Origin of the sequence: Collinsella aerofaciens (assembly GCF_964283865.1) — a bacterium.
Taxonomy (GTDB): domain Bacteria; phylum Actinomycetota; class Coriobacteriia; order Coriobacteriales; family Coriobacteriaceae; genus Collinsella.
Genome location: NZ_CAXYLS010000012.1, coordinates 1 through 56,482 on the forward strand (window position 1 = coordinate 1; position 56,482 = coordinate 56,482).

At 58.2% G+C, this 56,482-nt stretch carries 57 protein-coding genes; 40 read left to right on the top strand and 17 right to left on the bottom strand.

Annotated features, from left to right (window positions below):
- Nucleotides 1-713: 713 nt before the first annotated feature.
- From nrdD to folB, 5 genes are all read left to right on the top strand, one after another.
- Entirely contained in the window at nt 714-2,936 is a 2,223-nt protein-coding gene (nrdD, locus tag ACRX4W_RS07005) for an anaerobic ribonucleoside-triphosphate reductase (protein WP_117799019.1), read from the top strand.
- A 427-nt stretch (nt 2,937-3,363) separates the two neighbouring features.
- A complete protein-coding gene (gene nrdG / locus ACRX4W_RS07010) occupies nt 3,364-3,945 on the top strand; it encodes an anaerobic ribonucleoside-triphosphate reductase activating protein (protein WP_117842844.1) in 582 nt (193 codons plus the stop codon).
- Between the two features lie 66 nt (nt 3,946-4,011).
- Nucleotides 4,012-4,569 (top strand): GTP cyclohydrolase I FolE, encoded by a 558-nt coding sequence (gene folE, locus ACRX4W_RS07015; protein WP_022094399.1) that lies wholly within the window; start codon nt 4,012-4,014, stop codon nt 4,567-4,569.
- 2 nt (nt 4,570-4,571) lie between these two features.
- Nucleotides 4,572-5,153, top strand: coding sequence for an HD domain-containing protein (locus ACRX4W_RS07020; protein ID WP_172622418.1), 582 nt, complete (start codon nt 4,572-4,574; stop codon nt 5,151-5,153).
- 43 nt (nt 5,154-5,196) lie between these two features.
- A complete protein-coding gene (folB, locus tag ACRX4W_RS07025) occupies nt 5,197-5,682 on the top strand; it encodes a dihydroneopterin aldolase (RefSeq protein ID WP_055251396.1) in 486 nt (161 codons plus the stop codon).
- Between the two features lie 6 nt (nt 5,683-5,688).
- On the opposite strand, the gene ACRX4W_RS07030 is transcribed toward folB, so the two are convergent.
- Together ACRX4W_RS07030 and ACRX4W_RS07035 are read right to left on the bottom strand one after the other, a co-directional pair.
- Nucleotides 5,689-6,465 (bottom strand): M48 family metallopeptidase, encoded by a 777-nt coding sequence (locus ACRX4W_RS07030; RefSeq protein ID WP_432299792.1) that lies wholly within the window; start codon nt 6,463-6,465, stop codon nt 5,689-5,691.
- 74 nt (nt 6,466-6,539) lie between these two features.
- On the bottom strand, nt 6,540-7,553 hold the full coding sequence (locus ACRX4W_RS07035; RefSeq protein ID WP_089572972.1) for a dipeptidase: 1,014 nt from the start codon (nt 7,551-7,553) through the stop codon (nt 6,540-6,542).
- 120 nt (nt 7,554-7,673) lie between these two features.
- Between ACRX4W_RS07035 and ACRX4W_RS07040 the strand changes: the two genes are divergently transcribed.
- From ACRX4W_RS07040 to ACRX4W_RS07050, 3 genes are all read left to right on the top strand, one after another.
- Nucleotides 7,674-8,102 carry an FKBP-type peptidyl-prolyl cis-trans isomerase gene (locus ACRX4W_RS07040; RefSeq protein ID WP_035138874.1) on the top strand — a complete coding sequence of 143 codons (429 nt, stop codon included), beginning with the start codon at nt 7,674-7,676 and terminating at the stop codon, nt 8,100-8,102.
- 3 nt (nt 8,103-8,105) lie between these two features.
- Nucleotides 8,106-8,684 (top strand): urease accessory protein UreE, encoded by a 579-nt coding sequence (locus ACRX4W_RS07045; protein ID WP_052044235.1) that lies wholly within the window; start codon nt 8,106-8,108, stop codon nt 8,682-8,684.
- Between the two features lie 83 nt (nt 8,685-8,767).
- Complete coding sequence (locus ACRX4W_RS07050) at nt 8,768-9,565, top strand: HAD-IIB family hydrolase (protein WP_161115752.1); 798 nt, start codon at nt 8,768-8,770, stop codon at nt 9,563-9,565.
- Between the two features lie 77 nt (nt 9,566-9,642).
- Here ACRX4W_RS07050 and ACRX4W_RS07055 read toward each other — a convergent pair whose 3' ends face one another.
- The 5 genes from ACRX4W_RS07055 to ACRX4W_RS07075 all read right to left on the bottom strand — a co-directional run bounded on the left by ACRX4W_RS07055 (nt 9,643) and on the right by ACRX4W_RS07075 (nt 13,167).
- A complete protein-coding gene (locus tag ACRX4W_RS07055) occupies nt 9,643-10,023 on the bottom strand; it encodes a Fur family transcriptional regulator (RefSeq protein ID WP_192919574.1) in 381 nt (126 codons plus the stop codon).
- Nucleotides 10,024-10,084: 61 nt separating this feature from the next.
- Nucleotides 10,085-10,495 (bottom strand): acylphosphatase, encoded by a 411-nt coding sequence (locus ACRX4W_RS07060; RefSeq protein WP_432299796.1) that lies wholly within the window; start codon nt 10,493-10,495, stop codon nt 10,085-10,087.
- A gap of 2 nt (nt 10,496-10,497) precedes the next feature.
- The gene (locus tag ACRX4W_RS07065; RefSeq protein ID WP_196032630.1) at nt 10,498-11,604 is read right to left on the bottom strand and encodes a Gfo/Idh/MocA family protein; all 1,107 of its coding nucleotides are present in this window, start codon (nt 11,602-11,604) and stop codon (nt 10,498-10,500) included.
- A gap of 75 nt (nt 11,605-11,679) precedes the next feature.
- Entirely contained in the window at nt 11,680-12,216 is a 537-nt protein-coding gene (rnhA, locus tag ACRX4W_RS07070) for a ribonuclease HI (RefSeq protein WP_161115755.1), read from the bottom strand.
- A gap of 12 nt (nt 12,217-12,228) precedes the next feature.
- Nucleotides 12,229-13,167 (bottom strand): LysR family transcriptional regulator, encoded by a 939-nt coding sequence (locus ACRX4W_RS07075; protein ID WP_161115756.1) that lies wholly within the window; start codon nt 13,165-13,167, stop codon nt 12,229-12,231.
- Between the two features lie 273 nt (nt 13,168-13,440).
- On the opposite strand from ACRX4W_RS07075, the gene ACRX4W_RS07080 reads away from it, so the two are divergent.
- The 3 genes from ACRX4W_RS07080 to ACRX4W_RS07090 all read left to right on the top strand — a co-directional run bounded on the left by ACRX4W_RS07080 (nt 13,441) and on the right by ACRX4W_RS07090 (nt 16,240).
- Nucleotides 13,441-14,751 (top strand): O-acetylhomoserine aminocarboxypropyltransferase/cysteine synthase family protein, encoded by a 1,311-nt coding sequence (locus ACRX4W_RS07080; protein WP_161115757.1) that lies wholly within the window; start codon nt 13,441-13,443, stop codon nt 14,749-14,751.
- Between the two features lie 312 nt (nt 14,752-15,063).
- Nucleotides 15,064-15,840, top strand: coding sequence for a hypothetical protein (locus ACRX4W_RS07085; protein WP_432299800.1), 777 nt, complete (start codon nt 15,064-15,066; stop codon nt 15,838-15,840).
- A 193-nt stretch (nt 15,841-16,033) separates the two neighbouring features.
- Nucleotides 16,034-16,240, top strand: a complete 207-nt coding sequence (locus tag ACRX4W_RS07090; RefSeq protein ID WP_432299802.1) for a hypothetical protein — start codon at nt 16,034-16,036, stop codon at nt 16,238-16,240.
- Between the two features lie 108 nt (nt 16,241-16,348).
- Here ACRX4W_RS07090 and ACRX4W_RS07095 read toward each other — a convergent pair whose 3' ends face one another.
- Complete coding sequence (locus ACRX4W_RS07095; RefSeq protein ID WP_432299803.1) at nt 16,349-17,263, bottom strand: ketopantoate reductase family protein; 915 nt, start codon at nt 17,261-17,263, stop codon at nt 16,349-16,351.
- A 119-nt stretch (nt 17,264-17,382) separates the two neighbouring features.
- Nucleotides 17,383-17,679 carry a cyclase family protein gene (locus tag ACRX4W_RS07100; protein ID WP_432299805.1) on the bottom strand — a complete coding sequence of 99 codons (297 nt, stop codon included), beginning with the start codon at nt 17,677-17,679 and terminating at the stop codon, nt 17,383-17,385.
- A gap of 65 nt (nt 17,680-17,744) precedes the next feature.
- Here ACRX4W_RS07100 and ACRX4W_RS07105 point away from each other — a divergent pair, with 65 nt between their 5' ends.
- From ACRX4W_RS07105 to ACRX4W_RS07130, 6 genes are all read left to right on the top strand, one after another.
- Nucleotides 17,745-18,935, top strand: coding sequence for an aldo/keto reductase (locus ACRX4W_RS07105; protein ID WP_432299807.1), 1,191 nt, complete (start codon nt 17,745-17,747; stop codon nt 18,933-18,935).
- A gap of 90 nt (nt 18,936-19,025) precedes the next feature.
- Nucleotides 19,026-20,045: a Gfo/Idh/MocA family protein gene (locus ACRX4W_RS07110; RefSeq protein WP_432299809.1), complete on the top strand. Its 1,020-nt coding sequence runs from the start codon at nt 19,026-19,028 to the stop codon at nt 20,043-20,045.
- A gap of 147 nt (nt 20,046-20,192) precedes the next feature.
- Nucleotides 20,193-21,059 (top strand): deoxyribonuclease IV, encoded by an 867-nt coding sequence (locus ACRX4W_RS07115; protein WP_117758558.1) that lies wholly within the window; start codon nt 20,193-20,195, stop codon nt 21,057-21,059.
- A 147-nt stretch (nt 21,060-21,206) separates the two neighbouring features.
- Nucleotides 21,207-22,067, top strand: coding sequence for an ABC transporter substrate-binding protein (locus ACRX4W_RS07120; protein WP_432299811.1), 861 nt, complete (start codon nt 21,207-21,209; stop codon nt 22,065-22,067).
- 118 nt (nt 22,068-22,185) lie between these two features.
- Complete coding sequence (locus ACRX4W_RS07125) at nt 22,186-23,547, top strand: amino acid ABC transporter permease (RefSeq protein ID WP_432299813.1); 1,362 nt, start codon at nt 22,186-22,188, stop codon at nt 23,545-23,547.
- A gap of 12 nt (nt 23,548-23,559) precedes the next feature.
- Nucleotides 23,560-24,312: an amino acid ABC transporter ATP-binding protein gene (locus ACRX4W_RS07130; RefSeq protein ID WP_006234381.1), complete on the top strand. Its 753-nt coding sequence runs from the start codon at nt 23,560-23,562 to the stop codon at nt 24,310-24,312.
- A 116-nt stretch (nt 24,313-24,428) separates the two neighbouring features.
- Here the strand turns inward: ACRX4W_RS07130 and ACRX4W_RS07135 are convergent, their stop codons facing one another.
- Together ACRX4W_RS07135 and ACRX4W_RS07140 are read right to left on the bottom strand one after the other, a co-directional pair.
- Nucleotides 24,429-24,848 (bottom strand): flavodoxin, encoded by a 420-nt coding sequence (locus ACRX4W_RS07135; RefSeq protein WP_118226545.1) that lies wholly within the window; start codon nt 24,846-24,848, stop codon nt 24,429-24,431.
- Nucleotides 24,849-24,894: 46 nt separating this feature from the next.
- On the bottom strand, nt 24,895-25,599 hold the full coding sequence (locus ACRX4W_RS07140; protein WP_118226543.1) for a DUF3793 family protein: 705 nt from the start codon (nt 25,597-25,599) through the stop codon (nt 24,895-24,897).
- 175 nt (nt 25,600-25,774) lie between these two features.
- Here ACRX4W_RS07140 and ACRX4W_RS07145 point away from each other — a divergent pair, with 175 nt between their 5' ends.
- Nucleotides 25,775-26,158, top strand: a complete 384-nt coding sequence (locus tag ACRX4W_RS07145; RefSeq protein ID WP_118226541.1) for a heavy-metal-associated domain-containing protein — start codon at nt 25,775-25,777, stop codon at nt 26,156-26,158.
- A 26-nt stretch (nt 26,159-26,184) separates the two neighbouring features.
- On the opposite strand, the gene ACRX4W_RS07150 is transcribed toward ACRX4W_RS07145, so the two are convergent.
- Both ACRX4W_RS07150 and ACRX4W_RS07155 read right to left on the bottom strand, forming a co-directional pair.
- Complete coding sequence (locus ACRX4W_RS07150) at nt 26,185-26,607, bottom strand: hypothetical protein (RefSeq protein WP_432299816.1); 423 nt, start codon at nt 26,605-26,607, stop codon at nt 26,185-26,187.
- On the bottom strand, nt 26,600-28,105 hold the full coding sequence (locus ACRX4W_RS07155) for a Y-family DNA polymerase (protein ID WP_432299818.1): 1,506 nt from the start codon (nt 28,103-28,105) through the stop codon (nt 26,600-26,602). The genes ACRX4W_RS07150 and ACRX4W_RS07155 overlap by 8 nt, the downstream gene beginning before the upstream one ends.
- A gap of 258 nt (nt 28,106-28,363) precedes the next feature.
- Between ACRX4W_RS07155 and ACRX4W_RS07160 the strand changes: the two genes are divergently transcribed.
- From ACRX4W_RS07160 to ACRX4W_RS07230, 15 genes are all read left to right on the top strand, one after another.
- Nucleotides 28,364-28,867, top strand: a complete 504-nt coding sequence (locus ACRX4W_RS07160) for an iron-containing alcohol dehydrogenase (RefSeq protein ID WP_197032790.1) — start codon at nt 28,364-28,366, stop codon at nt 28,865-28,867.
- Nucleotides 28,868-29,066: 199 nt separating this feature from the next.
- The gene (gene pgi / locus ACRX4W_RS07165) at nt 29,067-30,761 is read left to right on the top strand and encodes a glucose-6-phosphate isomerase (protein ID WP_349076431.1); all 1,695 of its coding nucleotides are present in this window, start codon (nt 29,067-29,069) and stop codon (nt 30,759-30,761) included.
- Nucleotides 30,762-30,997: 236 nt separating this feature from the next.
- Nucleotides 30,998-31,840, top strand: a complete 843-nt coding sequence (locus ACRX4W_RS07170; RefSeq protein ID WP_117803851.1) for a Cof-type HAD-IIB family hydrolase — start codon at nt 30,998-31,000, stop codon at nt 31,838-31,840.
- A gap of 64 nt (nt 31,841-31,904) precedes the next feature.
- Nucleotides 31,905-32,564, top strand: coding sequence for an HAD family hydrolase (locus ACRX4W_RS07175; protein ID WP_311774750.1), 660 nt, complete (start codon nt 31,905-31,907; stop codon nt 32,562-32,564).
- Nucleotides 32,565-32,714: 150 nt separating this feature from the next.
- Nucleotides 32,715-33,458, top strand: a complete 744-nt coding sequence (locus ACRX4W_RS07180) for a GntR family transcriptional regulator (RefSeq protein ID WP_161194586.1) — start codon at nt 32,715-32,717, stop codon at nt 33,456-33,458.
- A gap of 218 nt (nt 33,459-33,676) precedes the next feature.
- Nucleotides 33,677-35,140 (top strand): YfcC family protein, encoded by a 1,464-nt coding sequence (locus ACRX4W_RS07185; RefSeq protein ID WP_432299822.1) that lies wholly within the window; start codon nt 33,677-33,679, stop codon nt 35,138-35,140.
- Nucleotides 35,141-35,149: 9 nt separating this feature from the next.
- Nucleotides 35,150-36,733 (top strand): amidohydrolase, encoded by a 1,584-nt coding sequence (locus tag ACRX4W_RS07190; RefSeq protein WP_432299824.1) that lies wholly within the window; start codon nt 35,150-35,152, stop codon nt 36,731-36,733.
- Between the two features lies 1 nt (nt 36,734).
- The gene (locus tag ACRX4W_RS07195) at nt 36,735-37,586 is read left to right on the top strand and encodes a sugar phosphate isomerase/epimerase family protein (protein ID WP_117629752.1); all 852 of its coding nucleotides are present in this window, start codon (nt 36,735-36,737) and stop codon (nt 37,584-37,586) included.
- A 62-nt stretch (nt 37,587-37,648) separates the two neighbouring features.
- Nucleotides 37,649-38,617, top strand: a complete 969-nt coding sequence (locus ACRX4W_RS07200) for an SIS domain-containing protein (protein WP_022094440.1) — start codon at nt 37,649-37,651, stop codon at nt 38,615-38,617.
- Between the two features lie 13 nt (nt 38,618-38,630).
- Nucleotides 38,631-39,494 (top strand): PfkB family carbohydrate kinase, encoded by an 864-nt coding sequence (locus ACRX4W_RS07205; RefSeq protein ID WP_432299826.1) that lies wholly within the window; start codon nt 38,631-38,633, stop codon nt 39,492-39,494.
- Between the two features lie 121 nt (nt 39,495-39,615).
- Nucleotides 39,616-40,416, top strand: a complete 801-nt coding sequence (gene frlD, locus ACRX4W_RS07210; RefSeq protein ID WP_118267283.1) for a fructoselysine 6-kinase — start codon at nt 39,616-39,618, stop codon at nt 40,414-40,416.
- Between the two features lie 27 nt (nt 40,417-40,443).
- Nucleotides 40,444-41,304 (top strand): amidohydrolase family protein, encoded by an 861-nt coding sequence (locus ACRX4W_RS07215; protein ID WP_432299828.1) that lies wholly within the window; start codon nt 40,444-40,446, stop codon nt 41,302-41,304.
- 2 nt (nt 41,305-41,306) lie between these two features.
- Nucleotides 41,307-41,735 (top strand): secondary thiamine-phosphate synthase enzyme YjbQ, encoded by a 429-nt coding sequence (locus ACRX4W_RS07220; protein WP_117735290.1) that lies wholly within the window; start codon nt 41,307-41,309, stop codon nt 41,733-41,735.
- 33 nt (nt 41,736-41,768) lie between these two features.
- Entirely contained in the window at nt 41,769-42,578 is an 810-nt protein-coding gene (locus ACRX4W_RS07225) for a BtpA/SgcQ family protein (protein WP_117786628.1), read from the top strand.
- 6 nt (nt 42,579-42,584) lie between these two features.
- Nucleotides 42,585-44,102, top strand: a complete 1,518-nt coding sequence (locus tag ACRX4W_RS07230; protein ID WP_432299831.1) for an FGGY-family carbohydrate kinase — start codon at nt 42,585-42,587, stop codon at nt 44,100-44,102.
- Between the two features lie 81 nt (nt 44,103-44,183).
- On the opposite strand, the gene ACRX4W_RS07235 is transcribed toward ACRX4W_RS07230, so the two are convergent.
- Together ACRX4W_RS07235 and ACRX4W_RS07240 are read right to left on the bottom strand one after the other, a co-directional pair.
- Nucleotides 44,184-44,966, bottom strand: a complete 783-nt coding sequence (locus ACRX4W_RS07235; RefSeq protein WP_432299833.1) for a TatD family hydrolase — start codon at nt 44,964-44,966, stop codon at nt 44,184-44,186.
- Between the two features lie 14 nt (nt 44,967-44,980).
- Nucleotides 44,981-45,778, bottom strand: a complete 798-nt coding sequence (locus tag ACRX4W_RS07240) for a tRNA threonylcarbamoyladenosine dehydratase (RefSeq protein ID WP_161194575.1) — start codon at nt 45,776-45,778, stop codon at nt 44,981-44,983.
- A 179-nt stretch (nt 45,779-45,957) separates the two neighbouring features.
- Between ACRX4W_RS07240 and ACRX4W_RS07245 the strand changes: the two genes are divergently transcribed.
- The 3 genes from ACRX4W_RS07245 to ettA all read left to right on the top strand — a co-directional run bounded on the left by ACRX4W_RS07245 (nt 45,958) and on the right by ettA (nt 48,798).
- Nucleotides 45,958-46,236, top strand: a complete 279-nt coding sequence (locus ACRX4W_RS07245; protein WP_117635429.1) for an autorepressor SdpR family transcription factor — start codon at nt 45,958-45,960, stop codon at nt 46,234-46,236.
- The gene (locus ACRX4W_RS07250) at nt 46,229-46,933 is read left to right on the top strand and encodes an SdpI family protein (RefSeq protein WP_161194574.1); all 705 of its coding nucleotides are present in this window, start codon (nt 46,229-46,231) and stop codon (nt 46,931-46,933) included. Before ACRX4W_RS07245 ends, ACRX4W_RS07250 begins: the two co-directional genes overlap by 8 nt.
- 185 nt (nt 46,934-47,118) lie before the next feature.
- Nucleotides 47,119-48,798 (top strand): energy-dependent translational throttle protein EttA, encoded by a 1,680-nt coding sequence (ettA, locus tag ACRX4W_RS07255; protein ID WP_055251458.1) that lies wholly within the window; start codon nt 47,119-47,121, stop codon nt 48,796-48,798.
- Nucleotides 48,799-48,901: 103 nt separating this feature from the next.
- Here the strand turns inward: ettA and ACRX4W_RS07260 are convergent, their stop codons facing one another.
- Both ACRX4W_RS07260 and ACRX4W_RS07265 read right to left on the bottom strand, forming a co-directional pair.
- A complete protein-coding gene (locus ACRX4W_RS07260) occupies nt 48,902-50,185 on the bottom strand; it encodes a hypothetical protein (protein ID WP_432299836.1) in 1,284 nt (427 codons plus the stop codon).
- A 140-nt stretch (nt 50,186-50,325) separates the two neighbouring features.
- On the bottom strand, nt 50,326-51,288 hold the full coding sequence (locus ACRX4W_RS07265; RefSeq protein ID WP_432299838.1) for a hypothetical protein: 963 nt from the start codon (nt 51,286-51,288) through the stop codon (nt 50,326-50,328).
- A 248-nt stretch (nt 51,289-51,536) separates the two neighbouring features.
- On the opposite strand from ACRX4W_RS07265, the gene ACRX4W_RS07270 reads away from it, so the two are divergent.
- The 4 genes from ACRX4W_RS07270 to ACRX4W_RS07285 all read left to right on the top strand — a co-directional run bounded on the left by ACRX4W_RS07270 (nt 51,537) and on the right by ACRX4W_RS07285 (nt 56,362).
- Complete coding sequence (locus tag ACRX4W_RS07270; RefSeq protein WP_117655301.1) at nt 51,537-52,373, top strand: PRD domain-containing protein; 837 nt, start codon at nt 51,537-51,539, stop codon at nt 52,371-52,373.
- A gap of 267 nt (nt 52,374-52,640) precedes the next feature.
- Nucleotides 52,641-54,065 carry a PTS transporter subunit EIIC gene (locus tag ACRX4W_RS07275; RefSeq protein ID WP_117735277.1) on the top strand — a complete coding sequence of 475 codons (1,425 nt, stop codon included), beginning with the start codon at nt 52,641-52,643 and terminating at the stop codon, nt 54,063-54,065.
- A gap of 118 nt (nt 54,066-54,183) precedes the next feature.
- Nucleotides 54,184-55,395, top strand: coding sequence for a hypothetical protein (locus tag ACRX4W_RS07280; protein ID WP_432299840.1), 1,212 nt, complete (start codon nt 54,184-54,186; stop codon nt 55,393-55,395).
- Nucleotides 55,396-55,453: 58 nt separating this feature from the next.
- Nucleotides 55,454-56,362, top strand: a complete 909-nt coding sequence (locus tag ACRX4W_RS07285) for an AEC family transporter (protein WP_432299842.1) — start codon at nt 55,454-55,456, stop codon at nt 56,360-56,362.
- The last annotated feature ends 120 nt before the right edge of the window (nt 56,363-56,482 follow it).

Consider the following 56,482-nt stretch of genomic DNA (forward strand, 5'->3'; position numbering starts at 1 on the left):
CGCCTTTAGACGCGTGCCGGAAATCCAAGGGTTATACCCTAAGAGCAAACCACCCCTTTTAGGGGTGGTTTTGATTTTGCTCGCCAAATGGGTCGCCAAATACGTCACCAAATTTCGAGTTTTTGATCTTCTGGGATGCTTCTCAGTAGCCATCCGAGAAAACTCTCATCTTCTCTGTTTGCATACACATATCTTTCAAGGATTCGTGCCGCGGTTACATGGGGCTCGGCAAGGCACGACCGCAACATGTTGGTCAAGCATAATCTTTTGGATTCTTTTGGCGTGAGCGGCTTGGTTTTGGTAGGATTTGTCAGCGGCTTGACTAAGGGGGTTTTATAACTGCCATGCAGGTAGCCGTGTTGGTAACGTTTTACCGACTTGCCAAGAACCCCTCATAATTAATGCGTCTGCAAAATGACCAATTGCTTTGACCTGCTGAAACACTATATGTTGTGTTTGAACTAAAAAAAGAATACAGGATATAGGTGCCTCTTTGTCGTATGATAGATGGCGGACAGAGAACGAGGACCTTATTTGCCCCATTTGGATAGATCTTTGAGCCGCTTGATCGGCCGCGAGGATTGTCCGCATGAGGACCTATGGTTTATCGAGAACACAGATTGCGCGACGGCGCCGCAAGACAGGGGCAAGCCCTGCCGGGCATCGTTTGGCTCTGAAGCGCAATGAGACTACGACGCGAAAGAGGCAAGAGGATGAAGATCATCAAGCGCAGCGGCACCGAGGTTGTCTTTGACATCGATAAGATTGTCAATGCGATTCGCGCCGCAAACTTGGAGGTCGAGGAGAGCTCTCGTCTAACCGACCGCCAGGTGGTTTATGCGGCGCAAAACGTCGCCGAGGCATGCGAGAACGCGGGCCACACCGTTTCGGTCGAGGAGATCCAGGATTTGGTCGAGGACGAGATCATGCGTCTCGACTGCTACGAGGTCGCCCGCCACTACATCATCTATCGCTATGTCCAGAGCCTGAAGCGCCAGAAGAACACGACCGACGACAAGATTCTGTCGCTGATCGAGTGCAATAACGAAGAGGTCAAGCAGGAGAACTCTAACAAGAACCCGACCGTCAACTCCGTTCAGCGCGACTACATGGCCGGCGAGATTTCCAAGGACCTGACTCAGCGCGTGCTGCTGCCCCAGGAGATCGTGGATGCCCACAACGAGGGCCTGATCCACTTCCACGATTCCGACTACTTTGCCCAGCACATGCATAACTGCGACCTGGTGAACCTGGAGGATATGCTTCAGAACGGCACCGTTATCTCGGGCACGCTGATCGAGAAGCCGCACAGCTTCTCGACTGCCTGCAACATCGCGACGCAGATTATCGCCCAGGTTGCTTCCTCCCAGTACGGCGGCCAGTCTATTTCGCTGACCCATCTTGCCCCGTTTGTTGAGGTGAGCCGTCAAAAGATTCGCGGCGAGGTCGCTCGCGAGCTTGAGGAGCTCGGTGTTTCGGCATCTGCCGAAAAGGTCCGTGAGGTCGTTGAGGACCGTCTGCGCGATGAGATCCGTCGCGGCGTCCAGACGATTCAGTATCAGGTCGTGACCCTTATGACCACCAATGGCCAGGCGCCGTTCGTGACGGTCTTTATGTATCTCAATGAGGCCCGTACGCCCCAGGAGAAGCACGACCTTGCCATGATCGTGGAGGAGACGCTTCGTCAACGCTATGAGGGCGTTAAGAACGAAGCCGGTGTGTGGATTACCCCGGCATTCCCCAAGCTTATCTATGTACTCGAGGACGATAACGTTCACGAGAATTCCCCGTACTTCTACCTGACCCAGCTGGCTGCCAAGTGTACCGCCAAGCGCATGGTGCCCGATTACATCTCCGAGAAGAAGATGCGCGAGCTCAAGCTGTCGAAGGGCGAGACCGCTGGCAACGGCGATTGCTACACCTGCATGGGTTGCCGCAGTTTCCTGACGCCTGACCGCTCGGGCAACGGCTTTAACAATGTCGCCAACGCGCTGAATTATGACCCGACCAAACCTAAGTACTATGGCCGCTTTAACCAGGGTGTTGTGACCATCAACCTGCCCGATGTCGCGCTGAGCTCGCATCAGGACATGGACAAGTTCTGGAAGATCTTCGACGAGCGCCTTGAGCTGTGCCACCGTGCCCTGCTGTGCCGTCATGAGCGCCTGATGGGCACGCTTTCTGACGCTGCACCGATTTTGTGGCAGTACGGCGCCCTCGCTCGTCTGAAGAAGGGCGAGACGATCGACAAGCTGCTCGTGGGCGGCTATTCCACCATCAGCCTGGGGTATGCCGGCCTGTATGAGTGCGTCAAGTACATGACGGGCCACAGCCACACCGAGAAGGAGGGCACGCCCTTTGCCATGGCCGTCATGCAGCGCATGAACGACAAGTGCGCCGAGTGGAAGGCCGAAAGCGATATCGATTTCTCGCTGTACGGTACCCCGCTTGAGTCGACGACCTACAAGTTCGCCAAGTGCCTGCAGCGTCGTTTTGGCATCATCCCGGGCGTGACGGACAAGGGCTACATCACCAACAGCTACCACGTCCACGTGTCCGAGGAGATCGACGCATTCGACAAGCTCAAGTTCGAGGGCATGTTCCAGCAGCTTTCGCCGGGCGGTGCCATCTCCTACGTCGAGGTTCCCAACATGCAGGACAACCTCAAGGCTGTCATCCGCGTGATGCAGTACATCTACGACAACATCATGTACGCCGAGCTCAACACCAAGAGCGATTATTGCCAGGTGTGCGGCTACGATGGCGAGATCAAGATTGTCGAGGATGACGGTAAGCTGGTGTGGGAGTGCCCCAGCTGCGGCAATCGTGACCAGGAGAAGATGAATGTCGCCCGTCGCACGTGCGGCTACATCGGTACCCAGTTCTGGAACCAGGGTCGAACCGAGGAGATCCGCGACCGCGTGCTGCATCTCTAATACCGCTCCGGGGCTGAACCGAGAGGGCCGCTTGGGCATTTGCTCGCTATTTCGGACAGTCCTGCGCAAGACGAAGGCCACATTAAGTGGCCTTCTTTGCGTGCGGAACTCATATCGAGCAAAAGCCCAAGCGGCCCTCTCGGCTCAGCCAAGTTGACGTAGCTGAGATGCAGCGCGCGGTCTGCTCACTCCTCGAAGTTCTTAGCGGAAATAATTCGAGCTGCAGCTGCGATTTACTTGCGATGGCGGTTGAGCCGCAACCCAGTTTTTATTAGACCTCGAACCCTATACTCGATGTTCGCTTCGTTCATTGAGTTACCCTTTGCATGAGGCCGGGACATATCGTCCCGCCCGCAGTTTCGCAGGCCGAAGGCCGAGAATGTTTGAGGACGGGATGATATGTCCCGGCCTCCCGGGAGAGTTACCTATGAACTACGCGAACATTAAGTATTTCGACATTGCTGATGGGGAAGGTGTTCGTACTTCTCTGTTTGTGAGCGGGTGCCGTCGTGGGTGCAAGAATTGCTTTAACTCTGTCGCGTGGGACTTTGCTGCGGGTGAGCCGTTCGATCGTGCCGTCGAGGACAAGATTATCGAGAGCCTCGATCATCCCTTTATCGATGGTCTGACGATTCTGGGCGGCGAGCCTATGGAGCCCGAGAATCAGGCGGGGCTCGTTGATTTCATTGAGCGCGTGCGCGCGGCTTACCCGGTGGAGTCGGGGAAGACTATTTGGTGTTTTACCGGCGATGTGCTCGAGGAGCTTATGCCGGGAGGCCGCCACCATACCGAGGTCACGGACCGCATCCTTGCCTGTCTCGACATGTTGGTGGACGGCCCGTTTGTTCAAGATTTGTACGATATCTCGTTGCGCTTTAGGGGCTCGAGCAACCAGCGCGTGATCGATATGAACGCTACGCGCGCCCGTGCTGAGCGCGAGGGCGTTGCGCTTTGTGATGCGGTTGAACTATGGCGTGATGATCCGGTCTATTCGACCCATACTATGTAGCTTGTGGTCGATGCCGGAGGGCGTGGTACCATAGAGCGAACGTGAAATCGGAAAAGTGAGGCCCAGATGGTCGATCAGGAAAAAGTCGAGGCCGCCATTAAGCTGTTGCTTGAGGGCATAGGCGAGGACCCAACTCGTGAGGGCCTGCTGGAGACCCCGGCGCGCGTTGCCCGTATGTATGGTGAGATCGCCGGCGGTATGGACCAGAGTGCCGAGGAACACCTGTCCAAAACCTTTGCCGTCGCTTCGAACGATTTGGTTATCGAGCGCGACATCACGTTCTACTCGCTGTGCGAACATCATCTGCTGCCGTTTTATGGCAAGGCCGCCATTGGTTATATCCCTAACGGTCGGGTGGCTGGGCTTTCCAAGCTCGCCCGCACGGTTGAGGTTTATGCCCGCCGTCTGCAGCTGCAGGAGCAACTGTGCGCACAGGTTGCCGATGCCCTCATGGATTATCTCGCTCCCCAGGGAGCGATTGTGTTGATGGAGGCCGAGCATATGTGCATGACGATGCGTGGCGTGCAAAAGCCCGGCACCAAGACCGTGACGCTTGCTCGCCGCGGCGTCTTTGAGACCGATCCCGCGCTCGAGGAGCGTTTCTTTAGGATGCTGGGCCGCTAACCATGAGAGTCGTCAACGACTTTACATCGAAGACCGATGAGGGGACGTCGCGTCGCGGCTTTATGGCTTCGGGCCTGGCCCCCTTTGGTGCCATGCCTCGCATTGATTACATTTGTGCCAACGGGCTGTTCCGGCGGCACCTGGGCAACATCGTACAGTTGGAATCGGGGCGCATCTTCTGCCGCCACGGTATTGACCATCTGCTCGATGTCGCGCGCATTATGTGGATCAAGAATCTCGAGGAGCAGCTCGAATTTGACCGCGAGGTCATCTACGCCACAGCACTTCTTCACGATATCGGCAAAGATGAACAGTATGAATCGGGTATATCCCATGATGTTGCAAGCGAACGCGTCGCTGATGCGATTCTCGGCGGCATGCCCGATGACGTGGCGTTTGAGCCGGCCGATGCCGCAGCCATTAAGACGGCCATTCTGGGCCATCGAAAGCTGCGCGTGAACAGCCAACCGCTTGAGCGTCTGCTCTATGCAGCCGACAAAGCGTCGCGTGCCTGCTTTGCATGCCCCGCGCGCAACGCTTGCAACTGGAGCGATGATAAAAAGAACCTGTCGATTCGCGTGTAGTTAGTTTGCGCGGTCGGGGTTCTAAACGAAGGAGACGATCGCGTTGAGTAACAAGAAACTGCCCGAGAATGCAACCAAGACCGAAGGCGCCGAGCTCGCCCGCCGTGGAAGGGGCGAAATATCCACCGCAACGGCGGTGCCTCACGTGAGCTATGACGATTTGCGCCATGCCGATCGTATTGTCATTGACGGCCTGGAGGTTTTTGCCAACCATGGCGTGTATCCCGAGGAGAACGCGCTGGGTCAGAAGTTCATCGTTTCTCTGGTGCTCTATGCCGACCTGCGCGCGGCGGGGGAGCACGATAACCTGGACGCCTCGATTGACTACGGCTCGGTGTGCCACGATGTCGATGGCTATCTGCGCGAGCATACGTTTAAGCTCATCGAGGCGGCAGCCGAGGGGACAGCCCAGATGCTGCTGCGCCGTTATCCCTCGCTGCTTGGTGTGCGCATAAAGCTCGATAAGCCGTGGGCTCCTGTTGGCCTGCCCCTGGCAAGCTGCGGCGTCGAGATCGAGCGCGTGCGCTAGTCGACGCTAGAGCTTGTTGAGGGGTGGCTGCTTGAGCCGCTGAGACAGTGCTCTATTGTTGGGACAGTACGTGTCGAGCAGGGCGTGAAAGCGCTGATTGTGGCTCGGCTCGAGCAGATGGACGAGCTCGTGGGCGACAACCATGTCGAGGCATTCGACAGGGTGGGCGGCGAGCTCGCGCGCGATGCGAATGGCGCCGGTTTTGGGCGTGCAGGAGCCCCAACGCGTTTTCATGCTGCGCACGGAGACGCGGGCCACGGTGACGCCCATTGCGATTTCGTACGCGTGCACGATGTCGCGTAGCGCTGCGGTGACCTCGGACGCGTAGAGCTGGTCGATGTGGGCTTGGAGCTCGTCGGACGTTAGGCCGTCGAGGATTGCGCGCCGCTTGGCCTGTGGGCTTTCGTCCGATTCGTCGGTACTCATAAAACTTGCGAAGGTGGCCTGCTTGGGTCGCGGTGCGGGCGATGCAAAGTTGTGATCGAGTGCGTCCTGTACCGTGATGGGCTTGCCCCAAAGTGCAATGATGGACGAGGGGCTGAGCGGCTCTCGCGCTGTCGCCTGACGTTGCTCACGTTGGGCAAGTCGGCTGATAATCCAGGCGCTGTTGCGCTTCACAAACGCTTCGATGCGCTCGCGGCTGGCGCCGAGCGGTGCGCTGGCGTGGACCTCGCCGCTCGATGTGACGCGTAGGTTAAAGTTCTTGACGCGCTTTTTGGTAACGACGACGGGGATGAGCGTTCCATCCGGTCGGGGTACGGAAATCGTAAATTGCTGCGTCAAATGTGATCCTTCAGATTGGGGACGGGCCGGCATGTCGACCGCTCGGCATGCCGGCCCGCTCAAGGGATGCGAAATTAATAACGCTCGAAGAAGGCAAGCGCGTTGTCGCTGCAGAGCTTTTGCATCACGGTCTTGCCAAAATGCTTGGAAAGCATGTTCTGGAACTCGGGCATCTTGCTGGCATCGGAGAGGAAAGCGGGCACCGTGGCGCCGTCCCAGTCGCCGCCGAGCGCGATGACGTCCTCGCCGCCCAGGTCGAGCCAGTGCTCGATATGCGCCGCCAGCTGGTCGAAGGTGACGTCTGCGGCGGTCTTGTCGGTTGCGTCGTTGGAAAGGAACTCGCTGCAGTAGTTGAGGCCGACGATGCCACCCATGTCGCGAATGGTGCGGAACTGGTCGTCGGTAAGGTTGCGTTTGGCGCCGCAAACCGCACGGGAGTTGGAGTGGCTGGCGACGAAGGGACGCGTGGCGCGGGCGGCGACCTCGTCAAAGCACTCATCGTTGAGGTGGGAGACGTCGAGCACCATGCCGGCGTGCTCCATCTGCGTAAGCGCCTCGATGCCGGCGGCGGTGAGGCCGGCGTGGGTGTCGTGGCCGCTCGCGAGCGGTCCCTGCGCGTTCCAGCTGAGTGACGACATAAGCACGCCCAGGCTCTTGAGCACCTCGATCAGCGCGGGGTCCTCGGCAAAGAACGTGGCGTTTTCGATGGTGTGGATGCAAGCGACCTTGCCGTCCTTGAGCGCGGGGCGAATGTCTGCGGCGCTGCGCACGTTGACCATACGGTCGTGGTTGAGCATTGCCTGGCCGCTCATATGCGCCATGATCTGCGCCTGGAAGCGCGCGGCGTGGGCGGTGGGAATCTCGTCGGGGACAAACGTGGCGAAGCACTGTGCCCACGGCGTGTTGCCGATCTTTGCGAGCGAGATGGCACAGGCGTTACCCTCGATGAGGTCGAAATCTTGCGGATGCGTTTCGTCGCCGGGGAAATAACCGTCGGTGCCGGCGGTAAAGCGCAGGTCGAGATCGAGCGTGGCCCAGCCGATTCGGTCGGCAGTGTCGCAGTGTAGGTCAAATACGGGATATGCCATGGTTCCTCCGGTTGCAGCGTTTCTTTGCAAACTGTCATTGAATTGTATGACTAGGGTATAGTTAGCGCCATATGTTCATGGCGGCCCGTGTTGTGCGCCGCCCTTATCACGGAGGTTTCCATGTCCAACCAGGGCAAGAAGGTCAAGACTCATTATCGCGGCACGCTCGACGACGGCACGCAGTTCGATAGCTCCTACGATCGCGGTGAGCCGCTGGAGTTCACCTGCGGCGCCGGCCAGATGATCAAGGGCTTCGACGCCGCTGTTGTCGACATGCAGGTGGGTGAGAAGAAGACCGTGCACATTCCTGCTGCCGATGCCTACGGCGAGCACAATCCCGAGATGGTTCTGACCTTCCCGGCCGAACAGGTTCCCAACATCGAGCAGATTGAGAAGGGCATGAAGCTCTTCTTGTCCACGCCGAGCGGTATGCCCGTCCCCGCCGTGGTCATCGATGTAACGCCCGAGGCCGTGACGCTCGACGCCAACCACGAGCTGGCCGGTAAGGACCTCAACTTTGATATCGAGCTCGTCGAGGTCGAGGGTTAGAGTATGCCTGAACGCTTGGTTTCGACGACATGCTTGGGAAATCTCAACGATCCGTCCTATGAACTCCTGCTTCGCCGGAAGTTGGGCGGCGTCTTTGAAGTTGACGATCTGCTGCTCGATTGGGACCAGGCTGATGTATACGCGTTTGTGGGCGTGACGGAGCTGGGGCGCACGGTCGATGTTCGGCTGGATACTGCCGACGGCGGTCGTCTTGCCGACGGCGACGTGCTCGCCATTGACCGTTCGGGCATGGTGCCCGTGGCGGTTGTCGTGCGCTTGCGCAGCGCCGAGGTTTATTTGGTCGAAGTTGACCGCATGGACCCGATTGCGCTCGCGCATTCGTGCTGGGAGATCGGCAACATGCATGCGCCGCTCTTCCGGGGCGACTCGGACGAGCATACTGTGCGCATGTATACGCCGGTGCAGCCTGTTTTGGGCCGCATGCTCCGGGGTGTCGAGGGTGTTCGGCTCTCGCTGGTTACCCGTGAACTCGATGCGGACCGGCGCTTTGCGTCGAGTGCGGCGGAGGTCGTCGTGAGCATGGCTCCCGACTTTACCATCGTAAAAAAGGCGCGCGGCTAAGCGCGCGTATGCGCAAGACGGGCTTTGAGGGGCGACCGATCAAGGTCCGTCTTGCTGTTGATATGAGGCTTTGGGGGAAGCATATGGGTCTTGAGGGAATCAAACTGATTGCATGCGATTTGGACGGCACGTTGCTGCATCCGGGGGAGCGCGAGCTGCGTTCCGAGGCCTTTGAGCTTATCGATGAGCTGCATCGTCGTGGTATCGTGTTTATGCCGGCGAGTGGCCGTCAATATGCGAGCTTGCGCTACCTGTTTGCCCCGGTGGCCGATGAGCTCGCCTATGTATGCGAAAACGGAACCCTGGTGATGAGCGAGGGGCGTGCCGTCGTCAAGCGTTCCATGGAGCGTAGCCTTGCTATGGTTATCGCGAATACCGTGGTTGCGTATCCCCATACCGACATGACCCTTTCGTGTGAGGGGCACATCTACACCATGAGCGGCAACGATGCGTTCGTCGACCATTTGCGCTATGTGGTCCACTGCGATGTGGCGGTGGTCGACCGTCCCGAGGACATCGACGAGGATGTCATTAAGATTGGCTTCCAGACGCCCGAGGTGGATTATCCGGCGGCCCGGGAGTATTTCGAGCGCCTCTTTGGCGACCGTGTCGATGTGATGACGTCAGGAACCGCATGGACGGACCTTATCGGTTTCGGTTCGGGCAAGGGCTCCGCGCTTGTCGATTACGGTCGTGTCCTGGGGATTTCGCCCGATGAGATGATGGCATTTGGCGACAATGAGAACGATCGCGACATGCTCAACGTCGTGGGCCATCCCTATCTGATGGAGAGCTGCAACCCCACCATGCGCGGTATCAACGATCGCGTCCGTTACGTGCACACGGTCGAAGAAGAACTGCACCGCCTGCTCGCCGAGTAGGTTTTCGGGACATGCCTAGAAATGTACTGTTTGCTGCAAAGCGCGGAAAGGTGGATTTTAAGGCATGTCCCGAACATCTACCGGCAGTCGGGGCAGAGACCCTCGAAGATGGTGTAGTGCGACGTGACGTGCCAGCCGATTTGCTCGGACGCTTTGGCGTCGAGCTGGGCATCGAAGGGGAGCGGTACGTCGATGACGCGGCTGCACGAGGTGCAGATGATATGCGCATGCGGCTCGATCGTGCGATCGAAGCGGCTGCCGCCCGGCGTCTTGATGGAGAGGATCTCGCCGGCGTCGGCCAAGAGATTGAGATTGCGGTAGACCGTACCGCGGCTGATTTTGTCATCCTGCGCGCGCACGGCGTTGTAGATTTCGTCGGCGGTGGGATGGTTATAGCTTTGGCGCACGGCGTCAAGAACCAGCTTTCGCTGCCTGGTATTCCTTCTTTGCACCGCCATGCGCCTCGCCTCTTTTCTATCAACGGTCGTAGGTAAATAATACCGTATTTAGCACACAATACTAATAATGAGGACTGAAACCGTCTTCATTGGCAAGTGGGGCTCGGGCCTGAGCGTCTATGAGGCGAAAACGCGTTCCCATGCGCTCGTAGGAGGCATGAAGCGCCTCGAGATGAGATAGGATATTTGCCGGAGCTCCCTGTATCTCCATCTCGACTGAGCCGTCTTCCATGTTACGCACCCAGCCGGTGAGTGCGCGTGTCTGCGCGAGGTTGGTGTTGGTAAAGCGAAAACCAACGCCTTGGACTTGCCCCTCCCAGCGCAGGAAATAGCGCAGGGGAGTGTCTTGAGTGGCCTCGTCGCTTGCGAGCACAGTAAGCCTGCGGCGCAGCTCGAGCTCGACGTTTGATGGTTTTTGAGGCTCTCGACTGCCGCCGGTGACGCTGGAGAAGAACGTATCGAAGAGGCCCATCGCTATGCCTGCTTGCCTGCGTCGGCCGGGAAGGTAATGCCGGCCTGCTGGCGCACGGCATCCATGATGCGTAGTGAGACGAGTGTGACATCGCGGTAGTGGCCAAGCTCGTGGCGTCCCGCCGGGGTCTCCCAAATCTCTTCCTTGACGTTATCGATGCCGCCGATGGCGGTGATGAAGTCTGTGAGTTCGTATTCCATAGTGTTGCTCGATTTGGGCAGGTCGAGCACGCGGCCGTTGTCGCCCTGTTCGCGCGGCGCCTCGGTCGCCGAGCCGCGTACGACGTCGCCGCGATAGTCGATGCGGACGTTGCGGGGCGTGGACAGATGGTCGATCTGGATAGTGCCACGCTCGCCTTCGATCTGCGAGGGCAGCAGGTCATTCGTAATTTTGGAGTGCGCGAGCTCGACGGAGATACGGCCACCGCCGTAGCTGGCGAGGATGGAACCGCAGCCGTCGATGGGGCCGTGCGTGAGCTGTCGCGTGGTGGGATCGAGCAGGGTGGTCATGCTCGTAAGGCCGGAGGGCATGCCGAAAATCTCGACCATGGGCTCGACGGTGTAGACGCCAATATCCATGAGGGAACCCGAGGCCATATTGCAGTCGAAGATATTGGTGGCGCGTCCCGCGAGAATCTCGTTGTAGCGCGAGGAATATTTTCCAAAGCGCAATGAGGCGCGGCGGATGGGGGCGATCTCACCCAGGGCGTCCTCGATGGCGTGGAAGGCGGGATCGTGGAGGGGACGCATGGCCTCGAGGGCCACGACACCTGCTGCCTCGGCAGCGCGGAAGACTTCCAGCGCTTGCGCCTCGGTGGCGCAGAAGGGCTTCTCGACGATGACGTGCTTGCCACCGGCGATGCAGGCAAGGGCCTGCTCGTAGTGAAGTGCGTTGGGGCTGCCGATATAGACGGCGTCGACGTCGGCGGCTGCCGCGAGCTCATCGAGTGAAGTAAAGTTTCGCTCGCCACCGCGCTCGGCGGTAAAGGCAGCACCGCGATTGGCATCGCGCGAGAGCGTGCCCACAAACGCGGCTTGGTCGTTGGCGTTGACGACCTGGATAAAGTCGTCGGTAATCATGGATGTGCCGATGGTCGCTATACGCAGCATGTATCCCCCTCGTGCCGTTCGGTTTACAGGATGAGTGTAGCGCGAAGGGGCAGGAAATAGCGTACGAAAACGCCGTTACAGGTCGCTCTCGTTAAAGCCGGTGTCGATATCGAGGTTGCTGCCGTCGGCCGCCGTGGTGGCGAGCTCGTCGCAGCGCTCGTTGAGCTCATGGCCGGCGTGACCCTTAACCCAGATGAACTCAACCTTGTGCTTGCTCTTTGCGGTGAGTAGGCGCTCCCACAGATCGCGGTTCTTGACGGGCTGCTTGTTGGCGGTCTTCCAGCCGCGTTTTTTCCATCCGTCAATCCAGTGCTTGTTGAAGGCGTTAACGACGTACTGCGAATCGGAATGGACTTCGACGTCGCAGGGGCGGTTGAGCGCCTCGAGTGCCACGATAACGGCCATGAGCTCCATGCGGTTGTTGGTGGTCTTGGCGTAGCCGCGCGAAAGCTCAGAGGTGAAGGTCTTGCCGGCGGGGTTGGTGTATTTGAGCACGGCGCCGTAGCCGCCGCGTCCCGGATTTGATCGGGCCGAGCCGTCGGTATAGATGATGACCTTCACATGGTTCCTTTCGTTGGGTACGTTTCGCGTGAGTGACCATTGTAGCGCCATGCCCGCCGGGGGCTAGCAATCTACGATTTCTACCCCGTCTTCCGACAGTTGGTTGGCATGGATGATGCGGTTGAGCTCGTCGAGGTATTGCTGCAAGAGGGGAGAGGGCTTGCGGTCGTCATGCATGATGTAGCCCACATGCATCGTCGGGGCGTCTGCCAGGGGGATCGAGGCCATGCCCCACTGCATTTCGCTGGAGAGTACGCCGGTCGACAGCGCATAGCCGTTCGAGGTGATAAGCAGGTTGGTGAGCGTCCCGCGGTCGGATACGCGGATATTGCGGTTGCAGGGAATATAGCTAAACGGTTCCTCGGCGTAATAGAAGGAGTTCGAGGTGCCTTGCTCAAAGCTGTAGCGCGTATAGGGCGTGAGGTCGGCAAGGGACAGCTGCGAACGGCGTGCGAGCGGGTGGCGTTCGCTGACGAACACGTGGACTTTTGCATCAAAGAGGGGATGAAAGCTCGCTCGGGCATCGGTAAAGGCCTTCTGCAAGACACGGGTATTAAAGTCATCCAGATAGAGGATGCCGATATCGCTGCGAAACGCGCGCACGTCGTCGATAATCTGCGCTGTGGTGGTCTCGCGCATGATGAACTCGAACTTGCTGTCGCGGCAGCGCTCGACTACGTTGACAAAGGCCTCGACCGAAAAGGCGTAGTGTTGGGCGGAAATGGCGAGGCGGGCTTGCGGGGTACCGCCGTCCTCGTAGCGGGCCTCGAGCATGTCGGCCTGCTCTACGACCTGGCGTGCATAACCCAAAAGCTCGGTGCCGTCGTTGGTGAGTGCAACACCGCGGCTGGAGCGCGTAAAGATTTCGATATGAAGTTCCTGCTCCAGGCTTTTGACGGCATTGGAGATATTGGACTGTGCCGTATAGAGGCGCTGGGCTGCGGCGTTGATCGAACCGGACTCTGCCACGGCGATCAAAAAGCGAAGCTGTTGGAGGGTCATCGGCGCCCGTCCTTTCGAGTGTTATCTATAAAACCGATAACAGGTTAGCGCTTTAAAGTGATTGACCGAGGAAAACAATGCTCGTACTATTCAAAACACACAAAGACGGTAGGTAATTAAGCCAACTACGGAACCGGGATGCGAAAGGAGGCCCGCATATGAATTGCTTACCAAGACGAATGCCGGGCTCCTGTTTGCGCCCGTCGGCGTGATCAGGAGACAGCGACTCACTTCTCTTACTCTTATTACTTTTGTTCGATCAAGGAGATCATCATGAGCCAGTTTATCAACAACCCCGAGCACACCTTTGGTTTCGATACCCTGCAGCTGCACGTTGGCCAGGAGAGCGCCGATCCTGCATCCGACTCCCGCGCCGTGCCTATCTACCAGACCACGAGCTATGTGTTCCGCAACTCCCAGCACGCCGCCGACCGCTTTGGTCTTGCCGACGCCGGTAACATCTACGGCCGTCTGACCAACTCCACCCAGGGCGTCTTCGAGGACCGTATCGCCGCCCTCGAGGGTGGCGTGGCAGGTCTTGCCGTCGCCTCCGGTGCTGCTGCCATCACCTATACCCTGCAGGCTCTTGCCCAGGCCGGTGACCACGTGGTGGCTCAGAAGACCATCTACGGTGGCTCCTACAACCTGCTGGAGCATACGCTCTCCCAGTTTGGCGTCGAGACCACGTTTGTCGATGCCCATAACCTTGAAGAGGTCGAGGGTGCCATCAAGGACAACACCACGGTCATCTATCTCGAGACGCTCGGCAACCCCAACTCCGACATCCCCAACATCGACGCCATCTCCGAGATCGCCAAGAAGCACGGTCTGCCGGTTGTCGTCGACAACACCTTCGGCACCCCGTATCTGCTCCGTCCGCTGGAGCATGGTGCCAATATCGTCGTCCACTCCGCAACCAAGTTCATCGGCGGCCACGGCACCTCGCTGGGCGGTGTGATCGTCGACGGCGGTAACTTCGATTGGAAGGCGAGCGGAAAGTACGCCCAGATTGCTGAGCCCAACCCCTCCTACCACGGTGTCTCGTTTGCCGAGGCTGCCGGTCCCGCCGCCTTTGCAACCTATGTCCGCGCTATCCTGCTGCGTGACGAGGGCGCTTGCATCAGTCCGTTCAACGCCTGGGTCCTGCTCCAGGGCACCGAGACTCTGTCGCTGCGCGTTGACCGTCATGTCGAGAACACCAAGAAGGTCGTTGAGTTCCTGGCTGGTGACAGCCACGTCGCCAAGGTGAACCACCCGAGCCTGCCTGAGCACCCCGATCACGAGCTCTATCAGAAGTACTTCCCCCGTGGCGGTGCCTCGATCTTTACCTTTGAGATTAAGGGTGGCCAGGAGGCAGCTTGGAAGTTCATCGATCATCTGCAGGTGTTCTCGCTGCTCGCCAACGTGGCCGACGTCAAGTCGCTCGTCGTGCACCCGGCTACCACCACGCACTCCCAGCTCTCTGCCGAGGAGCTCGCCGAGCAGAACATCACGCCCTCCACGATCCGTCTTTCCATCGGTACCGAGAACGCCGAGGATATCATTTGGGATCTGAAGCAGGCCTTCGCCGCGCTGGACGAGTAAGGCGACTTGTGCAAGGACCCCTTGCGACTCGATAGGTATAACTGCATAAAATGCCTGCTCAAGGCGCCTGTGCGAACAATGGTTGCACAGGCGCCTTATTTGCATAGAGAGGGTGCAAAAACAGGGTTTTTGACACGCTTTATGCATTCGAGTTGTGGAAAACTCCTGTTGAGAGGATGTGAGTTTTACGCAATTGACGTGCGCCTTTTAAGTAAAACCGCAGGTCGCGATTTGCTCGGGGTACTATGCAGCGCGATCGAATCACACGCAGCTCAAACGCAGCAAAAACGCACTACGGAGGTTTCCAGCTACATGAGGATTGATTCACGAAAACCGAAAACCGCCGCCCTTTCCGTCGCTCTGACCGTGGCACTTTTGGCGGGCGCCGGTGCAACTGATGCCCACGCCGCAACACTGTCCGATACGGTTGGATCTACTCCGTCCGAGACGACGCTGGTGCAGCCCGTTGACTATCGCGGCGATGGTTATGGTTCCATGCAGGAGTGGAACGCCTCGATGGAGGCCAAGCGCGATTCCCTTGAGATGCGCGCTCAGATCATCATGAACATGTACGGTGACTATGCCACCGATGACGAGCGCGCTGTGCTGCAGGGTTGCATCGACGGTGCAGGTAGCCTGTTGACGATGGGGGAGGTCGACGCCAAGTCGACCGAGCTCGACGAGCTTCGCTCCACGCTTGAGGATGCCAAGCGCGAGGCGCTCGAGGCTGCCGCAGCCGAAGCCGAGGCCGCTGAGACCGTTCAGGCTTCGTATTACAACGCCGGCTCCGGCTCGTCTTACGCGTCTGCTGCGTATTACGCGAACGGTTCGGGCCTGACGCGCTCGAGCGGCGTCAATAGCTATAACGGTCGCCGCGAGACCTATTACAGCAGCAATGTGCTTTATCACTATCGCACGGGCGAATGGACTCAGGATTCTGAGGGCTTCTGGCGCGATTCCGACGGCTATTACGTCGTTGCCGCGGGCGATAAGGCCCAAGGCTCCACGTTTACCGGATCCAAGGGTGAGTGCAAGGTCTATGACTCCGGCTGCGCTGCCGGAACCACCGACTACTACACCGGTTGGTAATCTGCCATCAGAGCAAAATAGGCACATGATGAGCGGGCGTCTTTACTGGGCTTTTGGGCACAACGTAGGGGCGTCCGTTTTTTGTGCGTGCTTGAGTTAACAGAGCGCTTACCGTGGCAGTACGCCGCGCATATGGGCGCGGGGCACACTAGTTCATGAGAAATAAGGTCTTTCTCGTGGAGGAAGTGGTCTTGTGAACGCTCGAGATATCGCCGTTGCCGCCGTTGCATTGGCGCTTGGTTGTCTTGGTCCTACGGCCGCGCTCGTCGCGGGTATGCAGGGGTCTTGTGGGGCTGCCTCTATCGTGGTTGGCGTGTTGATCGCGGCCGCGCTGCTGGGAAGCGCGGGCGTGACCCTTTGCCGCGATGACGAGGACGAGATGCCGCAGGCGCGGCGCTAGCGGTTGCGAAACTGGTTTTGGTCATAGATGAAGAAAGAAGCCGCCGCAAGGGGAGTGCCCCTTGCGGCGGCTTTGCTCTTGAGGCTGTTGGCTGCGGTGCGTCGAGCGCTACCAGCTGGCCTCGATTTCGCGGATGCGCGAATAGAGCCATTCGTTTTGCGGCACTTGGATACCGTGCTTGGCCGCGAGGCGGCAGATGGTGCCCGCAAACTCATCAACCTCGGTTTTGCGCCTTGCGACGCGGTCTTGAGCCATCGAGGGCATGCCGGCGGGGTCGAGCCCCTCGATGAGGTGCACCATCTGCGTTAGGTCTGCCTCGGTCAGCTCAATGCCCTCGGCGTTGGCGACCGCAAGCGTTTCGCGCATGGCGGAAACAAAGCAGCGGCGCTGCTCGGAGCCCGGCTCCGTGGCGCTTCCGTAGGTCCCGCCGTAGGCCATGCAGGTCTGGTTGATGCCGTCGTTGAGCATGAGTTTGGCCCACATGCGGTGCGCAATGTCGCGCTCGACGGTATGGGCGATGCCGCAGCGCGTGTAGAGCCCGTCGATAGCGGCGACGGTCGCGGGGTCGGTGCCGGCGGCTGCACCAAAGCGGATCTCGCCCGCATTGGTAAAGGTGAGCGCGCCATTGAGAAACACGGCGTCCATGCCCTGGCAGATACCAAGAACGGTATGCTGCCAGCCAAAGCGTTCGGCAATCTTTTGTTCGCTCGTAATGCCGTTGCACAGCGAGGCGATGAGCGTGTTGGGTCCCACGACGCGCTCCATAGTCTTGAGTGCTTGGTCGAGACCGGTGGTCTTGACCGTCAGGATGACCAGATCGGCGGGCGCTGCCTCGCTGGCGCGGACGGACGTGAGACCGCAAGGCTTTCCGTTGGCGGTGAGCGCATCGCCCGCGTGACGCTCAAAACGGGCATCATCCATAACGTATTCGACGGCGTCATTGCCGAGGGCCTTGGCAATCATGCTGCCGTAGAGCAGGCCGACGCCGCCCTTGCCGATAAAGGCGACCTTGTTGATCTGCATGTGAATCATCTCCCCATATAAAAGGCGCCCGCGTAAGGCGCCTGATGGATTGTATGCTGCCGGGGTGATTGGTGGGTGCGCGGGGCGGCTGTTATAAAAAAGAAACGTTTGCCTGGACGTTACGCTGCGGGGCAGACCGCAAAGACACGCGCGGGGTATCCGACACCATCACGGACCTTAGGGAAGGTGCAGAAGATGACGGCGCCTGTGGCGGGAAGCTCGTTCAGATGGTCCATGACCTCGATCTGATAGCGGTCGGCCGAGAGGATGTATTGCTCGCCGGGATAGGGGTAGGCGTCCTCGCGCGTGGTGATGGTCGTCGAATCGGTATCTGCGGGCTTTTTGCTGATGTTAATGCGGTGCCGTGACAGCTCGATTTCTGCTGCGTTACGATACGTTCTCGATTGCGATTCCACGATGTTTCGGCTGCGTGACCATTGTGTTTCGCCTTGCCGGGGCGCTGATGGCGAAGGGAGGGGCCGTGCAATACCGCGTTGACCCCAAAAGCGGCAACCGTATCTCGGCGTTGGGGCTGGGCTGCATGAGGTTTCCCGGTGCGCCGGGACGCCCGGATGCGAAGACTGCCGACGCCATCATCTCCCGTGCGGTGGAGCAGGGGATTAACTACCTGGACACGGCCTATCTCTATCCCGGCAACGAGGCGTGCGTGGGGGCGTCGCTTGAGCGCCTGGGCTTGCGCGACCAGGTTTTGCTCGCAACCAAGCTGCCGCATGCTTCGTGCAAATGCGCGGAGGATTTCGATCGGTTCTTCGACGAGCAGCTGCGTCGCCTGCGGACCGACCGTATCGACTATTACCTCATGCACAACATTACCTCGCCCGCCCAGTGGGAACGTGTGGTGGCGTTGGGCATCGAGGACTGGATTGCGCGTCAAAAGGCGGCGGGGCGCATTCGCCAGATTGGTTTTTCGTACCACGGCAGCGCGGCGGATTTCATGACGATGCTCGATGCATATGAGTGGGACTTTTGCCAGATCCAGTACAATTACGCTGGAGAGCGATATCAGGCGGGAACAGCAGGACTCATGGCGGCTGCGGAGCGCGGGCTCGCGGTGTTTGTGATGGAGCCGCTGCTGGGCGGGCGTTTGGCGGGCAAGCTGCCGCCACGGGCCCGCGCTGTGCTCGATAGTGCCCGCGACCCGCATTTGCGCACTCTTGTCGCCTGGGGTCTTTCGTGGGTGTGGAACCATCCTCAAGTCACGATGCTGCTTTCGGGCATGACCGATACCGCGCAGGTGGACGAGAACGCGGTGCTGGCCGATCGGGCCCTGCCGGATTCGATGACAGCCGCTCAGCTCGATACCATCGCACGCGTGCTGGCGGAGTTTGAAAAATCGAATCGCGTGCCCTGCACGGGATGCGGCTACTGCATGCCATGTCCCAAGGGTATTAACATTCCCGGCTGCTTTGCCGCTTACAACGCGAGCTATGCGCACAGCTGGTTTACGGGGCTGTCGCAATACTTTACGGCGAGCGCGGTGCGCACGAGCGAGCCCAAGCTCGTGAGCAATTGCGTCAAGTGCGGCAAATGTGCGCGTCACTGCCCGCAACACATCGATATCCCCGAGCGTCTCGACGACGCGCGCCGACGTTTCCAGCCTGGCCCCGTAACGGCCGCGCTTAAAGTCTTCAGCAAAACTCGCTCCTCATGACCCTTTTATATCTTGTGATGGAATAGTTCCTGTTTGCGGCAGAATAGGGCGATAGCAGGAACTATTTCGTCGCAACTGAAGGGGGCTGTCGTGGGCTATCGGGATTCATGTGATGATTTGCGTGAGGTTCGTTGGGGCGTTTTGGGCGCTGGGCACATTTCGCATCGATTTGCATCGTCGCTCAAGAAGGTCGACGGGGCACGGCTGGTGGCTGCGGCCGGCCGCACTCCTGCACATGTCGAGGAATTTTGTCGAGCGTTTTCGATCGATGCTGCGCACAGTTATGTCACGGCTGACGATGGCGGCGATGCGGCTTATGATGCGCTGATTGCCGACCCCGATGTCGACGCAATCTACTTGGCTCTTCCGCATGGTATGCATACGCGTTGGGCCTGTCGCGCGCTGCGCGCCGGAAAGGCCGTGCTGTGCGAAAAGCCGGCCGTTTTGAGTGAGGAAGAGGCTCTCTCGATTGCCTCCGCCTCTCGCGAGTGCGGCGTGCTGTTTATGGAGGCGATGAAGAATCGGTTTTGCCCGATGCGCACTCGCGTGGAGGACTTGCTTGCGTCGGGCGAGCTCGGCTGTATCGTCTCGATCGAAAGCGTGCAAAAACTCGATTATGGTGAGTTCCCTTCGAGTTATCTGCTCGATCCGTTGCAGGGCGGCTGTCTATATGACATGGGCTGCTATGCGGTCGGGTGGTTTGAGGATTTGCTTGCGGGTGCGTGCGATGTTTCGTCTCGTGAAGTTCGCTGGCGTGACGTATCGGGCGGCCGCGTGGATTGGGCCGATGAGATTCATATGAGTGTCGGCGGTATACCCATTCATATGGTGTGCGACGGCAAAGCAGCATATGAAAGCCGCTTAACGATTGCCTGCGAACGGGGTTCGTTGGAAATCGAGCGCCTCCATCGCCCCGAGCTCGCCCATGTGAAGTACTCCGACGGTCGAGTGCTCGAAATCGACGCCCCATTTGAGGTCGATGATTTTTACGGCGAAGCTTCGCATGCGACTCAGCTCATCCGGGCGGGGAAACTCGAGAGTCCCGTCATGCCCCTTGCCGCCACACAGCGCTGCGCGCAGATCATCGATGCGATTTGCTTGACGCTCTAGGCTGCGGTGCTGCTGCTCAAGGGGGGGGCTCGGCGGACCGTGCCCCTGATGCCCCTTTTATATCTCGCGGTGGAATACGGTCTGTTTGCGCCAAAATAAGGCACCAATAGACCGTATTTCACCGCAACTGATGAGGGGGAGCTGGAGATGCTGACGATCGGGTGTCATCTTTCGACGACGAAGGGCTATCGGGCAATGGGGGAGACGGCGTTGTCCATTGGTGCCAATACCTTTGCGTTCTTTACGCGCAACCCGCGCGGTGGCAAGGCAAAAGACCTTGACATGGATGATGTGGCGGCCCTGCGCGAGCTTATGGAGCAAAACGATTTTGGCCCGCTTGTGGCTCATGCCCCGTATACCTATAACCCCTGTTCGGCTAAAGAGCGGGCGCGCGAGTTTGCCTTGGAGGCCATGGCCGAGGACTTGCAGCGTCTGGAAGCGCTGCCCGGCAACTACTACAACTTCCACCCCGGCGCGCATGTGGGGCAGGGGACTGATGCCGGCATTCAGATGATCGTCGACACCTTGTGTCAGGTGATGTTTGGGGGACAGCAGACGACGGTGCTGCTCGAGACCATGGCGGGCAAGGGTACCGAGGTGGGCCGTAGCTTTGAAGAGCTGGCGCGCATTATCGAGGGTGCTGCCGCCAGGCGTCCAGAGCTATCGGACAAGCTGGGCGTGTGTCTGGACACCTGCCATGTGAGCGATGCCGGCTACGACATCATCCATGATCTGGACGGCGTACTCGACGAGTTCGACCGCGTGGTGGGTATCGACCGCTTGCGTGCCGTACACATCAACGATTCGAAGAACCCCTGTGGTGCCCATAAAGATCGTCACGAGTGCATCGGCAAGGGATACCTTGGCAGCGAGGAGTTTGGCGGTGGTATGCAGGTTATGCAGATTATTGTATCGAATAGCCGTTTGCGTGCATTGCCGTTCATTTTGGAGACGCCGAACGAACTTGCAGGTTATGCAGCTGAAATCAAACTTTTAAGGTCGTTACAGCAGTAACGACTGTCACAAAGTGGAGTGTTCCATTCACGTTATGTGATTGTTTCAATCAGTTTTCTAATTGCAGATTCGCACTTACAGGTGCATAATAACCAACAGTTTTTGCAGACCTCTGAATCAAATGGGGTCACTGGAAGGAGACTGATTATGAAGCTCAAGAAGCTTGGCGCATTTGCCGCCACGGGTGCTATGGCGCTCGCCCTTGCTCTGACGGGCTGCGGTTCGTCCAACGCCACCTCTGGTTCTGATGCCGGTTCCAGCAGCTCTGACGACGCTAAGGTCGAGAAGGTCGACGGCTCCAAGGAGTACGCGCTCGTCAAGGACGGCACGCTGACCGTCGGCACCTCTGCCGAGTACGCGCCGTTTGAGTACAAGGATGACAACGGCGACTACCAGGGCTTTGACCTTGAGCTCATCAAGGCTATCGGTGACAAGCTGGGCCTGGATGTCGAGTACGTCAACAATGACTTTGACACGCTGGTTCCGGGTGTCGCTTCGGGCGCCAAGTACGACGTCTCCATCGCGGCTATCACCGACACGCCCGAGCGTGAGAAGGAAGTCACTTTCTCCGATTCCTACTACATGGACGATCAGGCTATCGTGACCAAGGTCGATAACACCGACATCACGGCCGACAACTACAGCGAGAAGCTCAACAACGCCGACGCTACCATCATCGTTCAGTCTGGCTCGACCGCCGAGTCTTTTGCCCAGGAGAACTTCCCCAAGGCCAAGATCGTCCCCTACAAGGACGCTACCGAGTGCTTCAGCGCCCTGCAGTCCGATAAGGGCGACGCCGTAGTCACCAACCGCTCCGTTGCCAGCCAGCTGACCGCCGAGCAGTTCAACACCTGCCGGACCATTAAGCAGATCAGCACCGGCGAGGAGTACGCCATCGCCATCAACCAGGGTAACACCAAGCTCAAGGAAGACATCAACCAGGCCATCAAGGACCTGACCGACGACGGTACCATTGACGCCCTCATGGCTAAGTACAACATCAAGTAAAATAGCTACTTGATTGCTCGCGGGCCCTTTCCGTTTTGGCGGAGAGGGCCTTTGCGCTTCTCTTGACGGAGAGTATTTCCGTCTCGTTTTGCCGGCAACTTCTACGATAGGAGCCACCTTGTCTCGACTGAACAAAGGGGCCGTGGAGCAGCGTTTTCCACTGCCCGCCTTGCTCCAAAAGCTAGCCTGCGCCATGGCCGTGGCGCTCGCGCTGGTGTGCGCAGGGGCATATGCGCCCACGACCGCCCAGGCGCTTGAGACCGCAAAGATTACCGCCCGACCCAACACTGGTTCGGGCAGCGCTGTGGTCGGCGGTACCGAGACGCGCATTACCTGGGAGGTCCAGGCCGATGCCGACGAGGAGCTGAGCGGTCTTTCGCTGACGTTTGTCGACGGCACGACGTTTGGTACCGATGACACGCGATTGACGATGCTCTCGGGCGAGGACCTCATGGATCGTACGCCCATGAAGCCCACGTGCAAGGCTGACGGCCAGACGCTCAAGATCGACTTTGGCGAGACGGCGCCTGCCGGCGGCTTTTTCCGTGTCGAGGTTTACGGCGTGACCTTCCCCGTCGAGGGCGGCGATGAGGCCTTTAGCGGCACCTGCACTTTGGCCGATGGCTCGACCAAGAAGATCTCCAAGATTCCGTCGGTGGAGATCAAGGGCGTGACGGCATTCGATAACTTCCTGGCCGATCTTAAGGAGCAGCCGTGGGTCGAGGCCTGGAACTCCAATATGTTCCTGCGCCTGTTCTTAAACCCAGTCATTTTGGTCCAAAGCCTGCCGATCGTCTTTAAGGGCTTCCTTATGTCGCTCTCGATCGTGCTTGTGGCGTTTCCGCTGGCAATTCCCTTTGGCTTTGCCTTGTCGCTCATGCGCATCTCCAAGTCGCGCATCCTGCGCTGCCTCGCCGGCATCTATGTGAATATCATCCGCGGTACGCCGGCGTTCCTGCAGATCTATATCGCGTTCTTCGGTCTGCCGTTGGCCGGCGTCAAGGTTGATGACTACGTGCTTGGCGTTATCGTCATGGCCATGAACTCGTCTGCGTACCTATGCGAGATCTTCCGTGCCGGTATTCAATCGATCCCCAAGGGCCAAAACGAGGCTGCGCGTTCGCTGGGCATGAACGCGTTCCAGACGCTGCTCTATGTCATGATTCCGCAGACGTTCCGTAATGTTTTGCCTACGCTGACCAGCGAGTTTATCTTGCTTTACAAGGATACGTCGCTGCTTGCCGCCGTGGGTGTGGTCGAGATCGTCATGAACGCCCGTACCATCGTGGCCACGACGGGCTCCATTACACCGTACGTGGTTGCCGCCCTGTTCTATCTGGTCATCACCCTGCCGCTCGCTCGCTTGGTGAGCGGTCTTGAGGCGAGGCTTTTGGGCACGGCCGAGACCAAGAAGAAGCGTCCCGCCAAGAGCGCCGGACAGGTTGTCGCGACGCCCGCCGATCACATCGCCGGTCTGTAAGGAGGTCCTATCATGAGCGAAACCAATAACTCGAACGAGGTCGTCGTCAGCATCAAGAACCTCCAGAAGGCCTTTGGGGACAACGTGGTCCTGCGCGATATCGATCTGGATGTGCACAAGGGTGAGGTCGTTGTAGTCTTGGGCCCCTCAGGCTCGGGCAAGTCGACGATGCTTCGCTGCATCAATCGCCTGGAGCATCCCACGAGCGGCTCGATTGTCGTCGAGGGCGTGGATGTGTGTGCCAAGGGCGTCGACCTCAACAAAGTGCGCACGCACCTGGGCATGGTGTTTCAGCAGTTCAACCTGTTCCCGCACCTGTCGGTCAAAAAGAACGTCATGCTTGCGCAGCAAAAGGTGCTCAAGCGCAGCAAGGAAGAGGCCGAGAAGATCGCCGTCGAGGAGCTGACCAAGGTCGGCCTGGCCGAGCGCATCGACTTTATGCCGAGCCAGCTCTCGGGCGGCCAGCAGCAGCGCGTGGCCATCGCCCGCGCCCTGTCGATGAACCCGCACGTGATGCTCTTTGACGAGGCCACCTCGGCGCTCGACCCTGAGCTCGTGCGCGACGTTCTGGGCGTCATGCGCGACCTGGCGCACGACGGTATGACCATGATCGTCGTGACGCACGAGATGGGCTTTGCCCGCGATGTCGCCGACCGCGTCGTCTTTATGGACGGCGGCGTCATTGTGGAAGAGGGTACGCCGAGCGAGGTCTTCGACCACCCCAAGAGCGAGCGCACCAAGGCGTTCTTGGGCAATATCTCGTAGCCGCTTTGCAAAGCTATCCTTACGGAAAGCGGGGGCTGGATTGATTCCAGCCTCCGCTTTTGTAGGGTGCAGTCGTGTTTTGAGATGGGCCCGATTCGATGAGGCGCGTGGCGCTGCTAGGCCAGCTCGGCTCCGAGGGCCTTGCAGGCCGCCTCGCCCTCATCGTCGGGCGCATCGTAGCAAATGACGGAGTCCACGACGTTGACGCCGGCCTCGTCGGCGTCGGCCTTCCAGTTGTCCATCCACTCGCCCTCGGCCCACGAATAGGAGCCAAAGAGGACGACCTTCTTGTCGCCGAGGGTCTCCTTGACCTCATCCCACATAGGCTGAAACTCGTCATACTCAAGCTCCTCGGAGCCCATGGCGGGGCAGCCGAAGGCGAAGGCATCATATTCGGCGGCCTTGTCGGCGGAGAAGTCGGCGCAGGAGATAGCCTCTGCCTCGGCTCCGGCTGACGTCGCGCCCTCGGCGACGAAGTTGGCCATGGCTTCGGTGTTACCCGTACCGCTCCAATAGACGACGGCAATCTTGCTCATGTTGAGTCCTTTCGGTTGTGCGGCACGCGGCCGCGGTTTATACGTTCTATCGGGTTGCCTGGGCAAGTTGTGCCAGGCTGTAGCCCTGCTGATAGACATAGGTGAGGTATTGCGTGCAGGCGCGATAGGAGTCGAAGGTCGTGAGCGCCTGCTCGACATTCGTGTAGACCTTCCAGGCGCCAAAGACCTTGTAGTTTTCGCCATGCTGGACGATAAACTGATGCACGTCTTCGTAGGGATAGCCCAAAAAGTAGCCAATTTCGTGGGGGAACTCGCAGGTGCAACCCTTATCGCAAGGCCTATCTTGGGCGAGTGCGCAAAGGCTGTCGCCATAAGCGCTTTCTGCGGCATTGCTGCTGGCCTGCGTGATACGCGCGGCGAGATGCACGAGGGATGAGAGCAGGTCGCGGATATCGTAGCCTTCGGCGGCGAGCGCGCTTGCGGCTCGGGGGTCGGATAGGTAGTGCATGAGGTCCGCGGGGCAGTATGCGTAGACGAGCGCCCCACAAGGTCGCCAGACCAAAACGCTCAAGTGGATGCCGAGCGGATCGAGCTCGTGATTGCACTGAGCGATAACGTTGAGCAGACGCGTTCGACGATCTTCGATTGCCGCGGTTGCGCTCGAGCCATCTTGACGGGCGTAGACGCCGGGATAGGTAAAGAGCGAAGCGGGCTTGATGCCCGCGAGCGTGGGGGAGCAGTTGCGCACGAGTGCCGCCTGAAACGTCGGGATATCAATGGTCCGAGTCACGTCGCTCCTTTCGAGTCCTCACTTGTTAACCTAGGAAAACTTATACACGAAAGTAAGCCTAGGTCAACTAAAAAGTAAGAAAAGGGAAACTAATTGATCGAACGGACATGGTTTTGGGTTAAGATGGGGACACCCCATGGGGGTATCTAGATAGGGCTACTTGAAAGGGGAACGCATGAGTGACTTGCTCAACCCTGCGAATCTCATCGTGCTGGCCGTCATTGCCGTCGGCATGTTTTTTGGACTGCGTCGCATTGCCGCTTCGACACACGGGAAGAGTTGTTGCAGCGATGGCGCGAGCGGTAAGAAGGCCAAGAAGGTAGTGGTTGCGGATACCGATCTGTCCCACTACCCCTATAGCGATGAGCTGCTCATCGGCGGTATGAGCTGCGATGGCTGCGCTCAGAATGTGGCCAATGCCCTCAATGCACTGGATGGCGTGTGGGCAACGGTGACGTATGCGGACCACACGGCACGCGTGCGCTCTAAGCAGCCGATCGATCGCGGTGCTCTCGTGGCGGCCGTGAAGGACGCGGGTTACTACGTCATGACGCTGTAAGCGCCGCCTTGGATGCATTTCCTTGTCTAGGCTCGTCCGCGCAGTTTGATGTCTAGAATGTCATCGAAATCGATGGCGATGTCTTTGAGCTTGAGGAGCTTGAAGGCAGGGAGTGCCTCGTCGAGGATGCCGGTGCGGGAGCGATAGCCGTACGTATCGTAATAGGTCACGCGGAGCAGGTCTCCGCGCTTGAGGCCCTCGAGTTTTTTTGAAAGCTCGAGGGCTTTTTCTTCCGTGAGTTCGCATTTGGGCTCGACAGTGATTTCTTGCTTGCGTACGAGCTCGTAGTATCCCGTGAGGGCGGCAAAGGGCATAAACTGCGCGGCACGGCCGGCGCGAACGGCGCCGTTAGCGGTGAGCTTGGGGTCGGCGGAGCGACGTCTTCCCTCGGGGTCCGCCAATCGTTCAAAGGCGGTGGGCGGGCGCATGGGTTGCTTGGGTTTAGGCACGATGTCCTCCTACCTGATCGTTGCGTTCGCGTGCGGTGGCGCCGGCGGTAAAGCTTAGTCCTTTGACCAGGGCGTTCTTGCCATACTTGCCTTTTACGGCCAGCACGGCGCGCGCCAGATCGCGTTCGCGCTCATCGGCCTCGACATCGCTGAACAGATCGACGGTAGCGAATTCCTCGGGCATAAGATTGCCAAAGCCCAGGTTGATGCGCTTGACCGGTCGTTTGGGGTCGACAGTCTGCGCCCAGAGCTCATCGAAATAGCTCATGATCTTCTTAAACGAATTGGTGCGCTCGGGCAGCTTTCGCGAGGCGTTGGAGTGCGCGAAGAGTGCGGCATAGCCACCGCGCGGTTTGCCGCCGTGTCCTCCCACAAAGATGCCATCGATTGCCTGCGCTTCGCGCACCAGGCGGCGCCGTTCGTCATCGCGCTGGACGGGCTTGGGCGCACGGGGCGCGAGTTCGGGGCCGGCGGTCGCAGTAGGCTCGATACTTGACGTGCTCGAGCGCAGGTGTCCGCATCCGTCTACATATTGCGCCGTGCCGCTGGCGTCGAGCCGGCGTATGTCGGCTCGCTCGCTCGCGTAGCCCACGAAGAGCGAGATGCTGTCACACACCACGTGCTTATCGACCAAGTCCAGCACGGCGTTGTCGACCATCTCGCGCAAGACGGTGTAGGCCTGCTCGTAGGCATAGCCCTTCGAGAGCACCTGTCCTGTGGTGGTTGAGGTTGCCTGCGGGCGATACGCTTGGATATCGGCGATGGTTGTCGGCTCGCGCCCGAAGGCGTGGTCGATGAGATATTCGGCATTGACGCCGAGCTCGTCGTAAAGCAGGTTTTCGTCGAGCGCCGCGACGCCCATCAGATCGTAGACGCCGTATTTCTCGAGGCGGGCTGCCACGCCGGGACCGATGCCCCAGATATCGGTGATGGGACGATGGGGCCAGATCTCCTTGCGAAAGGTCTCGTCGTCGAGTATGCCGATACGGCTGGGTACGTGCTTGGCGGTAATGTCGAGCGCTACCTTGGCCTGGAATAGGTTGGGGCCGATGCCGACCGTCGCCGTGATGCCGGTGCGCGCGAGGACCTCGTCGCGCAGCGTGCAGGCGAACCCTTCCGCATCTGTGTGATAGAGGTCCAGATAGGGCGTCACGTCGATAAAGCATTCATCGATTGAATAGACGTGAATGTCTTGCGGACTTACGTATTCCAGATAGATGCCGTAGATTTGCGCCGACACCTCCATATAGTGCTGCATGCGCGGTACGGCCGTGATGTAGTCGATGCCATCGGGAATCTCGAATAGGCGGCAGCGATTGTGAATCCCTAAGTCCTTCATGGCCTGCGTGATGGCGAGGCAGATGGTCGTGCGCCCGCGCGATTCGTCGGCAACGACCAGGTTGGTGGTGAGCGGATCGAGCCCACGGTCGACGCACTCGACGCTGGCATAAAACGTCTTGAGGTCGATGCAGATATAGGTGTGCTGCTCGTGCGCCATCCGTGTCCTTTCATCAAACACATGTTCTTATCGAATACCTGTTCGATAATACCCGCTCGTCCGGACGTCGTCAAAACCTGTCAAAAAGGGACTGGTTTGTTTTGGTAGGTATGGTCGTGCGGTTTGATCGGGTTTTAACGCAGCTCTAAAGAGTGCGAAACAGCTCGGAAAACCTCGCTTCGTAGCATGAGCCTAACGATTGATACCGCCTATACGCACGGAAGGGTTGTGGAAAAGATGGTCAATTATGGGTTTGGTATGCCGACGCGCCTTGTTGCGGATGGAGACGTGGCTCGCTGGTGCGGACGATTGGTCGCTCACTATGGTGGCACCAAGGCGCTGGTCGTGTTGGGCGGTGACAAACATACGCACGATGAGCTCGTCTCGGCGGCGCTCGGCTCGCTTGATCGAGCTCTGCTCGAACGCGTGCTTTTTCGCTGCGGCTTGGTCGGGGGCGATGGGGGAGACGATTTGGTCGATGAGGCCGTAGCCCTGGCGACCGACGAAGGCGTGGACTTTGTCCTGGCGATTGGCGATGCCGATACTGCCGGCTTTGCGCGCGAGCTCGCGCGTCGCATGGCGGCGCTCGATGCCGGCGAAGACGGCTTTGTGCCTTATGGATGCATTGTCTCGGAGGGCAAGGTGCCTGCTGTCGTGGGCACCGGCGAGGTTCCCGTTTTTGCCATTATCGCGCCCGAACTGCTGGAGGGCATCGGGTCTCCTCTGCGTGAGTTACTCGGTAGCGTCTGCGCCGCGGCCTAATATTTGCCATAAAAGGACGGGTTATTTTTGGTTGGTAAAGCGTTTGACCTGCCAAAATAAGCCTGTCCCTTTTTGATCGGTTGCCGTTTGGGGGCCGATTGGCAACGCTCGCTGATTGTAGTCTTGACCTGCGCTAGAATAGTGGCATCTGAATGTCCGGGCGCATGGAGGCGTGCGCCCGTATGCTGAGGAGGACTCTATGGCAACTGTTGCCGCACCTATCGATGCTACGTCGACTGCCGCTTGGAAGGCACTCGAGGCTCATCAGGAGAAGCTCGAGGCCGATGGTATCGACCTCAAGGCCTGGTTCGCTGCCGATGCCGAGCGCGTGAACAAGCTGAGCTTTGACGCCGGTGACCTGCACTTCGATCTGTCGAAGAACCTGGTGACCGATGAGACCGTCAAGCTGCTGTGCGATCTTGCCCGCGAGGTGAAGCTCGAGGAGCGCCGCGACGCCATGTTCTCCGGCGAGCACATTAACACCACCGAGGACCGCGCCGTCCTGCACACCGCGCTTCGCCGCCCCGCAACCGAGAGGGGCCAGCTCATCGTCGACGGCCAGGATGTCGTCGCCGACGTGCACGAGGTCCTCGACCGCATGTATGCCTTCGCCGAGCGCGTGCGCTCCGGTGAGTGGAAGGGCGTTACCGGCAAGAAGATCGAGCACCTGGTGTCCATCGGCATCGGCGGCTCCGATCTGGGCCCGGTCATGGCTTACGAGGCTCTGCGTCCCTATGCCGACGCCGGTATCGACTGCCGCTATATCTCCAACATCGACCCCAACGACCAGGCCGAGAAGCTTAAGGGCCTGGATCCCGAGACCACGCTCGTGATCATCGTCTCCAAGACCTTCACCACGCTCGAGACCCTCACCAACGCCCGCGAGGTCAAGACCTGGATGCTCGAGCAGCTCAAGGCCCAGGGCGCCATCGACGGCTCCGATGAGCAGAACGCCGAGGCCGTGGCCAAGCACTTCGTCGCCGTTTCCACCGCACTCGAGAAGGTCGAGGCCTTCGGCATCGACCCCGCCAACGCTTTTGGTTTCTGGAACTGGGTCGGCGGCCGCTACTCTGTCGACTCCGCCGTGGGCCTGTCGCTGATCGTCGTGCTCGGCCCCGAGCGCTTCCAGCAGTTCCTTGAGGGCTTCCACGCCATCGACGAGTACTTCTGCAACACCCCGCTCGAGAACAACGCCGTCGCGCTGATGGGCCTGCTCAACGTCTGGTACGTCAACTTCTTCGGTTCCAAGAGCCACGCCGTGCTGCCGTACTGCCAGTATCTGCACCGCTTCCCGGCCTACCTGCAACAGCTCACCATGGAGTCCAACGGCAAGCACGTCCGCTGGGACGGCAGCGCTGTGACCTCCGATACCGGTGAGATCTTCTGGGGCGAGCCCGGTACCAACGGTCAGCACGCCTTCTACCAGCTGCTGCACCAGGGCACCGTGGTGGTCCCGGCCGACTTTATCGCTTTCGCCAACACTGCCAACCCCGCAACCGACAGCGGCCAGGACGTCCACGAGCTGTTCCTGGGCAACTTCCTGGCCCAGACCAAGGCGCTCGCCTTTGGTAAGACGGCCGACGAGGTTCGTGCCGAGGGCACGCCCGAGCAGATCGTCCCGGCCCGCTGCTTTGAGGGCAACCGTCCGACGACCTCGATCTTCGGCGACACGCTGACCCCGTTCGCACTCGGCGAGCTCATCGCCCTGTACGAGCACATCACGTTTGTCGAGGGCACGGTCTGGGGCATCGACTCCTACGACCAGTGGGGCGTCGAGCTGGGCAAGCAGCTTGCCAAGCAGATCACCCCGGCCTTCCACGACGACGCCGCCAAGGCCGAGCAGGACGCTTCGACCCAGGCGCTCATCGAGTTCTATCGCGCTCATCGCAAGTAGTCTTTACGGCTGAGTTGGCTTATGGCTGAAAGGGGCCCGTATCCGTTGGGATACGGGCCCCTTGCTATTTGGATAGGATGGAATGTATCGGGAGGCGCCTCGACGGGCATCGCAATCGTCGAAGGCGCGCCGTTCATGTTTGGGACAATATGACATTTTTCCCGTTGCAAACAGCGCCGCCGTGGGTGTTCTGTATGATGGCTCAGACAAGGTTGTTCAATGACAGGGAGGCATATATGGCAATCAAAGCCATCGCAATGGATATCGACGGTACGCTCACCAACGATCAAAAGGTCATCAGCCCGCGTACGCGCGAGAAGCTGCTCGCGACGCAGGAGTCGGGCATTAAGCTCATCTTGGCTTCGGGCCGTCCCGCATGGGGGTTGCACGCCTTGGCGCAGGAGCTCGACCTTCAAAACCATGACGGTCTGCTAGTTGCCTTTAATGGCGCGCATGTGGTCGACGCTCAGACCGATGAGGTCCTTTTTGACCAGGCCATGCCGGCTGACGAGCTGCACCGTCTGATTGATCATCTGCGCAATTTCGACGTGATCCCTATGATTTCGCTCGGTCGCGATTTGCACGTCGAGGACTCGTACCATTGCATGATCACGCTGCCTGACGGCTTGCAGAAGAATATCGTCAAGTATGAGCGCGATGCGTGCGATCTTAAGATTCGCGAGGTCGAGAGCTTGCATGAGGTCGTGGACACTTATCCCGTGGACAAGCTGCTGACGGCGGGTGATCCGACCTACCTGCAGGCGCATTACGAGGAGATGTATGCGCCCTTTACCCAGACGCTTTCGGGCATGTTTACGGCCGACTGGTACTTTGAGTACACGGCGCCCGGTATCGACAAAGCCCGTGCGCTCGAGGGTGCCCTGCCCAAGCTCGGTATCGATGCCAGCGAGGTCGTCTCGTTTGGCGACGGCCAGAACGACAAGTCCATGATTGAGTGGGCCGGCACCGGTGTTGCCATGGGCAACGCCGTCGATGAGGTTAAGGCAGTTGCCCAGATGGTAACCGCCAATAACAACGAAGACGGTATTGCAGTGGCGCTGGATAAGCTGCTGGGTTAGAATCGCCGATTAATGCATGGTTTGGGCGCCTGCTTGCGGGCGCCCTTTTGTTAGGGAGGGTGCCGTGTCCGCATTTCCGTTCGACGCCGTTATCTTTGACATGGACGGTGTCATTGTCGATACCGAGTATTACTACCTGGGCGAGACTGCCGCGTTTGCCAAGGAGCTTGGGCTTAACCTGACTCAAGAGGAGTTGAATGGGCAAGTCGGTACCTCGCATCAGTTCTTCCTGCATATGCTGGTCGATTGGTTTGAGCGCGCCGGTAAGGGGCATTTCACTGGCGAGGAAGCGTTGGCCCGTTGGGACGAGTGGGCGCATAAGCGTCCGCGCGACTATCAGGCTTTGATTAACCCAGGCGCTGTGGATACGATTCGAGAGCTGCCGCGCCGTGGCGTTCGCGTGGCGCTTGCCAGCTCGTCTCCCATGGATAGCATCGAGGAAGTGCTCAACGCGTGCGGGCTGTCGGATGCCTTTGAGTATGTGGTGAGCGGCGAGCAGTTTAAGGAGAGTAAGCCCGAGCCCGACATCTACCTGCATGCGCTGGACCTGCTGGGGCTGCCCGCGAATCGCTGCTGCTGCGTTGAGGATTCGGTGCCTGGCATCACTGCCGGCAAGCGCGCCGGTCTGACAGTCATCGCCAAGCGCGAGGAGCGCTTTGGCTTTAGTCAGGACGCCGCGGATAAGATTATCGATCAGCTGCCGGACCTGCTGGAACTCGCGTAAGAGCGCGTTAGTTGCGCGTTTTTCGGGTCCGATGAGTAAATACCCGACATTTTGGTGCGACACCTAGCATACTTTAAGCTAATGCGGGCTTAAGGACTTGTTGAATGCCCTTAAGCCCGTTTTAGACGTAATTGCGCTGGGAGAGGGTATATGCCACCGACTGAAGGGCTAACTGACGGTAAAGCAGCGATACCGCTGTACCAACAGGTCATTGATATCATTAAAAACGAAATCAACTCCGGTGCCTACAAGGCAGGTGCGCGGATACCCAACGAATTCGAATTGGCTGAGAGCTATAAAGTTGGCCGCGTTACCGTGCGACGCGCTATTGAGGAGCTCGTCCAACAGGGCTATCTAACGAAGCGACAGGGGAAAGGCACGTTTGTCAATGCCCCCAAGCTCAAGCGCAAGATTCGCCAGAAGGATGACGTCCAGAGTTTTTCGGACGCATGCCGCGCTAACGGAATGGAACCGGGGGCGTGTGTCATTTCGAGAAAGATACTGCCGGCGGATTCCACCGAAGCACAGTTCTTTGGTGTTCCCGTTGGAACTGACTTGATTTGCGTTGAGCGCGTGCGTACTGCCGATGGCGTCCCTGTCATGCTTGAGAACAACATATACGTTTACGAGGACAACGCCTATCTATCAACGGCGCCTCTATCTAACCAATCCATTTTTGAGTTCGTGCGCAACCGGACGGGGCGGACGCCTGCGTTTACCGACCCGTGCACGCTCGAGATCGCGTGCGCATCGCCCGAGGTCGCTCGGTTGCTGGCGGTTCCCGTTGGCGAACCCTTGTTTTATATGGAAGCCTTCTTCTTTGATGAGCAGCGGCGGCCGTTTATCATCGGTCGTCAGCGGATCGTTGGGTCTCGCTACGTTTTTGACATCTAGGACATTGCGAATGGAGACGCCCGGTGGATCATCTCACCGGGCGTTTCCATACCGTTCACGGCGCAAACGCAACCGTTCAACCGCGTTGCGGCAATCAGTTTGAAATTATCTTGATGACGAGAAAAGCTGCTGGTAATCTATAGAACGTCATAGAACGTTTGCCTTGTGCAAGCGTTGAAGCGAGATGCGATGCAGTCTCGAGTTCTTTGGAGGTATCTATGTCAGATACGAAGGCGAAGAAGACAAACAGACGTTTTAAGTTCAAATTACCGCATGTCTATACGATCATGTTCTTGCTGATCGTTGTCTTTGCGGTCCTGACTTGGATCGTTCCCTCTGGTCAGTATCAGCGCAAGACAATTTCGACAGCGGCGGGCGAGCGTGAAGTCGCCGTTGCTGGAACCTATGAACAGGTCGATAAGAACTACACCGATTCCGAGACCGGCGAGACCATCAATCTGGGTCAAGATATCTTCGCGGTCCTGCAAGCGCCCACTAAGGGCATCCAGGAGGCTGCCGACGTCGTTGCGTTCGTCTTATTGATTGGCGGGTCGTTCGCAATCATCACCAAGACCAACGCTTTGAATGCCGGCATGAGCCGTGTGATTAAAAAGCTCAAGAACAAGGACATCCTCATCATTCCCATCACGATGACGTTGCTGTCCATTTGCGGCACCACGTTTGGTATGTCTGAGGAAGCCCTGCCGTTCTATGCCATCTTCATTCCCATCATGATGGGTATCGGTTATGACTCGATGACGGCATTCATCATCTGCTTCCTTGGTCCTAACCTGGGATATTGTGCTTCGACCATCGACCCGTTTAATGTTTTGATCGCCCAAGGCATCATTGGCATCGAGGGCAATCCGCAACTGTGGCTGCGCGCCGTTTCTTGGGTCATCTTCACTGCCGTTGGTATCGCATGGGCCATGCGCTACGCCATGCGCGTCAAGAAAAACCCCGAGTCGTCCATTACGTACGAGGACGATAAACTCAAGCGTATCGAGTTTTCCGTGACCGATGCCTCCATCGAGGAAGAGTTCACTACCCGTCAGAAGCTCGTGCTTATCGATTTTGCTTGCGGTATGGGCATTATCGTCTGGGGTCTTGTTACCCAGGGTTGGTACATGAATGAGATTTCCGCCGTGTTCCTTGGCATGGGCTTGCTTGCCGGTATCCTGGGCGGTCTTGACCAGCAGACGATTGCCGAGGAGTTCGTTAAAGGTCTCGCCGACTTTGCGTACGCCGCCATCGTTATCGGTATCGCTCGCGGTATTCTGGTCATCGCCGAGGGCGGCATGATCATCGACACCATCCTCCAGGCGCTCGCTACTGCGCTTGCCGGTGCACCCGCCGCCGTCTACACCACGTTTATGTATATCGTCCTTGGCCTGCTCTCTTTGCTGGTTCCCTCGAGTTCTGGCCTGGCGGCACTCACCATGCCCGTTATGGGCCCCCTGACCGAGCTCATGGGCCTCAATCCCGAGGCGGCCGTTACCGCGCTCCAGTTTGCCAACCAGACCATCAACACCATCAGTCCCGTGGCGGGCATGACGGTTGCCGGCCTTGGCGTGGCTAAGATTTCGTTTGGCCAATGGTGGAAGACCATTTGGAAGTTCTTCATCTTCATGGTCGTGTTTGGCTTGGTCATTACTGCCATTTCTGGCATGCTTCCGGCGTAGGTGATTATAATGTCCGATCGTTTGACGGTCCTGACGTCTAAGAGCATCTTTACCGGTACGGGGGACCTGCCGTTTGAAGGTTTCGTAGCGGTCCGTGACAATCGAATTGAGGCGGTTGGCACCAAGTGTGAGGTAGCTTCGTATTTGACCCAGGCGGACGAGGTAGTTGACCTGGGCGACCGCACCGTCATGCCTGGCCTGATCGATGTACATACCTTCTATACAGGCTGGGCGCTGCGGACGTTGGGGTCTGATCTGTCCGGCATCACTGATGCCAAAGAGGCCGTGTCGCTCTTGCGTGCATGGAAAGAAGATCATTCGGATTGCGCGGCGGCTTTTGGCCACAACCTGCCCGAAACGTTGGCATCGGATGCCGAGAACGCAAATACGGCAGCTATGTTTGACGATTGTTTTGGCGATATCCCTGTCGTCTGCTTTACACCGGGTGCGGAGACCTGCGTTCTCAATGCTGCCGCCAGTGCGCGATACGGCTTCACACCCCAGGCGTGCTATGCCGAGAAGATCTGGCGCATGATGAGCGATTTCCTCGCGCTGCCCGAGGTACGTGCGGGGTATTCGGACTACATGAGCATGCTTAACGAGCGCGGCGTTACCGCCATCAAGGAGATGGCGTTTGATGACTACTACGGTTTTGCCGACGAAATGGCTCGCCGTGAGGAATCTGGTGAGCTGACGGTTCGCGTCTCTATGATGTCGCAGCCGGTGGGTGCCGGTGCAAATCTGTCATATGCTCGCGAGGCACGAGAGCGCTTCCGGGGTCCGTTCGTTCGTTTTTCTGGCTTCAACCGTATGACCGATCGAGGCGTATGGGCGGGGCTTGCCGAGATGATTGACCCCTATGAGGACACGGCCGATGCGGGCGCTGCCGGCAAGACGGTTGTCGAGGAGCCCGAGTGGGATCTGATTGAGAACGAGCTGCGCGCAATTGATGCTGACGGCTTCCGATATTCCTTGCATTGCCAGGGCGATGGCGCCGTTCGTCGCACCGTGGCGCTCTATGCCTCGCTGCCTCGAGACGAGCATGGACGGTTGCTTCGCCGCCATGCGATTACCGATCTCGAGAACTCTGATCCGACCGATCTTGTCGAGTTTGGCAAGTTAGGTGGAATTTGCGAGGTCTATCCGCAGATTTTGACGCTGGACCGGCGCGAGGATTGCCTGTCGATGATGCGTCGACAAATTGGCGAGACGCGACTTTTGCACAGCTGGAATCGCCGCGGCATGGAAGATTCCGGATGCACGGTGTGCTGTGGTACGGATTTGCCGCTGCTGATTCCGAGCCTGGGCGAGTCAATCTACAGCGCGTGCGGCGGATACTTCGACGATGGACTGCCCGTGAATGAGGCCAACGCGCTGACACTTGTCGAGCTCTTGCGCGCTTGGACTGCCGGGGGCGCGTACGATCTGATGCGCGAAGACGAACTGGGTACGCTCGAGGTCGGCAAGCTTGCCGATATCTGCGTGCTCGATCGGGATGTGTTCGACCTCGATTATCGCGACGCACGCGATCTTTCGGTTGATATGACGATGTCGGACGGACAAATCGTGTTCGATCGAAATAAGGAGGCATAAGATGTCTGAATCCAAACCGACGCTGCGCCGCGAACAGATTGCGGGCATGAATATCCACTACATCATGTGGTCGCTCGATTACTTCCTTGATGTGCAGCAGCGTTTGGGCTTTGAGTCCATTGAGCTGTGGTGTGCAGAGCCGCATGTGACGCTCGACCATACGGGCTACTTTGAGGCTGAGGTCCTGGCGAAAAAGGCTGCAGACCGTGGGCTTAGGTATCGTACTCTGTGCCCCGAGAATGTTGTCTATCCTTGGCAGTACTGCGCACGCAAACCGCTGCATGAACAGCGCAGCCTGGCGTACTTTAAGCACGGCATTGAGCTTGCCGAGGTACTTGGGTGCGACCGTATGTCCGTCAACTCGGGCTGGGGCGACTGGGACGAGGACCGCGAGGAAGCCTGGAAGCGCAGCCGCGAGCACTTGTCCATTCTGGCGGAGTATGCCGGCGAGCACGGTCTGGTGCTTACGATGGAAAGCCTGCGTCCCGAGGAGAGCAACCTTGTGACGACGGTTTCCGATGCGAAGCGCATGATTGACGAGGTCGCGAGCCCGTACTTGCAGCCCATGGTTGATACAACCGCGATGGGCGTTGCGGGCGAGACGCTCGAGGACTGGTTTGCCGCCTTTGGTGATGGGGCAATTCACGAGATGCACTTTATCGACGGCGACCCGTATGGCCATCTGGTGTGGGGCGATGGCAAGCACGATATGGACGCCTTCGTCGCCACACTCAACGCCCATGGTTTCGACGGCATGCTGGGCCAGGAAATCACGGACGGTCGTTACTACGATGACCCCGCGGCGGCAGATGCCAAGAACATGGCCGCATTCGAGAAATATCTGATTGACTAAAACAACTATCGGCCACGCAGCCAACGTCATTGATTGCGGACTAAACAAGAAAGGAACTGGATATGAACGCACACGATCTGATCAAAGAGGCAATTGCCGAGAAGGGCAAGTTCGACAGCGTCTACTGGATTGCTTGCGGTGGCTCCATGATCGATTTGATCCCGGCTCATGAGCTTCTGCAGCGCGAGGCAACCACCTTCACTTCGTATATCTATACGGCTCGCGAGTTTGATATCATGCGTCCGCGCCGCTTGGGTGAGAAATCCCTGGTTATTGCCTGCAGCCACAGTGGCAACACCCCCGAGGTCGTCGAGGGCTGTGAGATCGCCCTTGCCGCCGGCGCTACGGTGATCGCCCAGACCGACAACGCTGGATCCAAGATTGACTCCGGCAAGTGGACCACGTGGGTCTACCCGTGGGGCGAGGGTGTGCCGCAGGCCGAGGTCCCCGCTGGCATTTCGCTGTCGCTTGCGGCAGAGCTGCTCGATCAGCAGGAGGGCTACGCCGATCTTGCCGATATGTATGCCGGTATCGCCGAGATGGATAAGATTCTTCCCCCGGCACGCGAGAAGGTAAATGCCGAGCTGGGCGATCGTTTTGCCAAGCTTTGCCAGGAGCATGAGTTCTTCTATATTCTGGGCAGCGGTCCCAACTTTAGCCAGACCTACGGTTTCGCTATCTGCTCTCTTATGGAGATGCAGTGGCAGCACTGCAGCTACATCCACTCCGCCGAGTACTTCCATGGCCCCTTCGAGGCTACTCAGGATGGCGTTTTTTACTTCCTGCAGATGGGCTCCAGCGAGTGCCGTGCTATGGACGAGCGCGCCCTGGCGTTCCTTAAGACGCATACCGATACGCTGATGGTGCTCGATGCCAAGGAGTACGGTATGGAAGCCGTGCCGGCGAGCGTCCGTGCCTATCTGGACCCGGTGCTGTTCTACGCCATGAACTGCGAGCTGCGTGCCGCACGCGGCAAGGTGTTTGACCATGATCCCGATTTCCGTCGCTACATGGGCGTCGTCGAGTACTAGAAGGGTAAATACCATGGCATTTAACGTTAACGCGCTCGGATTTGGCGACAACGTCGTCGATCGCTACGAGCATATCCACACCATGTATCCCGGCGGCAATGCGGTGAACTTCGCCGTTTATGCCAAGAAATGCGGTGCCGCACGCTCTGCATACATGGGCATTTTTGGCAATGACGCCGCTGCCGAGCATGTCATTGCAAGCCTCGAGGATGAGGGTATCGAACTTGACAAGTGCGAGCAGATGATTGGCGAGAACGGAGCGGCTCGCGTGACCGTCGTTGACGGTGACCGTGTCTTCCTCGGCTCCAACGAGGGCGGTGTCCGTGGCGATGCGCGCTATGTCCTCGATCGCTTTGACCTTTCGTACATGAAGCAGTTCGATGTGGTTCATTCGGGCAACTATTGCTTTACCGAGCGCGAGCTGCCCAAGTTGAAGGCTGCGGGCGTCACGGTCTCTTTTGACTTTTCGGACGACTCCACCGACGAGTACTACGAGCAGATTGCGCCCTACGTCGATTTTGCTTTCTTTAGTGCGGCGGATGCCGCGAGTGAGGACGAGATTCGCGAGCGTCTGGCATGGGTGAAGGGTCTGGGTCCGCGTTTCGTGTCGGCTACGGCGGGCGCCGAGGGCTGCATCGCTTACGACGGCGAGCGTTATTACCGCCAGCTGGCTAAACCGGTAACGGACATGAAGGACACCATGGGGGCGGGCGACTCGTTCCTCACCTCGTTTTTGATGTGCTATCTCGATTCCGCCAAGCGTGGTGAGGATGGCGCCGAGGCCATCGAGCGCGCGCTCGACTTTGCTGCCGGGTTTGCCTCGACCGTGTGCGGCATGGAAGGTTCTTGGGGCCACGGAGCACCAATCGTCGAATAGCTTAAGAAAGCGTACGGCGGTCTGGCTATGAGGCCTTGGGCAGCCGATGCAAAACAATAAGCGAAACGCGAAAAGGGGGCTCGCCATGTGGTGGGTCCCCTTTTGAACATTGGAGAAGAGTATGGGTATTAAAGCGTGTGCGGCTGGTTTTTGCTGTGCGGACGTCTATCAAAACATCGGCGTGTTCTATCCGACTGGTAATGGCATTGACTGGGGTATCCATCTTGCACGAATGGGCGTTTCGGTATCCGCCGTGTCGGTTGTCGGCAAGGACGAGTACGGAGACAAGATGAGAGAGGCGCTGGCCGCCGAGGGGTTCGATATCTCACATCTGCGGGTGGAGGATGGCGACACCTCGGTGATGCTCATGGCATTGAAAGACGGCGTCGATCGCGTGCATCTCGAGGCAATCGATGGCGTAATGGAGACATATCGACCGAATGAAGACGACCGGGCGTTTATCCTGGAGCATGACATCATTCATACCGACCTGTTTGGCAATTGTTTGGACCTCCTGCCCGAATGGCATGATGCGGGCAAGACGGTGGTTATGGACTTCTCGGTGTTCAGCCAGGATCCCGAATATGCATGTGAGGCTCATTTTCCTTACGTAGACTATGCGTTCATGTCGTTTGAAGAGGACACTCCGGAGCTACGAGACTGGGTACGCCACGTGCAGGGATTGGGACCGCGCGTTGCGGTTGCCACGCTTGGCGAGAAGGGAAGCATTGCCTATGACGGTGAGCGCTTCTATGAGTGCGGGATCGTACCGGCGGAGAAGGTCGTTAATACCGTGGGTGCCGGCGACTCGTATATTGCCGGGTTTACCAAGGGCGTGATCGATGGCCTTGATATTCCGGCGTGTATGAAGGCGGGCGCTGAGCTGTCGTCCCGAGTGATTGGTTCGTTTGAGCCGTACTAGGGTCAAATGCCTGGAAAGGAGTACGAAATGGTTATCGACATGTTGGTCCATCCCATGCTCTACGGCGAGATCTGTACGCCGGGTGATGAGCCTGATGGATTCGGTTTTTGGTCACGAGAATTTGGTATGGGGCATATGGGCCCCATGGATTGGGATGAGCTTCAAGTCGAGATGGACGTCTGCGATGTGCAGAAGAGCGTGCTCATGCCGCTCGATGTAACCACGGCATGCGGAGGGCACTTTGGCACCAATGACCAGATTGCCATGCTGGTTGCCGCACATCCCGATCGTCTGTGGGGATTTGCGAGCGTAGACCCGCAGGTGAGCGGTGCCGCAGACGAATTGGAGCGCGCCTTTACCGAGTTGGGGGCAAAGGGGCTTTGCCTGCATCCTGCAAAGCAGGGTTTTGCCCCCGATGATGCTGTGGCCGAGCCGCTTTACGAACTGTGCGAGCGCTATAACAAGCCGGTGGTTTTCCATGCCGGTATGTCTTGGGAGCCGGGCGCAGAGCTCTCGCGCAGTAACCCGCTTGCATTTGAGCACACAATCGCAACGCATCCAAATGTGCGTTTTAGTTTGACCCATTTTGGCTGGCCCTGGGTGCGCGAGACCGTGGCGATGCTGCTCAAGTATCCCAACTGCTACGCGGACACCTCTATCACTTACATCGATTCGCCCGAGGAGATGATGCAGCGTCTTTTCACGGTCGATATGGGGCCGCTGTGGTATGAGCGCGCGCTATCGCACCAAGTGATGTGCGCCAGCAATACGCCGCGCTTCCGTGCATTCAAACTCAAGCGGGCGCTCGATACCGTGCCCATGCGCGATGATGCGCGAGAAAGGCTCTACTGGGGTAATGCCCTGCGTTTTCTTGAAGGGGATGAGTGAACATGGTGACGCTCGAGACATTGAGCTATCTATCGACTGCTCCGGACCAGTTCATCGATATTACCGAGGACGTGCACGCTGCCATCGAGCGCAGCTCGGTGACCAATGGCTTGGCGGCGATTATTTTGTCGCATACGACCTGCGGAATCGTGGTAAACGAGGGGCTGCCCTGCGTGGAGACGGATCTTATGGAGACGCTTGATCGCATCGCCCCACTCGATGCCCCCTATGCGCATGCACACTTCCTGCCGAGCTATGGAGCCACCGGTAACAACTCCTGTGGGCATATCAAGAGCATGATTTGTGGAAACAGTTGCTTCTTTCCCGTCCAAGATGGCCACATCGTGTGCGGAGGTGCCCAGAACATCTATCTTGCGGAGTTTGACGGTCCGCAGAAGCGAAAAGTGTACGTCGAGGTGCTGGGGGAGTAACGTCCCTGCAATGACCCTAAGAAGGAGCACGTTATGTCGTTTCTAACCTCGATGTTCAAGACCGAAAAGCCGGTTATCGGAATGCTGCACCTGCGTCCTCTGCCGGGCGATCCACTGTATTACCCGGGCGGAAGCGTGTCGCAGGTCGTGGAAGCCGCCAAGCGCGATCTCGAGGCGTTGCAGCAGGGCGGTGTCGATGGCATTTTGATTACCAATGAGCTCTCGATGCCCTATGAGCAGCACGTTTCTCCCTCAACCCTTGCATCGATGGGCTATGTAATCGGGGCTCTGTCCCATGATCTGTCGACCCCTTGGGGAGCTGAGGCTATTTACGATGGTGATGCCACAATCGAGCTGTGCGCTGCCGTCGATGCGCAGTTCACGCGCTGCAATTTTTGCGGTGCCTGGGCCGGTGATCTCGGGCTGATTAACCGAGATTTCGCGCACACCATGCGTCGCAAGGCGGCGCTGCGCTTGGACGACCTCAAGCTTTTTCACTTCATCACGAGCGAGGGAGAGGTTTATCTCAACGACCGCACGACTGCGGACATTGCCGATTCGCTTCTCTTTAATTGCCTACCGGATGCGATGGTCATCGGCGGTTCGGCTGCCGGTCGTGGCGCTTCGGGCGAGCTTGCCGATGAGGTCCGTGAGCGTGTTGGCGAAGTGCCCGTGGTATGTGGCACCGGTTGTCGCGAAAATACCGTGGCTGACGTATTTGCTCACTACGATGGCGCGTTTGTCGGCACCTGCTTAAAGCGCGACGGAAAGCTGGATGCCCCGGTTGATGTTGAGCGGGTAGCTCGTTTTATGGCTGCCGCTCGTACGGCGCGAGGGGAGTAGGCACCTATGGCGCTCTATCTGGGTATTGATATTGGGACAAGCGCCTCTAAAGGCGTTTTAATCGATGATCGATGCAACATCGTTTGCCAAGCCTCTTGTGGACACGAGACGGACAACCCGTGTGATGGATGGTACCAGCATGATGCGGAGGCAGTTTGGTGGGGCGATTTTTGCCGCCTGTCGCGCGAGCTGGTGGCGCGATCGGGGGTTAACGCGGCACAGATCGGATGCGTGGGCCTTTCCGCATTGGGTTGCGACTGTGTGCCGGTCGATACCGAGTGCAACGCGCTGGCGCCCGCAATTTTGTACGGAGTCGATGCACGTTCGAAGCCGCAGATTGACGAGCTTCTTTCCGAATATGGGTCAGATCGCGCACGCGAGCTTTTCGGGCACGATCCCTGTTCGTCAGATATTGCTCCCAAGATCTTGTGGTTTAAGGAGAATATGCCCGAGGTGCACGAACGTGCTGCGAAGTTCCTGACGGCGTCATCGTTTCTGTGCGCGAAGTTGACGGGGCGTTTTACGGTGGACCGTTATTTGGCGGAGGATTTTCTTCCCCTATACGATCGCTACACTTGGAAGGTTGATGCTCGGGAATGTGCTCGTTTCTGCCGGCCTGACCAGATGGCGGAGGTAATGTCGGCTACCGATATTGCCGGGGTGATTACGCAGCGTGCGGCTGAGGCGACGGGGCTCGCGGCAGGGACGCCTGTCTTAGTGGGAACGGGCGACTCTGGTGCCGAGGCCATTTCGACGGGTGTATTCCGTCCCGGCGATATGATGGTTCAGTTGGGGAGTACGGCGTATTTCATCTACCTAGCTGATCATATGATCGATGATGCCCGTCTGTGGCCAGGGACGTTTATCATTCTCGGAACTTACGGGATCTGCGCGGGGACCAATACGGCGGGTGCGCTCACATCGTGGCTGCGCCAAGAGCTGTATCGCGACGCCGTAGAGGCCGAGGGCCACGGTGGCCCCGATGCATATTCGGTTATGGCGCATGATGCCGCCGACGTGGCGCCGGGTGCCGATGGGCTCCTGTGTCTGCCGTACTTTGCGGGGGAGCGTACTCCGCTCAACGATCCCGAGGCGCGTGGCGTCTTCTTTGGCTTGACCGGAAGGCATACGCGAGCCCATATGGTTCGCGCCGCCTTGGAAGGCATCGCGTATACCGTTGCATCCCATGTCGACATTATCGAGCGAGAGCATGGACTGCCAATTGGGCGCATTATGCTTGTCGGAGGTGGAACCAAGAATCCAGTTTGGATGCAGGCTATCGCCGACGTATGCGGGCGCGAGGTCTCGGTTGCCAAGGTTACGATGGGCGCATGCTTCGGCGATGCCATCATGGCAGCTCTCGCAGGAGGCGCCTATGCATCATGGGATGAGCTCGCTCAAGTCCTTGGCGTTGCGCAAACAATCGTGCCCGATATGGCTGCCCACGAGTTATATGCGTCGCGTCGTCATATCTTTGACGAATTGTATTCACGCAACCGTGATCTCATGCACGAATTGGTGTAATGCTGCCGAATTGTACTGCCTTCCAAAATAGGGACTGCGTTGTGCGATTCGCATGTCCCTTGGCATTTTTGCCCACAGGGGTTAGCGAAGGTCAAAAACAGAGTGCGCATTTGCTAAAACTACCGACTCGATGCGCTTTGCGTCACAGTTTTTGAGTGAGGCAATGCGCATCGAGGTCCTTGCGAGTGATTTGATGAGCGACTGCGCGCTTGTTTCTGTGTTTGGCTCGGCCGGCGCATCGGTCTCGAGCAGTAGACGGTCGAGTGGAATCTGTCGTGCGTATTCGTGACCGCGCTTGGTGGCGAGCATCCGCTCATTTACGGAAAAATAGCAGCCTGCATTACGCGCGCGGACGAGTTCGTCCGAAGTGCCGCTAAACCAGTGGAAGATGATAAAGGGGGAGTCGGGATTTGGGATGAGTAGTCCATGCGATTCGAGGACGTCCAGTACGGTTCCTGCCGAATGAATGGCGTGAATTGATATCACGCGCCCAGCAAGAGCATGCTGCGCGAGCGTATCGCAGAGCCGATCAAGTGCCTGTATTTGCAACGGCTCGCTTCCAGCAAAGCGCGCTGAAAAGTCGAGCCCCACCTCGCCGATGTAGCGCTCTTGGGCAGCAAACTCGCAAAGCAGGTTGACTTCGGCGGGACCGCAGCGGCCGTCGGCGAGCCACCAGGGGTGAAGCCCAACGCCGGCGATGATGCTTGGTTGGCGACGGGCGCGCTCGTTTGCGGCCGAAAAGTCGCGTGGGTCGACCCCGCAGTCAAAGAGCCCCAGACCCAACGCCGCCGACTCGCTGGCTGCAGTATCGGGGCCGAGCATCAAATCAAGATGACAATGCGTGTCAAAGAATTGCGGTTCCATCGCAGGACATCCTGCTAGTCCAGGCGCTGGCCATCGGCGCGCACGTGCTCGGTGCCGCGCCCACTGATCTGGCGGATAACCTCGCCGGCGATCATCTGGCCCATGATGGGCGGCATAAAGCTGGCGGTTCCCAGCTCGGTGCGCTCGTGGATGTTGGAAGGGTCGCGGGGCTGTGTCTTAACCGATTCCTCGCAGCTAAACAGTACATGTAGGCTCTTGATTCCGCGCTTCTTACATTCTTTGCGCATGATGCGGCTCATGGGGTCACGTACCGTATCGAAAATGTCGGCAAATCGGAGGCACTCGGGATGGAGTTTGTTGGCCCCGCCCATGGAGCTAACCAAACGGATGTCGTGGTCCTGAGCATATTTGGCAATGGTGAGCTTGGCCGAGATGGTGTCGATGGCGTCGATGACGTAGTCAAGTTTGCCGTCCGTCTGCTCCAAAACGCTCGCGAAAAACTCGTCGATGTTGTCGCTCAGCAGGTATTCGGTACGCTTGATGACGGTAGCGGCTGGATTGATGTCGTGGATCATGGCTTCCATAACATCGATCTTGCGCTTGCCGATGGTGCTGTGAAAGGCGATGGCCTGGCGATTGATATTGCTGGGCGCGATGATGTCCTTGTCCAGAATGACGAAATGACCGATGCCGCCGCGGGCGAGTGCCTCGCAGCAATTGGAGCCCACGCCACCGCAGCCGAGCACCAGCACTGTGGAGTTGGCGAGCTTATCGAGTGCCTCGCGGCCCATGATGATCTCGAGCTTGGTGTCGCGTGTCTCGTTGGGAGTTGCGGCTGCGGTTTCGGTCATAGACATCCTCCGATGGGGAAGCGAATCGTGTTTTAGCTATCGCCATTATAGGTAATCGCCCATAGGTTGCGATGGCGCTTACTTTGATGTGGTTTGAAGCATTTCGATTAGATAGTTAGACAAACATCTAAATATCGAGTATAGTGTGCGCGTCATGAGGGGTGCTGAGAGGAGGTCTTATGCCGGGAGAGGGTTTTAAGGCGCTGGCCGATCCTACGCGGCGGCGCATTTTGGAACTGCTGCGCGAGGGCAATTGCACGGCGGGGGAGCTTGCCAAGCATTTCGATATCAGTAAGCCGTCGCTGAGCCATCACTTGGCGACGCTTAAAAACGCCGGGTTGGTGACCGACGAGCGCCATGGCCAAAACATCGTATACAGCTTAAACACCACCGTCATGCAGGATTTAATTGGCTGGTTTATGGGTTTTACAAACAATGAAGGTGATAAGGATGAATAACGAAAACAAGGGCATTCACCCCACAGGGGTATCGTCGCGCGTGTGGATTGCGCTGGTCGCTCTGTGCGTCGCCAATGTCGTAGCGCACCTCATGGTGATGCCGAGCTTGCCTGCGCAGATTCCCACGCACTGGGGCGCGAACGGCGCTGTCGACGGTTGGGGTCCTAGCTGGATGGCCTCCGCGCTCGGCGTGCTGCCTCTGGCGCTTCTCGCAATGTTCTGCGTGGTGCCGCGCGTCGATCCCAAAGGTGAGGCATATCGAACCTCGGGTAAGTTCTATCAGGGCTTCGTAATTGCCTTCACCTTGTTCATGTGCGCCATAAGCTGGCTGGGAGAGCTTACGGTCTGGGGCGTGGTGCCGGCGGTCGGTTCGGTCAACGTGCTGATTTCCGGTGCTGTCGGTTTGCTGTTCATCGGCGTAGGCAACTACTTGCCGCGTGTGAAGCAGAACTATACGCTCGGTATCAAGACGCCCTGGGCGCTTGCCGATCCCGAGAACTGGCGCCGTACGCAGCGCTTTGGCGGTGCCTGCTTTATGGTGCTGGGTGTTGGCCTGATTGTGATGGGCGTGGCGGGCAGCGTGCTTTCGAGTGAAGTCGTCGCCGCGGTGATTGCGGTGCTGACGTTTGGTTCAGCTGGCGCTGCCTACGTCTATTCGTATCTGCTGTGGCGCAAATCGCAGCGAGCCGTTCGCTAAGGTTGCGGAAAACTAGCGTACGCAGTTCATAGTGTGTTCCGGGGGACTTTTCCCAGGTAGTATTAGGGGGTGTGGGCAACCATGCCCCTTTTTCGTTAAATTTCAGAGCTGGTTGCCTCATTTCGTTTCCACTAAAACGAAAACAAGAATAGGGAAACAGCAGGTAGAAAGGATAAAACAGGCAAATGGCGGAGTTTATCTACCAGATGTATCAGGCTCGTAAGGCCCATGGCGACAAGGTGATTCTTGACGACGTGACCCTGAGCTTCTATCCCGGTGCCAAGATCGGCGTCGTGGGCCCCAACGGTATGGGCAAGTCGACCCTGCTCAAGATCATGGCCGGTATCGAGGAGGTCTCCAACGGCGATGCCAGGCTCACTCCCGGCTACACCGTGGGCATCCTGCAGCAGGAGCCGCCGCTCGACGACGACAAGACCGTCATCGAGAACGTGCGCATGGCGTTTGGCGATATGATCGCCAAGGTCGATCGCTTCAACAAGATCGGCGAGGAGATGTGCGACCCGGATTGCGACATGGACGCCCTCATGGCCGAGATGGGCAAGCTCCAGGACGAGATCGATGCCGCCGACGGCTGGGATATCGATTCCAAGCTCGGCCAGGCCATGGACGCCCTGCAACTGCCCGATTCCGACATGCCGGTCAATGTGCTTTCCGGCGGCGAGCGCCGTCGCGTGGCCCTGTGCAAGCTGCTGCTCGAGGCTCCCGATCTGCTGCTGCTCGACGAGCCCACGAACCACCTGGATGCCGAGTCGATCCTGTGGCTCGAGCATTTCCTGCACAACTACCAGGGCGCGGTGCTTGCCGTCACGCACGATCGCTACTTCCTGGATAACGTTGCCGAGTGGATCTGCGAGGTCGACCGCGGTCACCTTTATCCCTACAAGGGCAACTACTCCACGTATCTGGAGACCAAGGCCGCCCGTATCGAGGCTCAGGGTAACCGCGATGCCAAGCTTGCCAAGCGCATGGAGGCCGAGCTCGAGTGGGTGCGCAGCTCGCCCAAGGCTCGCCAAGCCAAGAACAAGGCCCGCCTGGCTCGCTACGAGGAGATGGAGGCCGAGGCCCGCGCAAGCCAGAAGCTCGACTGGACCGACATCCGCATCCCTGTGGGCCCGCGTCTGGGCAACAAGGTGCTCGAGGCCCATCATCTGCACAAGGAGTTCGATGGCCGTGTGCTCATCGACGACCTTTCGTTTACCCTGCCGCGCAACGGCATCGTGGGCGTCATCGGCCCCAACGGTGTCGGTAAGACCACGCTGTTCAAGACGATTGTGGGTCTGGAGCCGCTGACTTCGGGCGAGCTTGAGGTGGGTGAGACCGTCAAGATCTCCTATGTCGACCAGAACCGTTCCGGCATCGACCCCGATAAGAACTTGTGGGAGGTCGTCTCGGACGGCCTGGACCACATGATGGTCGGCGAGACCGAGGTTCCGAGCCGCGCTTATGTGGCGAGCTTTGGCTTTAAGGGCCAGGACCAGCAGAAGCGCGCTGGCGTACTCTCCGGTGGCGAGCGCAACCGTCTGAACTTGGCGCTTACGCTCAAGCAGGGCGGCAACCTGCTGCTCCTCGACGAGCCCACGAACGACCTCGACGTCGAGACGCTGTCCTCGCTCGAGGCGGCGCTGCTCGAGTTCCCGGGCTGCTCGGTGGTCATTAGCCACGATCGTATGTTCCTGGACCGCGTCGCCACGCACATCCTGGCGTGGGAGGGCACCGATGAGAACCCGGGCAACTGGTATTGGTTTGAGGGTAACTTCGAGGCCTATCAGGCCAACCGCATCGAGCGCCTGGGCGAGGACGCAGCCCAGCCGCATCGTATCCACAGGAAACTTACCAGGGACTAGTTTGATGTGGCAAAGGGACAGCCCCTTTGTCACACGAACTTATGCTCAACCTGGGAAAATAAAAAAACGCGGCGAACGTTTTTGTGACGTTCGCCGCGTTTTGCTATTCGTTGGATTCTTCAACCTTGTCGACGGTCCAGGTGGCTCCGAGGCCTCCGGTGGTGTTGCGGCGGATGCGCACGGTGACTTCGTGGCGCTCGCCGGCCTGCGTGTAGCGCAGGGGGAAGATTGCGCGGTTTCGCGCGGCCTCGATGGTGCCGCGTTCGCGGGCGATCCAGTAGTACTCGCCGACGATGCCGAGGGTGTCGGCGCCGTAGGGGAGATAGGTCGACAGCTGGTGCAGCAACGGGCCGGGGCAGAAGACCTCGGTTGCGAAATCGACGGGGAAGTCCTCGGGGATGGTCGGTGCTGCGGGTACCGAAGCCGGTACCGGTGCGGGAATTTGGTCATAGACAGGTGCGGATGCGGACTCGATGACGGGTGCAGACTCGGGCGCCGGTTCTGGCTTAACTGCGGAATCTGTCGGTTCCACGGAGACGGATGTGTCTTCAGTCTCGGTTTTGGCGTCGGCTTGCGGGGCGTCCTCTGCCTCGACAGACGGCTTTGCCTCGATGGGCGTGGATGCCATGGTGGTGATGCCGGCGTTGGCGTTCTCGGGGTCATAGACGACCGTGAGCGAGATGGCGGGCTGCGGTGCCTCGGGCTCCGATGCCGCCTCGGTAGCGTCCTGTTCTGCGAGTTCTTCGGGCTGATCGTCCTCGGCCTCGTTGCCAAAGACATCGCTGTTTTGGAACGCAGGCGTCTCGGGTTGGTCAGCGGCTTCTTCGGTTGTCGACTTGGACGCTTCGTTGAACTCAGCAGTGGCTTCCTGCTCGGATATGACTTCGGGATCGGTCGTGACGGCGATTTCTGGTTCGGCTTCTGCTGTTACCACAATAGCGACTTCGATCTCCGTCTCGGGCTCGGGTTCCGGGGCGACTTCGGCCACGGGCTCGGGCTCGGCGCGCTTAACGTGCTTGGGGCGCACAGCCTTCAGGTCCTTCTCACCGCGCTTTTTCTTTTTGTAGGACTGCTTGGCTCCCTTGGCTGCCTTGGGCTTGTCCTCGCCCTTGGCGAGAGCGGCATCCCAAGCCTCGTTGGCGATGACGGTGGCATACAGACACCCGCCCTTAAAGACGGTCAGCTTAATGCAGTCGTCAAGCTCTTCGAGCAACTCGCGCGTGGACTCAAAGCCCAGGTCGTAGGCCGTCATATCGCCCGCGACGAGTGCCTCCTCGACCTGCGTCATAAACGTTTGCTTGCCGCATCCAATCGCATCGCGTAGCAGGCGATACAGATAGATGTGGTTGCCCAGCGAAAGCGTGGGCCTAACTATTGTCTTGCTCATGGCAAATCTCCTCTTTACACATGTAAAGCATCTTACCATCGCATAGCGTTCGCCATGGCGGCGCCCAAGGCAAACGGGCGCGAACCGCTGTCGATTCGCGCCCGTTATACAGGCCGGTTATCTATGAGAGGAAAATGTGCTTAGTTGCCCGATGCCGTGCCTTGGCTCGAGTTGTCGGATGCCGTGCCGGACGCGGTTCCGCTCGAGCTGTTCGAGCTGTTGGTGTTGCTGCCGTCTGCTGTGCCCGTTCCCGAAGTGCTGTCGCTCGTCTGGCCGCCCGTGCTCGGATGCGAACCGTCAGTCGTTTGGCTTGAGTCGGTCGTGCCGGACGGCGTGCCACTGTTGGACGCAGAAGAATCGGTGTCCTGCGATTGGTTTTGGGTGTTCGATGACGAATCGGCAGAGGTAGAACTGTCTTGTGCGTCGTCCGTCTGTGCCTGCTGATCTTGTGACTGGGCGGTGCCATTTGCATCGCTCTCGGTCGTGCGCGACGAAAGGATTGGCTCGGGGCGCTCACCCAGACCCTCTCCGGCAGTGGTGATAAGGATGGCGCCGGCGCAGGCGATGACCGCGACGATGGCGATGGCGATCGAGAAGACGATGACCTTCTTTTGCGTCTGGCTGCGCTCTGCCGCTGCCTTGGCGCGCAGGCTGTTGGGGGCGACGCGCGCCGTGGTCGCGCGACCTGCAACCTGACGCATCTCCTGCGTGGTCGCGGCGCCACCTAGGTGCTCCTCGACATCGGGTTCAACGGGCTCGTAGGCGCCGGCAGGGTAGTCGACAGCGGCATGCGTGCCCTTGATTGCTTCGGCGCTGGCAGAGATAAAGTGGCGGTAGACCTGCGAGGACACAACGGTGATGACCGAGCTCACGGCGGCGCCAATTACTGAACCAGCGATACCAATCTTGGAGCCAAGCGCGACGCTCGTGGCGGCAGCTGCGGCGCCGGCGATGATCTGGGGAATGGAAATGTCGTCAAACAGGCCCTTTTTGGGTGCGATGGCCATGGTCTGTCCGATGGAATGGTTCTCGTGCACGCCGTTGTTGAGCGATGCCGGCGTCATGACGCGCGTGCGCGGCGCGTCGGTATATTCAGTCGTCATACGGGGTCCTCCCGGTTCGTTTAGTGCTGCGACAGGTTGTTCAGCCCTCAGGGTACCCAGTCGGTGTGAACCGGAGATGGATTCGCCCGCAACACCATCAACTCACCAAAGCGCGAAACTTCTTCTCAGGCTGATCGAATGAAGACGGGGCGAATCGTTCGGATGTCGAAAGGAAGGTTGACCGGATTTGAAATCCCGTGGAATAATCGGGCTCGCGGCGCTGTTGCTTGCGCCGGGTAGGGAGCGTCATGAAAATCCTTAAGCGGATCAACAACAATACGGTTATCTGCGTAAACGCCAAGGGCCGTGAACTCGTGGCAATTGGCCGCGGTATCGGGTTTCCCAATGGCCCCGATGAGGTCACACTCGATAAGATCGAGCGAACCTTCTACGGTGTCGACTCGCGCTACCTAGCGCTGCTCGACGAGATCGATCCTCAGGTGATGGAGTTCTCCGCCCAGATTGCCGATATCGCTCGCTCCAACATCTCGCGCGAGCTCTCGGCAAACCTTCCCTTTACCATGGCTGACCATATCGCCTTTGCCATCAAACGCTGCCGCGAGCATATGTTCGTGCAGATGCCGCTCTCCTATGATGTGCAGCAGATGTACCCCATTGAGTACAAGATCGCCAAGTTCGCGATCGAGGGCATCAATCGCGGCTTCAACGTCAAGATGCCGCGGGGGGAGGCGAGCGGTATCGCGCTCTGTATCGTCAACAGCGTGGTCGCCTCGTCTTCAAAGGCCAAATCCAATACGGTGCGTAAGGACGAGGTGATGCTCGAGAGCTTCACCAAGATTATCGAATCCGAGCTGGGGGTTTGCGTGGACCGCGACGGCTTTGACTTTTGCCGTTATGCCACGCACGTGCGCTACCTGTTAGAACGCGTGCAGACAGGAGAGCCCCTCAACACGGAGAACGGCGCGCTTTACGGACCGCTCTGCGAGCAGCATCCCGACGTGGCCGTGTGCGTCGACCGCATGGCCGCGCTTATCGAAGAGCGCTTTGACGCCGGGCTCGCCGATGAAGAGAAGGTCTACCTGATGCTCCACGTCAATCGCGTCTGCGCGGGATCTAGGTCCTAATCGACCGCTCGCCGCTGAAGTTTGACCGTTGGCCGGTTTCGACTTTCGTAAAAGCAACTGTTGGATGTAGTTTCATAGTCACATAAGGTGTTATTCGAGAAGAGCCTCGAAGCATGACGTAGACAGTTCCCTGTCCGCTTTGTGCTTTGGGGCTCTTCTGTTTTTGTCTTCTTCTTGCTTTTCTCGATTTGCCTCGTGTCAGGCCTGCCGTAATCGGTTCTTCGCGTGTGCGCAAACGGGAAGACAGAAAAGCAAGGGAGTTCAGCTATGACTGACAATAAGAAAATCGCAGCGGACGTGCTCGAGGCCGTCGGTGGCAAGGAGAACGTGACGTTTGTTGCGCACTGTATGACGCGCCTGCGTTTTAACCTCAAAGATATCGATGCCCCCGATATCAAAGAAGTGAAGAAGATTGGCGGTGTGTTGGGTGCTCAAATCTCCGGAGGGCAGTTCCAGGTAATCGTGGGCCAAAACGTGCCCAAGGTTTATGACGAGCTCTGCAAGATCGGCGGCTTTGCCAAGCAGGACGCCATCGACGAGAACCTTGATGCTCCTAAGCAGAAGCTCACACCTAAGGTTATTGGCAATAACATCCTCAACTACCTGTCAAGCTCCATGGTGCCTATGATCCCCGTCCTAATGTGTGCTGGCCTGTTCAAGACCGTAGCGGTGGTGCTGGGACCTACGATGGCGGGCGTGCTGTCCGACACAAGCGACCTTTATGTTCTGATGAACATGGTTTATGACGCAGCGTTCTATTTTATCCCCATCTACCTTGGCTATAATGCGGCTAAGAACATTGGCGTAACGCCTGTCCTCGGTGCCTTTATGGGCGGCATTCTTATCGACCCGACCATGATTCAGCTTGCGACCGATGGAGCTCAGTTCTCCGTTTATGGCATTCCCTGCGTCGCCGCAAACTACACAAAGACGGTCCTTCCCATTCTTCTGTCCGTGTGGGCGATGAGTTATATCGAGCGCTTCTTCCGCAAATATGTGCCAGATACCCTTTCAACGGTTTTCGCGCCTTTCCTTACCATGGTCGTCGCTGTTCCTGTGTCTCTCTGCGCTCTCGCCCCTGTTGGTTCATGGGCCGGTAATGCCCTCGCCGCCGGTTTTGAGTTCCTTGGTACTTCCGGTGGTATCGCCGCCATCCTCGGAGGAGGTATTCTGGCGGGTCTTTGGTGCCCAATGATTATTACCGGCATGCATGTGGCGGTTGCGATGATTGCCATCGCTAACTATATGACTGTGGGAACCGACAGCTTTGTTTTGGTTGCGACGGGCGTTAGCCTTTGGGCGACCTTCGGCTGCGAGGTGGCGACCTGGCTCAAGCTGCGCGATAAAGACGAGAAGAGCATGGCATTCGGCTATTTGGTCGCAAACATTGTCGGAGGCGTCGGCGAGCCTTTCATCTACGGCATGATGCTGCGCTATCGCCGCGTGTTTGTCTGGAAGATTATCGGATCCTTTGTTGCCGGTGCGCTTGCAATCGCTCTCGGAGCCACGGTTTATACTGCCGGCGCGGCATCTAACTTCTTGGAGTTCCTCGCGTTTGCGGGCGGCGGGACCCAGAATCTCATCAACTTTGGAATCGCTGCTGGTGCAGGCTTCCTTGTGAGCGCCTTGGGCACGTATTTCCTGGGCTTTACGGCGGATGAGCTCGAGAATGGCCCCGTTTCCGAGCGTTAAGTTTTCTACGGCCTGCGTGTGGCAGGACGCATTGGAAGGGCGTCCATGACGCCCTTCTCTTTTTGTATTTCTATTTCCGATGTTTGGGCGGCGTGTGCCGCGAAGAGTTGGAGTTGGAATGAACATAGAGTTTGGAATCTCGAAGATTGACGTAACACCCCAGTCTCCTTGCCGCATGGGCGGCTACAACAGAAAAGGTGCCTGGACGGATGTTCTTGATCCTATTGAGGCCAACGCTAGCGCTGTCTGTGTTGATCTTGTCCCGTTTATTCTTATCGAGCTCGATTCAATAATGGTGTCGAAAGATTTTTCCCTTTCGGTCAAGAACGCCGTATCGTCAAAAACGGGCATCGATTCGAGCAATATCGTCGTCGCATGCATTCATACCCATTCTGCACCATGCTATTTTAAGCTTGCCTACGAGGATACGTTACCTGAAACCGAATTGACGAGTGATTTGATTGGCTTGGCTACCGAGGCGGCGGTATCTGCATGGGCGTCCAGGTCGAAGGCGACCGTATCGATGGAGATGTTAGGCATCGAGGGACTGTACGGGAATCGAAATGTTCAGGGCGGTCCGGCCGATAAACAGGTAAGTATTTTCTCGTTTGAGGACGCTCAAGGCGGTCGCCCAATTGGAAAAATGCTGTTCATATCTGCTCATCCTACCATCCTTAATGGGAAAAGCGCCGTCCTCTCTGCTGATTTGATTGGGCATGTCAGGCAGCGTTTGGAGAGGAAATATGGCTGTCCTGTACTTTGCGTCAACGGAACGTGCGGGGATGTGTCGACGCGTTTCTATCGGCAAGGGGAGGGAGTTGCCGAACTCGAGCGCACGGCTAACGAACTTTGCGCTCAAATTGAATCCAAGCGTGAGCGCGCGGCACTCAGAGTTGATACTCCGCGTTGGGGCTCTATCAGCATGAAGAGTGTCTACGATGCAAAAACAGATCCGGACTGGATCGAGATGACCAATCGGATAGAGGCTATGGATGCGAGCCCGATGCGAGACTTTCTCCTTAAGCGGCAACAACTTAAGCTCTCGATGGGGAAAATCGAGCTTGAGCTTCCGAGCCAGTTTGCGGTAATTGGTAACTGCATTTTTATCACGATGCCATGCGATACGTGTAGCACATTAGGCTTGGATTTTAAGAGGGCGTTTAGCCAATACAACGTCTTTGTTATCGGCTATGCGAACACGTACTGCAACTACCTTGTGCCTCAGGAAGACTACGGCAAGTATTTTGAAACCTACAACTCGCGAACGCCGCGCGGGGTTGCCGATGCGTTCGTTGCGCGAATCATTCAGGCGGTCGGTGCCGCGCTATAGCGGGCGCTATAGACCATCGTGGTAGATGAACCGGTCAGGATTATACGGAGCATGTATTGTGTCAATCATTGAACCTCTCATCCAACAAGTCCTTATCATGTTTTTGCTCATGGGAATGGGCTACGCTCTAAACCGCTTGGGCATATTGAGCGAGCAGGCTGCAATAGAATTCGGAAAGTTGCTCATCAACCTTGTGATTCCCGCAATCATTCTCAAATCATTTTGGATCGAGTATTCGTTTCAGAGGATGTATGAGTTGGGAATGACCTTAATGCTGTCGGCGGCGATGTTGTTGCTCGCTTGCGTTGTTGCCCGCCTGTTGTTCAGGGGCCGTCCCATCGACATTTTTGCTGCGGCATTCTCGAATGCTGGATTTGTGGGAATACCCCTTGTTGAAGCGGCGCTTGGAAAAGATGCCGTGTTTTTCATCACGTGCATGATCGCTCTTCTCAATGCTATGCAATGGACATACGGGCAGTATCTGCTGTCGGGGTCTAAAAAATGTATGAGTCCTAAAGCGATCCTGGCAAGTCCAATGGTCATGGCTTTATTGGGCGGTTTCTTGATTTTTATCCTTCGTGTCCCAACGGTCCCTCTGGCACAGTCAGTGCTTTCGTATATCTCGGGGCTCAACACTCCGCTAGCAATGATGACTCTCGGTATCTATCTTGCTCAGTCTGATTTGATGGCGCTCCTGAGGGCGAAAAGCTTGTTTGCCGTCTCATCGGTCAGGCTGCTTGTCATTCCGATTCTTTCGCTCCTGTTCCTATGTCTCTTTCCATGTGATAGGTCAATTAAGATGGCGCTGCTGATTGCGGCTGCGACCCCCACCGGCGCGAATGTAGCTATCTTTGCCCAGCAGCATAATAAGGACTATCGATATGCATGTGGAACAGTCTGTGTTACCACCCTTCTGTCTATGTTCACTATGCCAGCGATAGTGTCCTTGTCTCAGCTAGTGTTCTAGGCGCTATGCCACGCACCTGCGGATGAACGCTTCGTGGCGGTCGATTATGGCCGGGGCCCAACAATCCGGACCGCCGTTGATCGTGCTGGCAACAGATGCCATCAACTCATCAAGGGGGCT

Bases quoted from the DNA above. Each gene is read 5' to 3' on its own strand.
- nrdD (WP_117799019.1), top strand. From the start codon at position 714: ATGAAGATCATCAAGCGCAGCGGCACCGAGGTTGTCTTTGACATCGAT.
- nrdG (WP_117842844.1), top strand. From the start codon at position 3,364: ATGAACTACGCGAACATTAAGTATTTCGACATTGCTGATGGGGAAGGT.
- folE (WP_022094399.1), top strand. From the start codon at position 4,012: ATGGTCGATCAGGAAAAAGTCGAGGCCGCCATTAAGCTGTTGCTTGAG.
- ACRX4W_RS07020 (WP_172622418.1), top strand. From the start codon at position 4,572: ATGAGAGTCGTCAACGACTTTACATCGAAGACCGATGAGGGGACGTCG.
- ACRX4W_RS07035 (WP_089572972.1), bottom strand. From the start codon at position 7,553: ATGGCATATCCCGTATTTGACCTACACTGCGACACTGCCGACCGAATC.
- ACRX4W_RS07040 (WP_035138874.1), top strand. From the start codon at position 7,674: ATGTCCAACCAGGGCAAGAAGGTCAAGACTCATTATCGCGGCACGCTC.
- ACRX4W_RS07045 (WP_052044235.1), top strand. From the start codon at position 8,106: ATGCCTGAACGCTTGGTTTCGACGACATGCTTGGGAAATCTCAACGAT.
- ACRX4W_RS07050 (WP_161115752.1), top strand. From the start codon at position 8,768: ATGGGTCTTGAGGGAATCAAACTGATTGCATGCGATTTGGACGGCACG.
- ACRX4W_RS07055 (WP_192919574.1), bottom strand. From the start codon at position 10,023: ATGGCGGTGCAAAGAAGGAATACCAGGCAGCGAAAGCTGGTTCTTGAC.
- ACRX4W_RS07060 (WP_432299796.1), bottom strand. From the start codon at position 10,495: ATGGGCCTCTTCGATACGTTCTTCTCCAGCGTCACCGGCGGCAGTCGA.
- ACRX4W_RS07065 (WP_196032630.1), bottom strand. From the start codon at position 11,604: ATGCTGCGTATAGCGACCATCGGCACATCCATGATTACCGACGACTTT.
- rnhA (WP_161115755.1), bottom strand. From the start codon at position 12,216: ATGGCGCTACAATGGTCACTCACGCGAAACGTACCCAACGAAAGGAAC.
- ACRX4W_RS07075 (WP_161115756.1), bottom strand. From the start codon at position 13,167: ATGACCCTCCAACAGCTTCGCTTTTTGATCGCCGTGGCAGAGTCCGGT.
- ACRX4W_RS07080 (WP_161115757.1), top strand. From the start codon at position 13,441: ATGAGCCAGTTTATCAACAACCCCGAGCACACCTTTGGTTTCGATACC.
- ACRX4W_RS07085 (WP_432299800.1), top strand. From the start codon at position 15,064: ATGAGGATTGATTCACGAAAACCGAAAACCGCCGCCCTTTCCGTCGCT.
- ACRX4W_RS07095 (WP_432299803.1), bottom strand. From the start codon at position 17,263: ATGCAGATCAACAAGGTCGCCTTTATCGGCAAGGGCGGCGTCGGCCTG.
- ACRX4W_RS07115 (WP_117758558.1), top strand. From the start codon at position 20,193: ATGCTGACGATCGGGTGTCATCTTTCGACGACGAAGGGCTATCGGGCA.
- ACRX4W_RS07120 (WP_432299811.1), top strand. From the start codon at position 21,207: ATGAAGCTCAAGAAGCTTGGCGCATTTGCCGCCACGGGTGCTATGGCG.
- ACRX4W_RS07130 (WP_006234381.1), top strand. From the start codon at position 23,560: ATGAGCGAAACCAATAACTCGAACGAGGTCGTCGTCAGCATCAAGAAC.
- ACRX4W_RS07135 (WP_118226545.1), bottom strand. From the start codon at position 24,848: ATGAGCAAGATTGCCGTCGTCTATTGGAGCGGTACGGGTAACACCGAA.
- ACRX4W_RS07145 (WP_118226541.1), top strand. From the start codon at position 25,775: ATGAGTGACTTGCTCAACCCTGCGAATCTCATCGTGCTGGCCGTCATT.
- ACRX4W_RS07155 (WP_432299818.1), bottom strand. From the start codon at position 28,105: ATGGCGCACGAGCAGCACACCTATATCTGCATCGACCTCAAGACGTTT.
- ACRX4W_RS07160 (WP_197032790.1), top strand. From the start codon at position 28,364: ATGCCGACGCGCCTTGTTGCGGATGGAGACGTGGCTCGCTGGTGCGGA.
- pgi (WP_349076431.1), top strand. From the start codon at position 29,067: ATGGCAACTGTTGCCGCACCTATCGATGCTACGTCGACTGCCGCTTGG.
- ACRX4W_RS07170 (WP_117803851.1), top strand. From the start codon at position 30,998: ATGGCAATCAAAGCCATCGCAATGGATATCGACGGTACGCTCACCAAC.
- ACRX4W_RS07180 (WP_161194586.1), top strand. From the start codon at position 32,715: ATGCCACCGACTGAAGGGCTAACTGACGGTAAAGCAGCGATACCGCTG.
- ACRX4W_RS07185 (WP_432299822.1), top strand. From the start codon at position 33,677: ATGTCAGATACGAAGGCGAAGAAGACAAACAGACGTTTTAAGTTCAAA.
- ACRX4W_RS07190 (WP_432299824.1), top strand. From the start codon at position 35,150: ATGTCCGATCGTTTGACGGTCCTGACGTCTAAGAGCATCTTTACCGGT.
- ACRX4W_RS07195 (WP_117629752.1), top strand. From the start codon at position 36,735: ATGTCTGAATCCAAACCGACGCTGCGCCGCGAACAGATTGCGGGCATG.
- ACRX4W_RS07200 (WP_022094440.1), top strand. From the start codon at position 37,649: ATGAACGCACACGATCTGATCAAAGAGGCAATTGCCGAGAAGGGCAAG.
- ACRX4W_RS07205 (WP_432299826.1), top strand. From the start codon at position 38,631: ATGGCATTTAACGTTAACGCGCTCGGATTTGGCGACAACGTCGTCGAT.
- frlD (WP_118267283.1), top strand. From the start codon at position 39,616: ATGGGTATTAAAGCGTGTGCGGCTGGTTTTTGCTGTGCGGACGTCTAT.
- ACRX4W_RS07215 (WP_432299828.1), top strand. From the start codon at position 40,444: ATGGTTATCGACATGTTGGTCCATCCCATGCTCTACGGCGAGATCTGT.
- ACRX4W_RS07220 (WP_117735290.1), top strand. From the start codon at position 41,307: ATGGTGACGCTCGAGACATTGAGCTATCTATCGACTGCTCCGGACCAG.
- ACRX4W_RS07225 (WP_117786628.1), top strand. From the start codon at position 41,769: ATGTCGTTTCTAACCTCGATGTTCAAGACCGAAAAGCCGGTTATCGGA.
- ACRX4W_RS07230 (WP_432299831.1), top strand. From the start codon at position 42,585: ATGGCGCTCTATCTGGGTATTGATATTGGGACAAGCGCCTCTAAAGGC.
- ACRX4W_RS07235 (WP_432299833.1), bottom strand. From the start codon at position 44,966: ATGGAACCGCAATTCTTTGACACGCATTGTCATCTTGATTTGATGCTC.
- ACRX4W_RS07240 (WP_161194575.1), bottom strand. From the start codon at position 45,778: ATGACCGAAACCGCAGCCGCAACTCCCAACGAGACACGCGACACCAAG.
- ACRX4W_RS07245 (WP_117635429.1), top strand. From the start codon at position 45,958: ATGCCGGGAGAGGGTTTTAAGGCGCTGGCCGATCCTACGCGGCGGCGC.
- ACRX4W_RS07250 (WP_161194574.1), top strand. From the start codon at position 46,229: ATGAATAACGAAAACAAGGGCATTCACCCCACAGGGGTATCGTCGCGC.
- ettA (WP_055251458.1), top strand. From the start codon at position 47,119: ATGGCGGAGTTTATCTACCAGATGTATCAGGCTCGTAAGGCCCATGGC.
- ACRX4W_RS07260 (WP_432299836.1), bottom strand. From the start codon at position 50,185: ATGAGCAAGACAATAGTTAGGCCCACGCTTTCGCTGGGCAACCACATC.
- ACRX4W_RS07265 (WP_432299838.1), bottom strand. From the start codon at position 51,288: ATGACGACTGAATATACCGACGCGCCGCGCACGCGCGTCATGACGCCG.
- ACRX4W_RS07270 (WP_117655301.1), top strand. From the start codon at position 51,537: ATGAAAATCCTTAAGCGGATCAACAACAATACGGTTATCTGCGTAAAC.
- ACRX4W_RS07275 (WP_117735277.1), top strand. From the start codon at position 52,641: ATGACTGACAATAAGAAAATCGCAGCGGACGTGCTCGAGGCCGTCGGT.
- ACRX4W_RS07280 (WP_432299840.1), top strand. From the start codon at position 54,184: ATGAACATAGAGTTTGGAATCTCGAAGATTGACGTAACACCCCAGTCT.